The organism is bacterium (assembly GCA_026708055.1).
Lineage (GTDB): Bacteria > Actinomycetota > Acidimicrobiia > Acidimicrobiales > CATQHL01 > VXNF01.
Genome location: JAPOVS010000056.1, coordinates 56,811 through 99,334, shown reverse-complemented (window position 1 = coordinate 99,334; position 42,524 = coordinate 56,811). Strand labels below are relative to the sequence as shown.

The 42,524-nt window shown below is 71.9% G+C and carries 33 protein-coding genes, 1 tRNA gene and 1 pseudogene (1 of these 35 only partly in view); 21 read left to right on the top strand and 14 right to left on the bottom strand.

Features of this window, described 5'->3' with window-relative positions:
* The first annotated feature begins 429 nt into the window (after nucleotides 1-429).
* A complete protein-coding gene (locus tag OXG55_12850; protein MCY4104125.1) occupies nucleotides 430-1,605 on the top strand; it encodes a zinc-binding dehydrogenase in 1,176 nt (391 codons plus the stop codon).
* 85 nt (nucleotides 1,606-1,690) lie between these two features.
* Here the strand turns inward: OXG55_12850 and rpmG are convergent, their stop codons facing one another.
* Both rpmG and rpmB read right to left on the bottom strand, forming a co-directional pair.
* Nucleotides 1,691-1,858, bottom strand: coding sequence for a 50S ribosomal protein L33 (rpmG, locus tag OXG55_12845; GenBank protein MCY4104124.1), 168 nt, complete (start codon nucleotides 1,856-1,858; stop codon nucleotides 1,691-1,693).
* Nucleotides 1,858-2,094 (bottom strand): 50S ribosomal protein L28, encoded by a 237-nt coding sequence (gene rpmB, locus OXG55_12840; protein MCY4104123.1) that lies wholly within the window; start codon nucleotides 2,092-2,094, stop codon nucleotides 1,858-1,860. The genes rpmG and rpmB overlap by 1 nt, the downstream gene beginning before the upstream one ends.
* A 288-nt stretch (nucleotides 2,095-2,382) precedes the next feature.
* On the opposite strand from rpmB, the pseudogene OXG55_12835 reads away from it, so the two are divergent.
* A pseudogene (locus OXG55_12835) lies at nucleotides 2,383-2,961 on the top strand (DsbA family protein).
* Between the two features lie 71 nt (nucleotides 2,962-3,032).
* Here OXG55_12835 and OXG55_12830 read toward each other — a convergent pair.
* Complete coding sequence (locus tag OXG55_12830; GenBank protein ID MCY4104122.1) at nucleotides 3,033-3,941, bottom strand: DUF1295 domain-containing protein; 909 nt, start codon at nucleotides 3,939-3,941, stop codon at nucleotides 3,033-3,035.
* A gap of 143 nt (nucleotides 3,942-4,084) precedes the next feature.
* Here OXG55_12830 and OXG55_12825 point away from each other — a divergent pair, with 143 nt between their 5' ends.
* Nucleotides 4,085-4,462, top strand: a complete 378-nt coding sequence (locus tag OXG55_12825; GenBank protein MCY4104121.1) for a hypothetical protein — start codon at nucleotides 4,085-4,087, stop codon at nucleotides 4,460-4,462.
* Between the two features lie 4 nt (nucleotides 4,463-4,466).
* Nucleotides 4,467-5,048 (top strand): AAA family ATPase, encoded by a 582-nt coding sequence (locus OXG55_12820; GenBank protein ID MCY4104120.1) that lies wholly within the window; start codon nucleotides 4,467-4,469, stop codon nucleotides 5,046-5,048.
* A 36-nt stretch (nucleotides 5,049-5,084) separates the two neighbouring features.
* Here the strand turns inward: OXG55_12820 and OXG55_12815 are convergent.
* A tRNA-Arg gene (locus OXG55_12815) sits at nucleotides 5,085-5,158 on the bottom strand.
* 252 nt (nucleotides 5,159-5,410) lie between these two features.
* Between OXG55_12815 and OXG55_12810 the strand changes: the two genes are divergently transcribed.
* The 3 genes from OXG55_12810 to OXG55_12800 all read left to right on the top strand — a co-directional run bounded on the left by OXG55_12810 (nucleotide 5,411) and on the right by OXG55_12800 (nucleotide 7,613).
* The gene (locus tag OXG55_12810; protein MCY4104119.1) at nucleotides 5,411-6,127 is read left to right on the top strand and encodes a 4'-phosphopantetheinyl transferase superfamily protein; all 717 of its coding nucleotides are present in this window, start codon (nucleotides 5,411-5,413) and stop codon (nucleotides 6,125-6,127) included.
* Nucleotides 6,128-6,302: 175 nt separating this feature from the next.
* Nucleotides 6,303-6,548, top strand: a complete 246-nt coding sequence (locus OXG55_12805; GenBank protein ID MCY4104118.1) for an acyl carrier protein — start codon at nucleotides 6,303-6,305, stop codon at nucleotides 6,546-6,548.
* 138 nt (nucleotides 6,549-6,686) lie between these two features.
* Complete coding sequence (locus OXG55_12800; protein ID MCY4104117.1) at nucleotides 6,687-7,613, top strand: phytanoyl-CoA dioxygenase family protein; 927 nt, start codon at nucleotides 6,687-6,689, stop codon at nucleotides 7,611-7,613.
* Nucleotides 7,614-7,626: 13 nt separating this feature from the next.
* On the opposite strand, the gene OXG55_12795 is transcribed toward OXG55_12800, so the two are convergent.
* Nucleotides 7,627-17,103 carry an SDR family NAD(P)-dependent oxidoreductase gene (locus tag OXG55_12795; protein MCY4104116.1) on the bottom strand — a complete coding sequence of 3,159 codons (9,477 nt, stop codon included), beginning with the start codon at nucleotides 17,101-17,103 and terminating at the stop codon, nucleotides 7,627-7,629.
* A 307-nt stretch (nucleotides 17,104-17,410) separates the two neighbouring features.
* On the opposite strand from OXG55_12795, the gene OXG55_12790 reads away from it, so the two are divergent.
* The gene (locus tag OXG55_12790) at nucleotides 17,411-18,328 is read left to right on the top strand and encodes an alpha/beta hydrolase (GenBank protein ID MCY4104115.1); all 918 of its coding nucleotides are present in this window, start codon (nucleotides 17,411-17,413) and stop codon (nucleotides 18,326-18,328) included.
* A gap of 18 nt (nucleotides 18,329-18,346) precedes the next feature.
* On the opposite strand, the gene OXG55_12785 is transcribed toward OXG55_12790, so the two are convergent.
* Nucleotides 18,347-18,619 (bottom strand): hypothetical protein, encoded by a 273-nt coding sequence (locus OXG55_12785; GenBank protein MCY4104114.1) that lies wholly within the window; start codon nucleotides 18,617-18,619, stop codon nucleotides 18,347-18,349.
* Nucleotides 18,620-18,624: 5 nt separating this feature from the next.
* Nucleotides 18,625-18,849, bottom strand: a complete 225-nt coding sequence (locus OXG55_12780; GenBank protein MCY4104113.1) for a hypothetical protein — start codon at nucleotides 18,847-18,849, stop codon at nucleotides 18,625-18,627.
* Between the two features lie 140 nt (nucleotides 18,850-18,989).
* Between OXG55_12780 and OXG55_12775 the strand changes: the two genes are divergently transcribed.
* On the top strand, nucleotides 18,990-19,730 hold the full coding sequence (locus OXG55_12775; protein ID MCY4104112.1) for an MBL fold metallo-hydrolase: 741 nt from the start codon (nucleotides 18,990-18,992) through the stop codon (nucleotides 19,728-19,730).
* 61 nt (nucleotides 19,731-19,791) lie between these two features.
* Here the strand turns inward: OXG55_12775 and betA are convergent, their stop codons facing one another.
* Nucleotides 19,792-21,474, bottom strand: a complete 1,683-nt coding sequence (gene betA / locus OXG55_12770) for a choline dehydrogenase (GenBank protein MCY4104111.1) — start codon at nucleotides 21,472-21,474, stop codon at nucleotides 19,792-19,794.
* A 272-nt stretch (nucleotides 21,475-21,746) separates the two neighbouring features.
* Between betA and cysS the strand changes: the two genes are divergently transcribed.
* Nucleotides 21,747-23,225: a cysteine--tRNA ligase gene (cysS, locus tag OXG55_12765; protein ID MCY4104110.1), complete on the top strand. Its 1,479-nt coding sequence runs from the start codon at nucleotides 21,747-21,749 to the stop codon at nucleotides 23,223-23,225.
* 18 nt (nucleotides 23,226-23,243) lie between these two features.
* On the opposite strand, the gene OXG55_12760 is transcribed toward cysS, so the two are convergent.
* Nucleotides 23,244-25,187, bottom strand: coding sequence for a hypothetical protein (locus OXG55_12760; protein MCY4104109.1), 1,944 nt, complete (start codon nucleotides 25,185-25,187; stop codon nucleotides 23,244-23,246).
* Nucleotides 25,188-26,126: 939 nt separating this feature from the next.
* On the opposite strand from OXG55_12760, the gene OXG55_12755 reads away from it, so the two are divergent.
* The 4 genes from OXG55_12755 to OXG55_12740 all read left to right on the top strand — a co-directional run bounded on the left by OXG55_12755 (nucleotide 26,127) and on the right by OXG55_12740 (nucleotide 30,185).
* Entirely contained in the window at nucleotides 26,127-26,813 is a 687-nt protein-coding gene (locus OXG55_12755) for a Uma2 family endonuclease (protein ID MCY4104108.1), read from the top strand.
* Nucleotides 26,814-26,906: 93 nt separating this feature from the next.
* Nucleotides 26,907-27,104 carry a hypothetical protein gene (locus OXG55_12750; GenBank protein MCY4104107.1) on the top strand — a complete coding sequence of 66 codons (198 nt, stop codon included), beginning with the start codon at nucleotides 26,907-26,909 and terminating at the stop codon, nucleotides 27,102-27,104.
* Nucleotides 27,105-27,124: 20 nt separating this feature from the next.
* Nucleotides 27,125-28,210 (top strand): nucleotidyltransferase domain-containing protein, encoded by a 1,086-nt coding sequence (locus OXG55_12745; protein ID MCY4104106.1) that lies wholly within the window; start codon nucleotides 27,125-27,127, stop codon nucleotides 28,208-28,210.
* Nucleotides 28,211-28,226: 16 nt separating this feature from the next.
* Nucleotides 28,227-30,185: a hypothetical protein gene (locus OXG55_12740; GenBank protein ID MCY4104105.1), complete on the top strand. Its 1,959-nt coding sequence runs from the start codon at nucleotides 28,227-28,229 to the stop codon at nucleotides 30,183-30,185.
* A gap of 119 nt (nucleotides 30,186-30,304) precedes the next feature.
* Here the strand turns inward: OXG55_12740 and OXG55_12735 are convergent, their stop codons facing one another.
* Both OXG55_12735 and OXG55_12730 read right to left on the bottom strand, forming a co-directional pair.
* A complete protein-coding gene (locus tag OXG55_12735; GenBank protein ID MCY4104104.1) occupies nucleotides 30,305-31,087 on the bottom strand; it encodes a nucleotidyl transferase AbiEii/AbiGii toxin family protein in 783 nt (260 codons plus the stop codon).
* On the bottom strand, nucleotides 31,084-31,962 hold the full coding sequence (locus OXG55_12730) for a hypothetical protein (GenBank protein MCY4104103.1): 879 nt from the start codon (nucleotides 31,960-31,962) through the stop codon (nucleotides 31,084-31,086). The genes OXG55_12735 and OXG55_12730 overlap by 4 nt, the downstream gene beginning before the upstream one ends.
* Between OXG55_12730 and OXG55_12725 the strand changes: the two genes are divergently transcribed.
* From OXG55_12725 to OXG55_12710, 4 genes are all read left to right on the top strand, one after another.
* A complete protein-coding gene (locus OXG55_12725; GenBank protein ID MCY4104102.1) occupies nucleotides 31,931-32,083 on the top strand; it encodes a hypothetical protein in 153 nt (50 codons plus the stop codon). The genes OXG55_12730 and OXG55_12725 overlap by 32 nt on opposite strands.
* A gap of 243 nt (nucleotides 32,084-32,326) precedes the next feature.
* Nucleotides 32,327-33,409, top strand: coding sequence for an aminoglycoside phosphotransferase family protein (locus OXG55_12720; GenBank protein ID MCY4104101.1), 1,083 nt, complete (start codon nucleotides 32,327-32,329; stop codon nucleotides 33,407-33,409).
* Between the two features lie 236 nt (nucleotides 33,410-33,645).
* Complete coding sequence (locus tag OXG55_12715) at nucleotides 33,646-34,914, top strand: CoA transferase (protein MCY4104100.1); 1,269 nt, start codon at nucleotides 33,646-33,648, stop codon at nucleotides 34,912-34,914.
* 44 nt (nucleotides 34,915-34,958) lie between these two features.
* Entirely contained in the window at nucleotides 34,959-36,059 is a 1,101-nt protein-coding gene (locus OXG55_12710) for a Gfo/Idh/MocA family oxidoreductase (GenBank protein ID MCY4104099.1), read from the top strand.
* 234 nt (nucleotides 36,060-36,293) lie between these two features.
* On the opposite strand, the gene OXG55_12705 is transcribed toward OXG55_12710, so the two are convergent.
* The 3 genes from OXG55_12705 to OXG55_12695 form a co-directional block, all read right to left on the bottom strand.
* Nucleotides 36,294-37,289, bottom strand: coding sequence for a nucleotidyltransferase domain-containing protein (locus OXG55_12705; GenBank protein ID MCY4104098.1), 996 nt, complete (start codon nucleotides 37,287-37,289; stop codon nucleotides 36,294-36,296).
* A gap of 115 nt (nucleotides 37,290-37,404) precedes the next feature.
* Nucleotides 37,405-37,656, bottom strand: coding sequence for a hypothetical protein (locus OXG55_12700; GenBank protein MCY4104097.1), 252 nt, complete (start codon nucleotides 37,654-37,656; stop codon nucleotides 37,405-37,407).
* Between the two features lie 43 nt (nucleotides 37,657-37,699).
* The gene (locus OXG55_12695; GenBank protein ID MCY4104096.1) at nucleotides 37,700-38,824 is read right to left on the bottom strand and encodes a mandelate racemase/muconate lactonizing enzyme family protein; all 1,125 of its coding nucleotides are present in this window, start codon (nucleotides 38,822-38,824) and stop codon (nucleotides 37,700-37,702) included.
* 262 nt (nucleotides 38,825-39,086) lie between these two features.
* Between OXG55_12695 and OXG55_12690 the strand changes: the two genes are divergently transcribed.
* The 3 genes from OXG55_12690 to OXG55_12680 all read left to right on the top strand — a co-directional run.
* Nucleotides 39,087-41,486 (top strand): sugar ABC transporter substrate-binding protein, encoded by a 2,400-nt coding sequence (locus OXG55_12690; GenBank protein ID MCY4104095.1) that lies wholly within the window; start codon nucleotides 39,087-39,089, stop codon nucleotides 41,484-41,486.
* Nucleotides 41,487-41,570: 84 nt separating this feature from the next.
* Entirely contained in the window at nucleotides 41,571-42,338 is a 768-nt protein-coding gene (locus tag OXG55_12685) for an ATP-binding cassette domain-containing protein (GenBank protein ID MCY4104094.1), read from the top strand.
* Nucleotides 42,335-42,524, top strand: the start of a protein-coding gene (locus tag OXG55_12680) for an ABC transporter permease (GenBank protein ID MCY4104093.1). Its footprint extends 854 nt past the window's final position; only the first 190 of its 1,044 coding nucleotides appear in the window; the start codon lies at nucleotides 42,335-42,337; its stop codon lies off the right edge, out of view. The genes OXG55_12685 and OXG55_12680 overlap by 4 nt, the downstream gene beginning before the upstream one ends.

Here is a 42,524-nt window from a genome sequence, read left to right as displayed (position 1 = left end):
TGCTCGAGGCGCAGGGCCGGCAACTCCGGGACGATCCGCTCCGCCGACCCGTCGACCAGCATCTGCACCAACGGCCCCACCGGATCGTCGGTCATGAGCGCCGCCGTCAGCCGTTCGCGCATCGCCGTCACGCCGGCATCGGCGGCTAGGCCCGGGGTCGCCATGCCCTCAGTCTGCCGTCCGGCGGCGCCCGCGACGCCTGCCGGCGGTCGGAACCGCTGCGCCCATTGGGAACCGCTGCGCCCATTGGGAGCGGCATCGGCCGGAGCGGCGCGTCGGGGCGCGCCGGCGATCAGCGCCAGGTGGTGGCTCTCCCATTCGGCGCGGCATCGGCCGGAGCAGCGCGTCGGGGCACGCCGGCCGCCCTGTGGCCCTGATCGAGGGAGCTTCGGGGCAGCGCGTCAGGGCGCCCCGCTACCCTTGGCGGCGGTGAAGGCGGTCGTGTTCGAACGCAAGGAGGCCCGCTACGCGGCGACCGTGCTGGCGACGCGCCTCACCGAGACGGCCGCGCCCCGGCTCGCCCCGCTGCGCCTCGCCGACATCGATCCGCCGGCGGTGCCCGGCGCCGGCTGGCACACCGTCCGGCCCCGCCTGTCGGGAATCTGCGGCAGCGACCTGGCCCTGTTGAAAGGTCGCACCTCCCGCTACTTCGAGGCTCTGGCGTCGATGCCGTTCGTGCTGGGCCACGAGGTGGTGGGCGACCTCGACGACGGGCGCCGCGTGGTGCTCGACGCCGTGCTGGGCCACGCGGCACGGGGCGAGCCGCCGCCGCACGCCGGCGCCGCCCCCGCCGACGGCAACGATTACGGCCACCTCGTCTCCGGCCCCCTCGGTGCGGGGCTGCAGACCGGGTCGTGCAAGCGGACCGGGGGCGGGTGGTCGACGGCACTCGTGGCGCACGACAGCCAACTGCACGAGGTGCCCGAGGACCTCGGCGACGAGGCCGCGGTCATGGTGGAGCCCGCCGCCAGCGCCATCCACGCGGCACTGCGCGCCGAGGTGGCCGCCGGCGACACCGTCGCGGTGATCGGCGGCGGGCCTATCGGCCTCTGCGTGATCGCCGCGCTGCGGGCCGGCTCGGCCGCCGAGCGCATCATCGCCGCGGTCAAGTACGACGAGCAGCAGTGCCTCGCCACCCGCCTGGGCGCCGACCTGGTGGTGAAGCCCGGCGAGATCCGCCGTGCCGTGCGGCGAGTGGTGGGCTGCGGCATGACCGGCGACGTGCTGAGCGGCGGCGCCGATGTGACCATCGACGCCGTCGGCAGCCCCGGCTCGCTGGCCGACGCCGTGGCGGTCACCCGGCCGCGCGGGTCGGTCGTGCTGTGCGGCATGCCCGGACCGGGACGCATCGACCTGGCCCCGGTCTGGCACCGCGAGACAACGCTGCTGGGGGCCTACACCTACGGCACCGAGCAGCTCGCCGACGGCACTTCGGCGCACACCTTCGACATGGCGTTCGAACTGGTGCGCTCAGAGCAGTTGGAGGAGTTGGTCTCGGCCACCTACCGCCTGGAGGACTACGCGGCGGCGCTGCGCCACGCCGACCAGGCCGGGCGGCGCGGCGCCATCAAGATCGCCTTCGACCTGCGCCACGAGCGCCGCTGAGCGCCCGCCGGCTGGATTCCGGCTGCCGCCGCCGGAACGACATTCGAAGAAGCGGCCGCGGTGATCCTCGGCGGTCGCCGGCCGGCTACTTCTGTTCCTTGAACTCCACGTGGCGGCGCACGACGGGGTCGTACTTCTTCAGCGTGATGCGGTCGCGCTGGTTGATCCGGTTCTTGGTGGTCACGTAGGTGTAGCCGGTGCCCGCGGTGGACACCAGCTTGATGATGGGCCGCTTGTCGCTTCCCGCAGGCATCAGATCTTCACCCCCCGGCGTCGCATGTCGGCCAGCACCTTCTCGATGCCGTGGCGGTTGATGGTCTTCATGCCCTTGGCGCTGACCCGCAGGGTGACCCACCGCTTCTCGCTGGGGACCCAGTAGCGGTGGCGCTGCACGTTGACGTTCCAGCGCCGGCGGGTCTTGCGGTGCGAGTGCGACACGTTGTTGCCGAACGACGGCTTGCGCCCGGTGACCTGGCAGACACGAGACATAGACCGCGAAGTCTACCGACCCGCTTCTGGCGCCACACCGCGACAACCGGGCGCGACAGCCGCTGCGGCGGGCCGCGAGGCCCGGCGAGGGCGGCGCAGAGTCGATATCAGGCGGCTGCGCGGACGGACGTGGAACAGCAACGGGCGCGAGGCGGCACCGGAGCGGCAGTAACGTTGCCGGTGCCATCGCCGGCCGCAGCGGCCGGGAGGCGACTCCAGGAGGAAACCGTGGCCGAGCCCGAGCACATCCGCTTCTACTTCGATCCCGTTTGACCGTGGTGCTACCAGACCTTCCGCTGGGTCCGGCGGCTCATCGAGCTGGACACCGTGGAGGTCGAGTGGGGCGTGTTCTCACTTGCGATCATCAACTTCGAGGGGCCCATCGAGGAGTTCGACCACGACAGGGGCCGCGGCGTCAGGGCGCTGCGCACCGCCATCGCCGTGCGCGACCGCTTCGGCAACGAGGCCATGGCCGACTATTACGGCGCCATCGGCAACCGCATCTTCGACGGCCTGCAGGACCACGGCGACGACGCCACCATCACCGGCGCCCTGCGTGACGCCGGCCTCGACGAGGGCGTGCTGGCGGACGCCACCGCCGACCCGGAGACCTGGGAGAAGCTGCTCGCCGAGCACACCCGGCTGACCAGCAGCACCCGCAGCTTCGGCGTGCCGACCATCCAGGTCGACGGCCCCGACGGTCCGGCCACTTTCGGGCCGGTCATCTCCAACCCGCCCGACAACGACACCGACGCCGTGGCCCTCTGGCACCACGCCGCCTGGCTCACCCGCTACGAGAACTTCAGCGAACTCAAGCGCGACCGCACCGTCGACCCCGACCTGGAGATGTGGCGCGCCCGGGAGTAACGCGCCGCAAGCCAAGTCCCGCCGGAGGCTTCTGCGCGGGCCGGCCCTCTGTCACCTGAGGCCGGAGCCCTCTACCTCCCCACCAACTTCCGCAGCGGAATCGGCACCACTCTGGGGACGGCGGCCCGGTAGTCGCTGTAGCCGGGATACTTCCCGCTCGATATCTCCTCCGTGAGCCGTATGGACCCCTGGAAGAGCGCGATCAGCAGCAGGCAGCCGAGGCCCGTCCAGTGCGCCAGCCGGCCCGACGCGGAGACGGCGAAGAGGTAGAAGACCAGCCACATCCCCATCTCGCAGAAGTAGTTCGGATGGCGGCTGAACCGAAACAGACCGCTGTCCATGAACGGCTTCTCCACCTCGAGTCCGCCATCCCGCAGCCGCTGCTTGTTCCTCTGGAAGCGCCACATCTGGGCGTCGGCGACGCTCTCACCGGCGAGCAGCACGAGGAACGCCACGATCGCCAGGTAATCGAGCCATCCCAGCGCCTGGTCGGAATGGACCCACGCCTGGTGGATCGGGGCGGTGAACAGCAGGATGATGGCCATCTGGCCGGGGCAGATGAACGTGACGTTCAGCAACTGGAACTGGAACTTGCTGAGCTTGCCCCGCATGTAGGCCCACCGGTAGTCCTCGCCGCCGGGCCGGTACCCGCCCTTCACGGCGAAGTTGGCCGTCAACCGCACCGACCACATCAGGACCAGCACCGTCATGACGGTGACCCGGGCGGACCGGAAACCCGAGTCGACGGCCACGATCAGGCAGTAAGCCGACGGAGCCAGCGACCACACCCGGTCCACCCAGGAGAACTCCCCCGTCAGCAGTGAGAGCACCCAGCAGGCCACAGCGATGGCGACGCACACGATCAGGGCGGTCCCGAACGGCGTATCCATGAGGGGATAATCTTCCCGACCCAACGGCACCGTGTTCGCCAGAATCAGTACGGTCCCGTACGGGGTGCCCACCAGAGCCTCAGGGACCACTCGGCGTTCTCCTCGATCTCACGCAGGCGACGTTAGTGCGACCACGAGTCGGGCAGCGGCGCCCACGGCAGGATTCGAACCTGCGAAACACCTCGGTGCGTTTGCTGTAGCAATCTGCTACGGTAGCGAGTCGGAGGTTGGGAATGGCAGCGAGCATCCCCGTCCGCATCGACAACGACATCTACGCCTCGGCCAAGGCGGCTGCCCCATCCATGGACCGCAGCGCCGCCCAGCAGGTATCGCACTGGGCTCGAATCGGGCGCGAGTTGGAGAAGTCACGGAGCATCACCCACAACGAGATTGCGGCGGTCCTGGGCGGCGACTCCCATTACGACGACCTCGACGCCCGCTCTCAAGCGGTCGTGCGAGCCGCGTGGGCCGACCAGATGCAGCAACGGCGCGAGGCGCTGAACATCGAAGCAGAGTTCGTCGCCGAGGGGCGCCCCTATGCCGAGTTGGACGAAAGCGAGCAGATCGTCGTACGCGCGCCCAACGAGACGACGGCGGAGTCCACAGGCTGACCGGGTGCCCGGCCAGCCTGTCCTGATCGTGGTGGCCGGCCCGAACGGCGCCGGCAAGACCACCTTCGCAGAGCGCGTCGCTTCCGAGACCGGACTCGAGTTCGTGAACGCCGACGTGATCGCCGCCGAGCGTTGGCCCGGCGACGAGGCGGACCGCGCCTACGAAGCCGCCGCGGTCGCCGCAGCGCGGCGTGCCGAGTTGATCGCCACTTCTCGATCGTTCGCGACAGAGACGGTGTTCTCTCATCGGTCGAAGGTGGACTTGGTCCGAGCCGCCGTGTCAGGTGGCTATCTGGTTCACCTGCACGCCGTCATGGTCCCCGAGGACCTAGCCGTCGCCCGGGTCGGCATCCGTGCCCGGCTCGGTGGACACGACGTCCCGGCAGAGAGGATTCGAGCCAGATACCGGCGCCTGTGGGCGCTCGTGGCCGAGGCGGCGGGCCTATGCGCGGAGGCTCGCTTCTACGACAACTCGTCGGCCCGCCACCCGTTCCGACCGGTGGCCGAGTTCGACTCGGGGATGCCGGTACGACACCCCGACTGGCCCGACTGGGCACCGCCCGAACTTCTTGCCCTCACGCGCTGAGGCAGGCCCACGAGATCGGCCATACGCCAGCCCGGGCGCCCACGGCAGGATTCGAACCTGCGACCTTGGACTTAGGAGGTCCCTGCTCTGTCCGACTGAGCTACGTGGGCAGGCCGGCGGCGCGCCGGGGGACCCGAACGCCGGTCCGGTGCGCCCCGATGGTAGCCAGGGCGGACCGGACCCGGCGGACCGCCCTCCAGGAGTGTGCTGTGTAATCCACGGGCAACGCCGGTCGGGTGGCGGTGGATTACTCAGCAGGCCAATAGGGGTACCTGCATTTGCGGCCAACATCCGATGGCGCGGCGGCTTCGTCCCCCGAGACCCCCCCTCGTCGCCGACGAGGCACTTGTAGTCTGCCGGCGGTGGATCCGTCAGTTCCCGACTGCTGGTGGGAGCCGTTCAGGCAGATCGGCGGGGCACGCATCACTTATGTCGACCTCGCGCCTCACGAGGCTCGCGAGGCGGCGGCGTCCGCACGGCTGGACGAGGCCGAGCGGTCTCGCCGGGACAGGTTCCAGCACACGCAGGCGCGTCGCCGCTTCGTGCTGTGCCGTGCTGCGCTCCGATCGCTGTTGTGCGCACAACTGGGCTGCCCCAACGACAGTCTCTCGTTCGGCATCGCCGAGGGCGGCAAGCCGTTCGCAATCGTCGACGGCCGGCCGGTTCCCGTCGGCTTCAACGTCAGCCACAGCGGGCGGCACGGATTGATCGCGCTGGCGGCCGCCGGGCGAGTCGGCGTGGACGTGGAGGAGTACGCCCCCCGCCGTGACCTGGGTCGACTGATCGCTGCCGTGTTCGGCCCGGACGAGCAGGCCGACCTGGCCGCGGTCTCCGGCGGCGACAGGGTGCGCCTGTTCTTCCGCCTCTGGACTCTCAAGGAAGCCGCGGCCAAGGCACTCGGCACGGGACTGTCCTTCGACGTGTCGCGCTTCGAGATCCCCGCGGCGATCCGCTCGGGAGCCCACAACAGCCTAGTCCGGATCCCCCAGGTTCCCGATCCGGAGTGGCGGCTCACCGACATCGGCGGGGAGCGATTCGCGGCAGCAGTCGCACAGGAGTCCGACGAGACGAGCGCCTGACGACCGAGTCGTCGCGTGCCGCCTCGTCCGGCACGCATCGGCGCGGCCGAGGGCCGGTGTCAGGCCCCGAGACAGCCGGCGTCCAGAAATGTCCGGGCAACCGCCAAACACCCGAACCTCGGACGATTAGACTCCACGAGGTTCTTGCCAGCAACTCCAGCAAAGGGGATCAGCCATGTCATCCACCGAGGAACGGATCCGCGCCCTTGTCGACGCCAACCTGGACATTGAGGGCCGAACGGCAGGCCAACCGTTGACGATGGACCTCAGCATCGTCGACGCCGGCGTCAGCTCCACCGACGTGGTGGCTTTCTGGAAGGTCGTGTGCGAGGAGTTCGGCGTCGACATCTCCGCCGAGGAGTTCGCCGAACTGCTCACGCCGGGCGACCTGATCGCCCACCTCGACGCTCGCGCCGGCTGAGCCGCCGGGAGCGGTGCTCCCTACAACCTGAGTCGCGGCACACAGCCGCCGGCCCAGGGCGATCTTGGGCACGACTCCCCCGGCACGGGGTTCGACTCCCCCGGAACGGGGTTCGACTCCCCCGGAACGGGGCGGGCGGTGACAGCCGGCCCTGCCGCGCGCCCGGTCACCGCCGCGGAGATCGCGGCCTTCCACCGCGACGGCGCGGTGCTGCTGCGGGGTGTGCTCCCCCAGGAGTGGCTGGACCTGGTCGCCGACGGCCTCGAGGAGTGCTTCGCCGAGCGCGACCACCACTCCAGCGAGGTGGTGGCACGAGGTGCGACCGTGCGGGCCGACCAACTGCTGGCGGCGCGATCCGCCGGCCTTCGCCGGTTCGCCGACGAGTCGCCCGTCGGCGGCTTGATCGGCTCGGTGCTGGCCGCCCCGGTGCGCTTCTACATGGACCAGATGTTCTTCCGGCGTGCCGGCCCCATGGCGGCGACCCCGTGGCACCAGGACATCAGCTACCACAACGTGGAGGGGGAGGATCTGGTGCGCGCCTGGGTGTCACCCGACCCCGTGCCGCGCAGCGCCAGCCTGGAGGTGGTCCGCGGATCGCACCGCTGGGGTGTCACGTTCCGCCCGATGGTGGGCCGAGACCCCGACATGTCCGAGGAGGAGAACGCGCTGCGGATGGCCATCGCCCGCAAGCGCGGCGTCTACGAGAAGGGCGGCGAGGGCTTCGCCTACCGCCGGACCGTGATGGACAAGTCGCTGCCGCCGGTGCCCGACGTGCCCCGCCACCGCGACTCCTTCGACATCATGGGATGGGACTACGAGCCGGGCGACGTCATCCTGTTCTGCGGGAACCTGCTCCACGGCGCACCGGAGGGCGTGACCCTCGAGCGCGACCGGCGGGCCTACGCCGCTCTGTTCGCCGGCCCGCGGACGCGCTACGTCCAGCGCCTCGGGCAGTCGGTCCCCGATCCGCCCGGTCTGGCGGCGTACGAACCCCGGACGGGCCAGAGGCTCGAGTCGTTCGGCGACATGTTCCCGCTGGTGTGGTCTCCGGGAGACTGGGACTGACGCGACGAGCGGGCTACCCGGCGTCGGTGGCCCGTTGCTTGGGCGGTTCGACCCAATAGCGGCGGCGCTGGAAGGGGTAGCCCGCCGGCGACGCGCCGACGGGAGTGCGCATCGGGCGACCCTCGACGACGGCGTGCGCGTTGGCGCCGGAGATGCCGAAGACGTTGATCGCGGCCATCGCCGGGCGGTCGGGCCGCAGCGGCCAAGGCACCGACTCCGCCGCGATCCGCAGCGGCAGCCGCGGCCAGTCGATCTCCGGACTCGGGTGACGGAAATGGAGATGCCGCGGGATCACGCCCCCGTTCATGGACAGCACGACCTTGATCAGGCCCGCAATCCCCGCCGCGGACTCCAAGTGGCCGATGTTCGTCTTCACAGACCCGACCAGCAGGGGCCGGGTGGGATCACGCTGGGGACCGTAGACGTTCGCCACCGCCTGCAGCTCGATCTCGTCGGCCATCGGCGTCGCCGCCCCGTGCGCCTCCAGGTAGTCCACGTCCCCGGCCGCCACGCCGGCCTGCGCCAGCGCCTCACGCATGACCCGCTCCTGGGCGCGCCCGCTCGGGACGGTGAGCCCCAATCCCGCCCCGCTCTGGCTCACCGCGGTGCCGCGGATCACCGCCCAGATCCGGTCGCCCGCAGCCTCGGCCTCCTCGAGGCGCTTGAGCACGATCACGCCGCAACCCTCGCCCCGCACGTAACCGTCGGCCGAGGCGTCGAACGCCGCGCACCGTCCGCTGCGCGCCAGCATCCCCAGCTCGTCCAAATAGCGAGCCACCGCGGGGTTCAGCACGACGTTCACCCCGCCGACCAGGGCGAGGTCCACCTCGTTGCGCTGCAGCGCGATCACGGCCTGGTGCACGACGACGAGCGACGAGGCGCAGGCCAGATCGATCGGCACGGCCGGTCCCTCGAGGCCGAGCGCGAAGGCGACCCGCCCGACCGCCACGCTTCCGGCGGTGGCCAGGAAGTTGTCGTCCCGGCCGGCGACGGCGACCACGTGACGGTACTCGCTGCCGCCGATGCCGGCGTACACGCCGGTGCGGCTGCCCTTCAGCGAGCCCGGATCGACGCCCGCATCCTGAACGGCGTGCCAACTCGTCTCCAGCAGCAGCCGCTGCTGGGGATCCATCGCCTTGGCCTCGATGGGCGCGATCCGGAAGAACTTGGCGTCGAACCGGTCGATTCCCTCCACGAAGGCGCCGACCCGCTCGATGGCGCTCTCGTTGGCCGGGTCCCCGGCGACGCCGGTCCACGGGCCCGCATCCCGGCGACCGTCGGTCACGGCGTCCTCGCCCGCCTCCAGTCGGCGCCAGAAGTCCGCCAGGTCATCCGCCCCCGGGAATCTGCAGGCCATGCCGACGATGGCGATGGCGCCCTCGCCGGTCGGCGCCGGTGCTCGCGAGCGCGGCACGGCGACGAGCGACTCCTCCCCGGCGACTCCGGTCAGGCCGGTCGGCGCCGGCGCCCGCGGCGCCGCCGGGACCGGCGCCGGCTCGGATCCGCCGGCGCCGCCGAGTTCGGTCGCCAGATGGCCGGCGAGGCCCGCCACGCTGGGATAGTCGAACACGACGGTGTTGGGGGCGACGTACTTGCCGGCGAGCGCCCGGTTCACGCGGTTGCGCAGCTCCACCGCCATCAGCGAGTCCATCCCCAGATCGGAGAACTCCACGTTGGGCGCCGGGGCGGTCGGCAGGCGCATGACCGCCTGGAGCTCGCGCTGCAGGAACGACACCAGCATCTGGGTGCGCTCGGCCGGAGCAGCGTCACCGATCCCGGCGAGAAGATCCGCCGGTGCCTGCTGCGCGGCATCCGCGCCGTCGCCGGGCGCCTCCAGCAGATCCTCCAGCAGCGGGGAGTGCTGCTCGTGGTTCTCCGAGAAGACCTGCCAGTCGACTGCCGCGACCACGCCGGCGGCGAGATCCTGGCGCATGAGGTCCTCGAGCGACCGGAGGCCCTGGGAAGGCGCGATCCAGCCGGTGCCCTGCGCCTCCAGCTGGCGCGCGATCCGCTCGCGCTGCTCCTCGGCCTCGCCGAGCCCCGACCAGGCTCCCCAGGCGATGCTCTGGCCGGGGAGCCCCAGGGCGCGCCGGTGGGCCGCCAGCTGGTCCAAGAAGGCGTTGGCCGCGGCGTGGTTCGCCTGGCCGGCGTTGCCGAGCACGCCCGCCACGCTGGAGAACAGCACGAACAGGTCGAGGTCGCGGTCGGCGGTGGCTCGGTGCAGGTGCCAGGCGCCGAGCATCTTGGGCCACAGCACGTCGGCGAACTTCTCCCAGGTCTGGTTGCCGAGCGCGCCGTCCGACAGCACGCCGACGCTACAGATGACGCCCCCGAGCGGCGGCAGCGTGGCCTCGATCCGCGCCAGCATGGCGTCCAGCGCCGCGGCGTCGGTCACGTCGGCCAGCTCCACGGCGACCGTGGCCCCCCGTTCCCGCAGCGCCTCGATCGCCTCGGCGGCCACCGGGTCGGGATCGCGGCGCCCGTTCAGCACGATCGCCCCGGCGCCGCGCTCGGCCAGCCAGGAGGCCAGCACGCAGCCGATGCCGCCGAGGCCTCCGGTGACCAGGTAGGTGCGGTCCCCGCGCAGGCGCCCCGTCTCGAGCGGCGATGCCGCCAGCACGATCTTGCCGATGTGCCGCGCCGCCCGCATGAACTTGATCGCCCCCTCGGCCTCGGCCGGCGACCACCTGGTGTGCCTAAGCGGCGTCACCTGCCCGGCGGCGAGCAGTTCCATCACGCGCCGCAGGGCGTCGCCCGCCACCTCGGGGTGCTGCTCCTTGAGGACGTCCAACTCGAGGATCGAGTAGGCCACGTCGGGCCGGGCCGCCGCCATCTCCTCGGGGGTCAGGATGCCGACCCGGGCCAGCTCCACGAAGCGACCGCCGTGCGCCAGGCAAGCCAGGCCGGCGTCGATGAACCCCTCGCCGGTGAGGCTGTTCAGCACCACGTCGACGCCCTCGCCGCCGGTGGCTTCGAGGATCTGCTCGCCGAAGGCGGTGCTGCGGCTATCGAAGACGTGCTCGACGCCGAGAGAGCGCAGGTACCCCTGCTTCGGAGCGCTGGCCGTGGCGAAGACCTCCGCGCCGGCCGCCTGCGCCAGCTGCACGGCCGCCAGCCCGACGCCGCCCGCGCCGGCGTGGATCAGCACGCGCTCGCCGACTCGCAGGCGCGACAGGTCGTAGGACAGCTGGGCCGACGTGAAGGCCGTCGGGATCGTGGCCAGAGCGGCCACCGGTACGCCCTCCGGCACCCGGGCGACCATATCGACGTGCGTGATCACCTCGGAGGCGAAGGTGCCGAAGGCCAGACCCACGACCAGGTCGCCGACCGAGACCACCGACACCTCCGAGCCGACCTCGAGCACCCGCCCGCAGAACTCGCCGCCCAGCAGCCCCTCGTCGATCACGGCGAGGGCGCGGAACATGTCCCAGAAGTTCAGCCCGGTGGCCTCGATCGCCGCCCGCACCTCGTTCGCCTCCAGCGACCGCTCCGGCAGGCGCACGACGTGCAGGTTCTCGAGCGCGCCGCCCTCGTCGGGCTCCAGCAGCCAGCCCGACTCCTCGGGAAGGCTCAGCCGGCCAGGCTCCGTGCCCGCCCGCACCAGCCGGGCCGCCCGGCGGCGCCCCAGCCGGTAGGCGACGTGCGTCTCGGCGTCGGGATGCAGCAGCTCGTCGGCCAGTTCACCGGCGGGCACCCCCGCGGCAGGGTCGAGGTCGATCATCCTGGGCTGCAGGTGCGCCGCCTCCTGCGCCACCACCTTGCCGAGGCCCCACAGGGTGGCACCGGTGAGCTGACCCGTCGGCTCCTTCTCCAGCACCTGGGCGCCCCGGGTCACGAACCACACACCGTTGCCGGGTGTGGCGTCGACATCGGCGAGGCCCTGCAGCAGCGCCAGCGCGCTCGCGGCGGCGTGCCGGGTGTCATCGGCCAGTTCGTCGGTGGTGGCGCCGGGGCCGTGGCCGTCGGTCCCCATCAGGTGTACGACGCCGCAGAGCGGGACATCGCCGGGAAGCGCCTCCAGCAGCGCCCGCCACGAGTCACGCTTCTCTGGCTCCACCTCCTGCCGACTGAGAGCAGCGGATAGGCTCTGACCAGGTGCTTTGCAGTCGACTACAGCAGCGCGAATCGTGTCGCCGGAGCCTAGATTCCGGCCTTCGCCGGAATGACGGGAGAATTCCTCAGTCGGCGGTGGCCGCCTGTCCGCACCTGGGACGGCACCGGCGAGATCACCGCCACCCTCGGAGAATTCCTCAGTCGGCGGTGGCCGCCTGTCCGCAAGTGCTCTGACACCGGATTTGCCCGGCGCGGCACTGCCCGCCGAACCCGCACGGGCCAGCACGACGGTCTGGTTGCGGGCTGACAGCTCCGCCGCCAGGCCGTCCGCCACGCCGCTGCGGTCCGCCGCCAGCACCCAGAGCCCCGCCGGCTCGGTCACCTCGGCCGGCCCGGCGGCGATGATGACGCCGCGGTCGGGTGTCGCCGTCGCATCGGAGGTCTCCAGACCCAGGACCTCGGCCCCCTCGAAGCCGGCGTCGGCGAGCGCCCGGCGCCACACCGCCGGGCCGGCCAGGGCGTGATGCGGGCGGTAGTCGTCGGCGAACCGCCACCAGCCGTCGAGCTGGCCGAACGTGAGGTCCAGCCAGCCCTGCCCGCGCAGGTTCTCCAGCGCCACCAACCGGCCCGACGGCGCCAGCACCGCCCGGCAGTGCGCCAGGGTCTCGGGCAATAGGCGCGTGGCGTGCAGCACGTTGGAGGCGATCACCAAGTCGTAGCCGTGGGGGTCGAAACCCTGTTCGACCGGGTCGACCTCAATGTCCAGCACCCGGTAGTCGATCCCCGCCTCGGCGCCGCCGAACTGTGCCTCGGCCTCGGCGAAGAAGCCCGCCGAGATGTCGGTGTAGACGTAGTCGAACCGGCCCTCGGGCAACTCCGGCAGGACGGCGGCGGTCGCCGATCCCGTGCCGGCCCCGACCTCCAGCACGCGCAGCCGCCGCCCGTCGGGCAGGGCGCTGAGGAGTCTCGCCACGGCGTCGCGGAGCATCCGGTTGGCGGCGCGGGCCACCGGCGCCTTGCGGTACAGGTCGGCCGCGGTAGGCTCCCCGCTGCTGAACAGCAGGGTCAGCGGGTCGGCGCGCCCCGCCAGCACGTCGGCCAGCGCGCCCGCCGAGCGCCGGAACAACCCCACCTCGTTCGAGCCGTGCGGGTACTGGGCGGCCATCCGGTCCGCGAACTCCTCGGGGTCGGCCGGCAGCTCGGCGGGGAGCGGCTCATCCGCGCCGACCACTGCCCCGAAGCCGTCGCCCCGGGCCTCCAGCACCCCCGCGGCGGCCAGCAGCTCGAACATCCGCCTGAAGAGCTTGTGATGCTCGTCAGCAACGCCGAGCCGCTGTCGCAGCGGTTCGGGGTCCAGCGTTTCGCCCGCTCGCCGCTTCCAGCCCATCCCCTCGAGGGTCGTCAGCGCGTACGACCAGGCCAGCCGCTCCAGGTCGCCGAGCAGCGCGGCCCGCCCGGCGGCGTCGACACCCTCGGCCGCCAGGTAGGCCGAGAACGGATCCGAAGTGGCTGCCACGGCCGCAGTACTGGGCAGGAAGTCGGCGGGGAGCGTCGCCTCCGCCAGCGGGCGATCCCGCCAGACGACCTCGTACAGGAGGTCCTTGGTGCCCTCGGTCGCCGAGAGCAGCGCCGCCCGCGTCGCCCGCTTGACCGTGTAGCCGCTGAGACCGCCGATCTGGACGCCATCGGGAGTGAAGATCCGGAGGTCCCCGCTGATGACCTCCAGCGGCCCGTCGCCCGAGGTCGCCGCTCCGGAGGGCGGCCTGAGACGGGCGTGGCAGAACACCCGCTCCCCCAGCGCCTCGGCCAGCCAGAAGCGGTCGCAGCCGAACACCAGGTAGGCCCCGTCGTCCTCGAGGCCGGACCGCTTGCGCGCCGTGGCCACCACCTGGAGGCAGCCGTCGAGGAGAACCGGATGCACCGCCGCGGCACGACGGTCCACCGACTCCGGGAGCACGACCTCGCCGGCGGCCTCGCCGTCGCCGGACCACAACGCCCGCAAGGTGCGGAACCGCGGGCCCAGGCGGACGCCCTCGTCGGCCTTGGAGCGGTAGAAGGCGGAGACGTCCTCCGGGGTGAGACCGGCGATGAGGACCTCCGGGTCGATCCGGGCGCGCTCCGGCGGAGCCGCTTCGACGCCCACCCGGCCCTCGGCGTGGAGCGTCCAGGATTCCTCGCCCGCTCCCCGGCTGAAGACTTCGAAGTGGCTGCGCGGCGTGGCTCCGGCGTCCTCCAGGAGGAGCTGGAGGTCTCTGGCCGGCTGCGCCCGACCGTCCTCCCGGTCATCGTCGGGGAGGACCAGCGGGCTGCGCAGCTGCAGGTCCTCGACGACGATCGACCCGCCGCCTTCGGGCCAGACGGCCGAGGCCGCCATGGCGCCGAAGAGTGCGCCCGGCGCCAGCACGCGGCCGAACACCCGGTGGTCGTCCAGCCAGGGCGGATCCGAGGTAGCGATCTCGCCGACGAACAGCGTCTCGCCCCGCGGCGACTCGTGGCGGGCCCCCAGCAGCGGGTGGTCGCCGGCGGACCGGCGCCGGCGCGGGCCGGTCACCCAGTGGCGGCGGTGCTCGAAGGGGTAGCCGGGCAGGGCGATGCGGCGCCGGGACTCACCGGCGAACAGGCCTTCGAAGGCCACCGCCGCTCCGGCCTCGTAGAGGCGGGCGACCGCCTCGACGAAGCCGCTGCCCGTCGCCGGATCGACCGGCTTCCCGCCGGGCGGTCTCTGCAGGCTCGCCACCGAGAGCGGTTGGGTGGGCGCCCCGTCCGGCCAGCACATGAGGACCATCGGCCCCAAGACGGCGTGCGGGCCGATCTCCACCACGACCTCGGTGCCTTGATCGGCCAGGGTCTCGATCGAATCGCGGAACGCCACCGGCGCCCGTGCCTGCCTGCGCCAGTAGGAACCGTCGAGCGGCGCGTCGGGATCGGTCAGGCGGCCCGTCATACTGCTCACCAGCCCACACGACGGTGGCGCCGTGGCAAGGGTGGCTACGACCGCCTCCAGGTCGTCCAGCGCCGGCTCCACCAAGGCGCTGTGGTAGGCGGGGCACGGTGGCAGCACGGTGGCCCACAGCCCGTCGGACTCGAAGCGGTCCACGAGGGCACGGACCGACGTGGCGGGGCCGCTGATGACCTGCTGGGCGCCGTTGTCGGCGGCGACGCTGACGCCCGGTCCGCCGGCCGCCGCGTTCTGCTCCGCCACCGCGGCCGCGACGCGCTCGGCGGGCGCGTACACCGCGGCCATCGCCCCGCCGGAGCCCAGCGCACCCATGAGTTCACCGCGCGCCGCCGCGAACCCGAGCCCGTCGCTGAGCGTGAAGACGCCGGCGGCCTGTGCTGCGGCGATCTCGCCGAGGCTGTGCCCCAGGACCACATCGGGGCGGACCCCCAGGCTCGCCCACAGCGCCGTCAGCGCGCACTCCAGCGCGTAGATCGCCGGCTGCGTCCAGGCGGCATCGTCCAGGTCCCCCGCCGCCGAGCGCCCGAACATAACGTCGAGCAACGAGACGCCGCGCCGGTCGCGTATCTCCCGGTCGCAGCGGTCCAGGACCGCCCGCACGACGGGCTCGCAGCGGTACAGCGCCTCGCCCATGCCGACCCACTGGCTGGCCTGGCCGGTGTAGACGAACGCCAGCTTGCGCCCCGCCCGGGCCGTCCCTACCGCCACACCGTCGTCGATCTGCGACGCAGCCAGACTCTCGAGCGCTGAGCGCAGAGACGGCGCATCCGTGAACGTCACCCCGGCACGGTGGGGCAGATGACTGCGGCCAGCACCCGCCGTCCACGCCATGTCGGCCAGAGTCCCGCCGTCGACGGGACCGTCCGACCCCGACGCTGCGGCATGCTCGTCCAACCAGGCCACGTAGCGCCCCGCGAGGTCGCGGAGCGCCCCGGGGGTCCGACCCGAGAGGGGCAGCAGGCGCTCGGTCCGCGCCGCGCAGGTGGCGAAATCCGGGGCTCCGCCAGCCGGTGCCGGCCCGTCGCCGACGGCCTCGGGCACCTGCACGGCGACAGGGCGCGGCGGGCCGGCGGGCCAACCGGCACCGTTCGCGGCGGGCGCTCCACGGCCCTCGACCACGACGTGGGCGTTCGTGCCCGACCAACCGAACCCGCTGACACCCGCCAAGGGCGGTCGGTCACCGGCACGCGGCCACGCCGTCGCCTCCGACGTGACCCGCAGCGGCAACCTCTCCCAGTCGATCTCCGGGGAGGGCGTCTCGAAGTTGAGGTGCCGCGGGATCACTCCCCGGTGCATCGCCAGGGCGACCTTGATGAGGCCGGCGACCCCCGCAGCCGCCTCCAGATGACCCATGTTCGTCTTGACCGAGCCGATCAGCAGCGGCCGCTCGGGGGCACGACTCGGCCCGAAGACGTTCGCCACCGCCCGCAACTCGATGGGGTCGCCGACCGGCGTTCCCGTGCCGTGGGCCTCCAGGTAGTCGACCTGTGCCGCCGTGGCGGACGCCCGGCGCAGCGCCTCGGCGGTGACTTGCTCCTGCGCCGCCCCGTTCGGCACGGTGAGCCCGGCGCTGGCCCCGTCCTGGTTCAGCGCCGAACCCCGGATCACGCCCCAGATCCGGTCGCCGTCGGACTCGGCATCCTCCAGCCGCTTGAGGACCAGGATCCCGCAGCCCTCGCCCCGGACGTAGCCGTCGGCGGCCGCGTCGAACGTGGCACAGCGGCCGTTGGGCGACAGCATCCCGGCCACGGCGCGCATCTCGAAGAGGCGCCCCGAGAGGATGGCGTGCACCCCTCCGGCCAGCGCCAGGTCGGCCTCGCCCCCCCGCAGGCCCACCACCGCCTGGTGCACCGCCACGAGCGACGACGAGCAGGCCGTGTCCAGGGCGATCGCCGGTCCCTGCAGGCCGAGCGCGTAGGCGACCCGCCCGATGGCCGTGTTGAACGACGTGCCGGTCACCGAGTAGAGGCCGGCCGCCGGGTCGGAGACGTCGGCGGCCTCGGTGACGAGCCCCCGGTACTCGTTGTTGCTGATGCCGGCGTAGACGCCGGTGCGCGTGCCCGCCAGCCGGTCCGGATCGATCCCCGCGTCCTCCAGGGCGCGCCAGCTCGTCTCCAGCATCAGCCGCTGCTGCGGGTCCAGCAGGTCCGCCTCCACCGGCGAGATCCGGAAGAACGCTGCGTCGAATTGGTCGATGCCGTCGAGGAAGGCGCCGAACCGGCAGGCCGGGCTCTCGACGGCGTCGCCGAACAGCTCCCCCACGCGCCCCGCACCGGAACCCGGAACACCCTCGGTGACGGCGTTGCGCCCTTCCTCCAGCAAGCGCCAGAACGCCTCGAGGCCATCCGCGCCGGGGAACCTGCAGGCCATGCCGACGATCGCGACCGGCTGCTCGGAGGGGCGCCCCTGGCGGCTCCGGGCCGCGGGCTCGGCGGCCGGGGGCTTCTCACCCGCGCCGCAGCCGACCGGATCATTCATTTCGATGTCCCTGCAAGAGCCTCGGCGCGCAACACCTGCACACAGCCTAGGTGCTGAGCAATCCACTGGCAGCGCCGGTCGGGTGGCCGGGTCCTGGATTCCGGCCCCGGATCGAGTCCGGGGCAGGCTCTTCGCCGAAATGACGTCTCGGGGTGTCGGGAGCTTTGCCCAGCAGTCCCCTACGGGCAGGCCGCTCGCTCTCCAACCGCTCGCCGCCGGCACGGCACACGGTAACCTTCCGCTCCAGTCGCTCCCGGCGAGCGGACAGCTCCCGCCCGACGAAGAACCGCGCACAAGGACCCGACAGGTGACCGACGACTCCTCAAAGCCATGGGCCGTCCCCGAGCCGCTCGAGACCGTCGATGCCCGCATGGACGACGGCACGGTCATCACCGTCCGCCGCCACGGCAACCCCGACGGGCGGCGGCTCGTGCTGAGTCACGGCAACGGGCTCGCGATCGACCTCTACTACCCCTTCTGGTCGCTCCTCGCCGACGATTTCGACATCATCGTCCACGACCTTCGGAACCACGGCTGGAACAAGGTGGGCGATCTGCGGGATCACACGGTGCCAACGTTCGCGCGTGACCACGACAGCATCCTGGAGGCGATCGACGACCGCTTCGGGGAGAAGCCGAAGGCCGGTGTCCTCCATTCGGTCTCGGCTCTCGCAGCCCTGCTCTCTCCGACGAAAGGCAGCGGATACTCGGCGCTCGTGCTGTTCGACCCGCCCCTCTGCCAGCCGGGGAAGGGCCACTCCGAATTCGAAACGGCCGCCAAGCAGATCTCGGCGCTGACGCGGCGCCGCTCGCCGCGGTTCGCCACCAGCCAGGCCCTGATCGACCTCGTGCAGTTCATGCCGGCGTTCCGCGGCGCCGTGCCGGGGATAGCCGAACTGCTGGCCTCGACGACACTCCGTGAGGACTCCGAGGGGGACGGATTCGAGCTGCGTTGCCCGCGGGAGTACGAGGCGCAGATCGTCGACTACGCCAACGTCTACGCCGTGTCGGTGGACTTCACCGAGATCATGTGCCCCGTGAAGGTGATCGGCGCAGATCCGACTATCCCCTACTCGTACCTGCCCACCCTCGATCTCAGCGACATTCTGAGCGTCGACTACGACTTCCTGCCCGACGCGACCCACTTCCTGCAGCTGGAGAAACCCACCGAATGCGCCGCGATGCTGCGCGACTTTCTGGACCGGAGCCGCCGCTGTGCGGAGTGACCTGGCAGCGGGCGCCTCTCACACGGACTCCACCACCCGTCCATAGCGTTGGTGCGCAGCCTGAGGCGAAGTGCCCAGAATCTCGCCGATGCGCTGCCAGGTGACACCCTTGACGCGCGCCGCCCCGACCGCGTCGGCTACTTCTCTCTCGCCGCGGGCGCGCTCCAGAACCGCCTGCTCCAGCAGGAACTCCTCCACAGGCCGCTCGTCGGCGGCACAGGGCTCGTAGGCCTCCAACCGCGCCGCCACCTCATCGGCATGGTCGAGGATGTCTTGGATGGTTCGTGGCATTTTGTTCACTCCAGGTATCTGTTACGAGCTTGCATTGCATGCACGATGAAGTGGACGCCCTCACGCCGAGCGATCCCGACCTCAAGAAGCCGCGCTGCACGATCCGGGCCGATGACCATGACGACATCGTCCAGATCGAAGAGGCGAATCGGGTTGCGGTACGCATGCAGGATGTCCTCATCGGAGACGCCGTGCTTGCGGGCGCTCCCCAGAATCACCGGTTGCACCAGATCAGGTTACCTTGATGAAGGCGCGGGCGCCTGCGGGTGCCGCGCAGCCTACGTCGGGGACGCCCCTCGCCCCGATGCCGCTACCGTGGCTCACCTGTGAGTCTCGGATCGGCGGACCTGGCAGCGGGCGTGGCGGGTTCATGGGGCTGAGCGTCACGATTCTGGGCTGCTCGGGCTCCTACAGTGGCCCCGGCCTGGCCTGCACCGGCTACCTGGTGGAGTCCGACACCGCCCGGGTGTGGCTGGACGCCGGGCCCGGCACGCTGGCGAACCTCCAGCGCCACCGGTCGCTCACCGAGATCGACGCCATCGTCGTCACCCACGAGCACCCCGACCACTGGTTGGACCTGGCGATGGCCTTCATCGCCTGCCGCTACTTCCTGGACCGCGGGCCCATGCCCGTCTACGGGACCGCGGGCACGCACGCCCTGGCCATCGCCCTCGCCGGGGCGCACGATCTGTCGCCCACTCTGGACTGGCGCCTCATCAGCGACGGCGACAGGGTTGTCATCGGCGACCAGCGATGGCGGTTCTCCCGCACGGACCATCCTGTGGAGACCCTCGCCCCCCGGGTGGACAGCGGCGGGCGCTCCTTCGCCTTCTCCGCCGACACCGGCGAGGGCTGGTCGTTCGCCCGACTCGGCACCGGGATCGACCTGGGCCTGTGCGAGGCGACCTACCTGCACCGGGACCTCGTCCCGCCGTCGCCGCACCTGAGCGCCCGCCAAGCGGGGGCCATGGCGGCCGAGGCCGGCGTGAAACGGCTCCTGCTCACCCACCTGGCGCCCGGCTCCGACGCTCCGGCGTTCGGGCGGGAGGCCGCCGAGGCGTTCGGCGCCCCGGTGGAACTCGTCGACGTCGACCAGCGTTACGACGTCTGAGGGGAGCGACCGGGCACAGCCCCGCCGCGACCGTCGGGCTTCGACACCGACGGTGTGGGCGCTACAAGGTCTGAGCCCCGCGGCCAGGCGCGGCTCCTGCGGCTCGACCCTGTCGCGGCTCGCCGGCGTAGACCGGCACGTCGACGGGGGGCAGCGGCGTGTTGCCCAACAGCAGGTCGGCGGCCTTCTCGGCGATCATCATCACCGGGGCGTAGATGTTGCCGTTGGTGACCTTCGGCATGACCGAGGCGTCCACTGCGCTGAGAGCCTCGGTTCCCCACACGCCCATCGTCGCCGGATCCACCACCGCCATCTCGTCGCGGCCCAGGCGCGCCGTTCCCGAGGGGTGCAGCGCCGTCTCGGCGTCGCGGGCCACCCAGTCCAGGATGTCGGCGTCGCTCTGCACGTCGGGGCCGGGTGAGAGCTCGCCGGCGTTGTAGGGCGCGAAGGCCGGTCGGCTCATGATGGCGCGGGTGACGCGGACGGTCTCCAGCCACTCGCGGCGGTCCCGGGGCGTCGAGAGGTAGTTGAACAGGATCGCCGGGCGGGCCCGCGGGTCGGCCGAGCGGATCCGCACCCAGCCGCGCGAGTCGGAGTACATGGGGCCCACGTGCACCTGGTAGCCGTGGCCGCCGGTGGGCGAGGTGCCGTCGTAGCGGACCGCCAGCGGCAGGAAGTGGAACATAAGGTTGGGGTAGGACTCGTCGAGGTTGCTGCGCACGAACCCGCCGCCCTCGAAGTGGTTGGTGGCGCCCGGACCCCGGCGGAACAGCCACTGCAGGCCGATCCACGGGCGCCGCCGACGCCGCAGGTGCGGCTGCATCGACACCGGCAGCTTGGAGGCGTGCTGCACGTACACCTCGAGGTGGTCCTGCAGGTTCTCGCCGACGCCCGGCCGATCGGCAACGACCGGGATGCCCAGAGGCTCCAGGAGGCCGGCCGCACCGACGCCGGAGAGCTGCAGCAGCTGGACCGAACCGAACGCCCCGCCGCACAGGATCACCCGCCCGCCGCGCACGGTGCGCGTGCGGCCGCGCCGGCTGCACTCGACGCCGACGGCGCGGACGCCCTCGAAGACGACGCGGTTGATGTGCGTGCCGCACTCGACGGTGAGGTTCGGCCTCCCCAGCACGGGATGCAGGTAGGCCCGCGCCGCCGACAGCCGCCGCCCCCGGTGGATGTTGCGGTCGAAGGCGGCGAAGCCCTCCTGGCGGTAGCCGTTCAGGTCGGCGGTCAGTTCGTACCCGGCCTGCTGCACGGCCTCGAAGAAGGCTGCGAACAGCGGGCTCGCGGCGGGGCCCCGCTCCAGGACCAGCGGGCCGTCGCCGCCCCGGTAGTCGTCGGCGCCCGCCAGGCACGTCTCCATGCGCTTGAAGTACGGCAGGCAGTGGCGGTAGCTCCAGGACTCCATGCCGTCGGCGGCGGCCCAGCGGTCGTAGTCGGCCGGGTTGCCGCGCTGGAAGATCATCCCGTTGATGGAGCTCGAGCCGCCGAGGACCTTGCCCCGGGCGTGGTAGACGCGGCGGCCGCCCATGTGCGGCTCCGGCTCGGTCTCGAAGCGCCAGTCGTAGAAGCGGTTGCCGATGGGGAAGGACAGCGCCGCGGGCATGTGGATGAACACGTCCCAGCGCCAGTCGCGCCGCCCCGCCTCCAGGACGAGCACACGAGAACCGCGGTCGGCGCTCAAACGGTTGGCGAGTGCGCAGCCGGCCGAGCCGCCGCCCACGATGATGAAGTCGTACAACCAGTGCTCCCTGCCGAAGGGGCACGCCCGGCCCGGCGATCCCGTGCGGATCAGTCGGTGGCCACCGCCGACGGCGTGCCGTTCCCGCTGCGAGGGTACCGCGCCCCTCCCAGAGGGTCGGCGCGGGCGCCGGCGTCGCCGCGACCCTGGGCGCGAAGCGGGCGGCGGGCCGTCGCGGACTCCCGGCCGGAGCACCGGACGCGCTGCCCGGCGAAGAGCCGGCCGACCCTCACCGGCTGCGCGCCGCGGGTATGGCGGTACGTTGATCACCCGTGACGCGCCTGTACGACACGCTCCGCCGCGCCGTGGTCGAGTTGCGGCCCCGCACGCCGGGAGAGGTCTCGATCTACGTGTGCGGGCCGACGGTCTACGACGTGCCGCACCTGGGCCACGCCCGTACGGCGCTGACATACGACGTGTTGTGCCGCTACCTGCGCCGGCGGGGTCTCACCGTCCGGATGGTCAGCAACATCACCGACGTGGACGACAAGATCATCGCCCGGGCCGCCGAGGAGGGAAGCACCGAGGAACAGGTGGCGGCCCGCTTCACCGAGACCTACATCAGCGAGATGGGTGCCCTCGGCGTGGCGGAACCCGACGAGCGGCCCAGGGCGACCGGTCACATCACCGAGATGATCGAGTTCGTCGAGGAGTTGCTGCGCAAGGACGCGGCGTACGTCATCGACGGGGCCGGGGTGTACTTCGACGTCGACCGCTACCCCGACTACGGCCGGCTCCCCCATCGCCGAGTCGACGAACTCCGCGACAGCGCCGGCGCCAGGGTGGCGGTGGACGAGCGCAAGCGCGACCCGCTGGACTTCGCCCTCTGGAAGGCGGCCAAGCCCGGCGAACCCGCCTGGGAGGCGCCGTGGATGCGCGGCCGGCCCGGCTGGCACATCGAGTGCGTGGCCATGTCGCTGGGCATCCTCGGCGACGGCTTCGACATCCACGGGGGCGGGTCGGACCTGATCTTCCCGCACCACGAGAACGAGCGGGCCGAGGCGGAGGCCGCGGGTCACCGCTTCGCCGGGCTCTGGATGCACTCGGCGATGGTGAACGTCGCCGGCGAGAAGATGGCCAAGTCCGCCGGCAATTTCGCCACCCTGGCCGAGGTGCTGGCGACCCACGACCCGCGGGCACTGCGCCTGGCGATGCTGCAGGCCCACTACCGCTCGACGATGGAGATCGACGAGGCGGTGCTCGCCGGAGCGGCCGCCGGCATCGGCCGCCTCGACGCCTTCGCCCGGCGCGTCGGCGCGCTGGGCGACGTCGGCGGGACGGCGCCGACCGCTGCCGCCGAGGACGCCCGGAGCGCCTTCGTCGAGGCCATGGACAACGACATGGGCACTCCCGGCGCGGTGGCCGCGATCTTCGACCTGCTGCGCGCCGGCAACGTCTCCCTGGACGCCGGGAGGTCCACCGACGCGGCGGCCGCCCTGACGGCCGTGCGCGACCTCGCCGGCGCCCTCGGTCTCCATCCGGCGCCCCCGGAGGCCGCGGGCGCCCCCGGTGGGGACACGTCCGGCTCGACGGCGGGCGACGCGACGCCCGGCCGGCTGCCGCCCGGCCGCTCCGAGGACGGGGCGATACGGGAGGAGGCGGTGGAGGTGCAGCGGCGCGTCGCCGAGCGGCAGGCGGCGCGGGACGCGCGGGACTACGCCACCGCCGATCGGATCCGGCGCGAGCTGACCGAACTCGGCATCGAGCTCGAGGACACCCCGGACGGCACGGTCTGGCGCAGGGTCCGCTGAGCCGCGGGGCGCCGGGGCTCAGAGTTCGAGCGCGGCGGTGCAGTCGTCGCGGCGCAGCGGCGTTGTGAGGCTGTCGCAGAACTCCCGCCGCCCGGCGGCGTCGCCGAGGATGTGGGGGGCGTCGCGCAGCACCATCGCCCAGCAGCCCTCGGCCACTTCCGGGGGATGGTCGGCGTCGGCGATGGCGCACAGGTCGGCCGAGAACGCCGCGTTGGCGGCCTCGGTGAAGCGGCTCAGCGCCGCCCCCTGGAAGCAGTCGGTGAGGTGCTCGACGCTGTCGGCCAGTTCGCAGTGCGAGGCCGCGGTCACCGGGCTGTCGCGGTGCAGCGAACCGAGGTCGCGCCCCATGGACCACCAGCACGCCTCGTGGGCGTACGCGGGGGCCTCGAAGCAGAGATCAGCCACCTCGGGCGCCTCGTAGCCGAACCAGAACAGGTTGCTGGTCTGCCAGAAGTAGCAGCCCGGAACGTGGTGCTCGGGCAGGACGTCGCACGGGAAGTGCGGGCGGGCGCGGTCCAGGTACTCGGTGGTGTGGCCCATGCGCCCGCTCAGGCCGCCGACGCCGTTCTCCATGTGCGCGCCGCCATAGCAGGCGTCCCGGTCGGCGTAGGCGGGCATCAGGTCGCAGAGCTCCAGCGCCTCGGGCAGCTCGTAGCTGGTCCAGGCCAGCAGGCCGTGGCCCACGCCGTGGTAGCACTGGTGCACCTGGAAGGCGTTGCCGGCCGCCGAGCAGAGCACGGCCACGTCCTCGGCCAGGCGGGACGTGCCCCGCTCGGCGATGAGCGACTCGATGGTGCCGTGCAGCACCCCGGAGTGGCAGTCGTGGGCCCCGAGGCGGAACGCGGCGGCGCCGAAGTGCTCGTAGGCGACGTGGCCCACCTCGTGGGCGGCGGCGTGACAGTCCCGACCGGTGGCCAGCTCCACGGCCTTCAGCTCGGCCACCGCCGCCGCCGGCCCGTGCGCCAGCACGAACCGCTCCAGCGCCGCCGGGTCGTCCAGCAGCGCCTCGCCGCCGGCGCCCGGCGGCACCGGTTCGAAGCTCACCGCCGGCTCGGCCAGGTCCAGCGGGGCCAGCGCCTCGCTGGGGCCGCCGGCAGCCACGATGAGGCCGGTCTCGTCGGCCCGGATGTGGTTGTGGTAGCGCCAGTAGCCGTTGCGCCTGAAGGTGAACGCCCAGCTGCCGCCGGAGGGGATCGCCTCCCGGGGGTCGAACTCGGGGAGGATCTCGTGGCTGGGGTGGATGTTGGAGGCGGGCCAGGTGGGCGCGGCCGAGTCGTTCACGAACACCACCTCGTCGCCGGTGGCGATGTCGAGCCGCGCGGGCACGAAGGCGCCGTCGGCTGTGTAGCGCACCGTCCAGGTGGCCGGCGCGCCCGCCCCGTGCGTGTGGCTGAACCCGTCCGCGTGGGTGTGCGCCTCGCCGCTTCCGTCGGCGGGCCCCGGCGGCGGCGGGTCCCCGGCAGCGGCGGCCGGGCCGAGGCCGTCGCGGATCCGCTGCTGCGCGGCAGCCAGGGCGTCGCCGCCGGCTGCGGCGGCGCCTGCGGTCGCACCGTCCGCGGTCATCCCGGCGTCGAGCAGACCGCCGTGGGCGTGCACCGCACCGGCGTCGAGCCCGCCGGCATGCGCGTGGGCCGCCGCGGTGGCCGCTTCGTGGTCGTGGGCATGATCGGCATCGGCGGGGACCCGCCGGAGGTGGGCACCGTCGGCCTCGACGGCGCCGTCGTGGGCGTGCGGCGGGACGACGGGCGCGCCGGGCGCGCCGGCGGGCTCGGCTGGGGCCAGCATGAACGAGCCGTCCTCGCCGAGGGGGTCGGCCCCGGCCGCCGGGCCATCGGTCGCGCCGCAGGACACCGTCATGAACAGCGCCCCCAAGAGCAGCGCCGGCACCCGACGCTTCAACGCCCCCCGCTCGACCTCGCTCAGCACAACGGCCACCGCACGCCTGCCGCGCCGCTGGACCATGATCGCCTCCGATCACCGAACACCGCGACGAACACTACCCAAGCCCGCGACTCGCCGAACCGACCACTCGGGACGCTGGCAGCGAGAACGAGCGCCCCCATTCGATGCGCCGGCTAGCGGCCTCGAGTTCCTCCTCGGTGAACGGCCCGTGAATGGTCTCCGATTCGGCTACACTTGGAGAAGGCCCCTCGATGCGAGTCGATGGCGTGCGGCAATCCCGAGCCAGTCGGACAGATCTCGCCCGTCTTCCTCCGTTAGGGGGAGGGCGGGTTGCAGGGGAACTGGGCGAACCGTGTCCAAGTGTCAGAGGCGGTCAGTTGCAAGGGAACTGGGCGAACCGTGTCCAAGTGTTGGAGGCGGTCAGTTGATAGACCGTGCATGTGGTGTCGGACCCGCTCGTCGTCTGCTGGATGTACATGCCGCCGGTATAGGCAGCAGTCACACTGGAGGTGGCTGCGGTGTCCAGCCACACGTTCCGGTTGCCCCTGGTGCCAGGCGGGCCAGTGGGGCCCTGCGGGCCGGGCAGGCCGGCGGCACCCTGCGGGCCCGAATCGCTGGACCCCGGCGGGCCCATCAAACCTGCCTCGCCCGACGCCGCCGCCGGGGCGTCCGGCACCGCCGGGGCCTCGGCGTCCGTAAGCCCGCCAACCGCATCAACCACCACGGCCCGCCGCCGGGCGGTCCGGCACACCCTCGACTTCGCCGCCGAACCGCGCGCCGACGCGGCCCAATCTCCACGGCCCGCCGCCGGGGCGTCCGGCACCGCGGTCGACCTTCGAGGTCATTGACATATAGTCCTGACCATTGAAATATGAGAATAGAAGTTATCATACTATTTCATGATCAATGGCTCCGACAGTCGCGCCCCGGTTCGGCTAACCTTGGGCGCAGGGCCGGGGCGGCGACCGGGCCGCCGGCCCGGTGCGAGGGGAGGCGGACATGAGCCTGCTGGCCGAGATGGATCCCGATGTGGCGTACCCCGCCACCGCCAGCGTGCCTGACTCCGATCTGCACTCGCGGGTGCGGTTCTTGACCTACGGCGCCCTGCGCGAACACTACGCCGGCCGCGGCGACTGCTACGTGGGCCAGGACCTCAACATCTACTACCGGCGCGGCCACCCCCGCGCGGTGGCGGCCCCCGACGTGTTCGTCTGCTTCGGCGTGGACCCCGAATCGCTGCTGAACGTCGCCAGCTACCGGGTCTGGGAGGTGGGCGCGCCGCCGGCGTTCGTGCTGGAGATCGCCTCCAAGAAGACGTTCCCCGCCGACGTCGAAGTGAAGCCGCAGAAGTACCTGGACATGGGCGTGGAGGAGTACTGGCGCTTCGACCCCACCGGCGGCGAGTTCTTCTCCCCGATTCTGCAGGCCGAGCGCCGCGCCGACGACCGTTGGGCGCCCATTGCGGTGGATGTCGACGACGCTGGCCGCTTCATCGGCCACAGCCGCGCCCTCGGCCTGGACCTGCACGCCGAAACCCAACGCCTGCGCTTCCGCGACCCCACAACCGGCGACCCGCTCCTCGACCCCACCGAAATGCGCCAAGACCGCGACGCCGCCGTCGCCCGCGCCCAAGCCGCCGAGGCGGAACTGGCGGCGCTGCGGGCAGCGCTGAACAACCAGCCGTAAGAGGGCGTGCGGATAGGCTCTGAACAGGGGAGTTGCTGTCCTGGCACCGCGGTGCGAATCGCGCCGCCGGAGCCTGGATAGCGCCGCTTCCTCTTGGCCGACGGACGCCGGGCGGACATGGACTCCGGGCAGGTCTGGGCGGAGATCGACAGCGAGCGCGTTGTGACGGCCGTGGTCTTCGGCGACGACCATGCTCCCCCGCTCCTCGGCGCGTACACGCTGGAAGGCCTTGCGCTGGCGGTGGATCCGGTCGAACGGCGGCTGGTTCCCACCCACCTCATCATGTACTGAATCACGCGTAGGCTGGAGGTGTGCGTGTTGCAGCACCGCTCTCGGCGCCTTCGATGGCGGACGCGGCGCGCGCCGCGGCGGCGCTGGGCGTGGCGGGTGTGCCGGTCGTGTTGCTGTACGGGTCGGTGGCGCGTGGCACCCAGCGCGCCGACAGTGACATCGACCTGGTGGCGATGTTCGATGATCTGAATTATGCGGAGCGGTGGCGTCGCAAGGCGGAGTTGGGAGTGTTGGCGTCGCAGGCGGCGGGCCGGCCGGTGCAGGTGCGGGTCACCGACCGTCCTGAGTGGCAGCGTCGCAGCCGCGGGATGCGCACGTCCTTCGAGGCGGGCATCGTCGGCGACGTGGTCGTGTTGCGTGACCGACCGGCGACCGGTGTGAACTGGCACAAGGAGATCGGTATGCCCACCAGCGACTTCGGCGAAGCCGTCCGTTCTTTGGGCAACACGAACAAGGCCCTGCACGATGTGCGCGCCAAACTCGAACCCGACGTGAACGAGCGGGAGGCGCTCGCGGGGCGAGACGCTTTACACTACCTCGTTGCGGTTGCCGACCGTCTGCGAGGCGTCTGCGCCGACTCACATCTGGCGATGGAGAACGCGTTGAAGTCGCTGGTCCACGCGTACTGCGAGGAGCCGCCGGGGCGCACGCACCGCCTGGACGGGCTGGTGGCGAGGCTTCCGGAGTGGCTCGAACCGGCGGCGGTCGCCGCGCTGGGGGACCTGAATGCGCCCGCGGTTGTCGAGTGGCGCGAGCGGGGCGCCTATCCGGGGGATTTTCCTGACTTGACGTTGGATGAGTTGGCGCGCACAGCGCACGCCCTCGCCGCGGCGGCGTGCGCGTTGGGGAGGCTCGCGGCCGAACACGTCACCGCCGCCGGAGCGGCTGTCGTCTCCCCCGACCCGGGGACGCCGCGCCCCGCCGCCTGGGAGGCGAGTCGGGCGGCCCACCTGACAGCGGCCATCGAGCAGGCCATCGCCGGCTGGGATCTCGCACAGGAGACGCCGGCCGCGCAGATGGGAATACCCGCGCCGCCGGAGCCGTCGGAGTCGTTGCGGCCGGACGGGGGCGACGCCGCACCGGAGGGCGCGGGCCCGTCTGTGTGAATCAGGAGACCGACGAGTGTCAACGGAGCCGGAGTCCACGAGCCCGGAGTCGACCAACCCGGAGTCAACGGAGCCGGAGTCAACGAGGCCGGAGTCGACCAACCCGTCCCGGACCCGCTCCACGCTGATCGCGCTGGGGCTGGCCGGCCTGGCCGGTTGGGCGTTGGTGATGTTCCTGCTGCTGCGACCCGCCACCGACGCCGCCGCGGCCGGCGACCAACCGCATCCCGAGACGGCCGCCGAGGTTGCCGAACCGCTGGCGGCCACTGCCGACGCATCCCACAGCCACGACCACAGCACGGCACCCGCGGCGACAGCCGCGGCCATCGCTGCGCCCGCCATAGGCGAGACCCACACCCACCGACACAGCCACGAGCACACCCACGTGCAGACCGACGAGGCCGGCGGGACCGTCACCGTCATCCACACCCACAGCCACGAACACACCCACAGCCACCCCGGAGGCCACGACGGCGCCGAGGCGGCCGGCGCGCCGGACGTCGCGGGGACCGCCACCGCAGCGTCCGCGCCGGGCCCCGAGGGGCCCGCGGCGGCGACCGCACCCGACGTCGGCGAGCTCCACACCCACGACGACGGCACCGCCCACACCCACGGGGCCGGCGCGCCGAGCACCTGGACGGTCCGCTACACCCCCGACGGGGCCTTCGTGCCCGAGCGGCTCGACATCGCCACCGGCGACGAGGTGGTGTTCGTGAACGACTCGGCGGTGCCGACCTGGCCCGCCTCGAACATCCATCCCACCCACGAGATCCTGCCGGAGTTCGACCCCCTCGAGGCCATAGCGCCCGGGGGGAGCTGGGCGTTCACGTTCCGGCGCAACGGCTACTGGCGCTACCACAACCACATCGACGCGGCCGAGACCGGTCTGATCGTGGCCACCGGCGGCCCCACCGAGGCGCTCGAGCCGCTGCAGGCCTCGACCGGGGACATCCGGTTCCCGCCGGCGCCGCCGGGAGCGGGCGGCGAGGCGCTCTTCGACGACGCCGGCGCCCTGGAGGACTACGTGGCCGCCTACGGGCCGGCCGCGGCGGTGGCCGACCTGAAGGCCACCGAGATCGAGACCGGGCGCTACTGCCACGACGCCGCCCACGAGGCGGGGCGCATCGCCTACGAGCACTTCGGGGCGGCGGCCTTCGTCCTGTCGGGCCACGAATGCCAGGCGGGCGCCCTGCACGGCAGCACCGAGGCCCTCTTCGCCGATCGTGGCACCTCCCGGCTGGCCTCCGACGTGGCCGCGCTGTGCTCGATCACGAACCGGTTCGTGCGCCACCAGTGCCACCACGGCGTCGGCCACGGCCTCATGGCCTGGACCAGCTACGAGATCCACGAGGCGCTGGAGCTCTGCGACGTCCTCGAAGGCGCCGAGGTAGGCAGCGAGGACAGGTCGTCGTGCTATTCGGGCATCTTCATGGAGAACGTGGTGGGCGGGCTGTCGGGCGCCATGGGCCATATCACCGAGTACCTGCGCCCCGACGACCCGCACTACCCGTGCGACGTGGTGGCCGAGCGCTACCGGGCCGACTGCTACTACTACCAGACCTCGCACATGTGGCAGGTGTTCGGCGGCGACATGTCCAAGGTGGCCGCCGAGTGCGCCACCCTCAGCGACGAGGCCCGCCGGCTGTGCTTCTCCTCCTACGGCCGCGACGTGGGCAACCAGACCCGCGGCGACCCCGCCGGGGCGGTGGAACTCTGCGGCCACGCCCCCGCCGGCGCTGACCGCATCGAGTGCCTCACCGGCGCCGCCCAGGACCGCTTCTGGGAGACCACCGGCGCCGACGAGGCCATCACCATGTGCTCGCTGCTGCGCGACGGCGAGGAGGCCACCGCCTGCTGGTGGGAGATCATCTACCGGGCCGGCGACGTGTTCTCCGACGACGCCGGCCGCCGCGGCTTCTGCGCCCGCCTGCCCGAGGACTACCGGACCCTCTGCGGCGAAGCCATCCCCACCTGACCCGCACCCGAGCCCCGGCCACGCCGCCCCGACGCCCCGAGGTGGGGCAACCCACGCTGCCCCGCAACCACCCCGCCCACCGTCCGGGGCGTCGTGCCACACGATCTACAACTCGACACCTACTGCTTGCCGATCGAGCCCAGTACGGTGTAAGCGACATCGCCCGCTGCTTGCATTGAGAAGTCCGCGGGCCAATCAGCAACCAACTTCTCGATGTCGCTCCTGAAGTCCTGGTTCACCAGTTTCGCGTCGAGGTTTGCGGTCGCCCGGGCGACCGTCCAGCCGTCGGGGCGGTAGGAATCGAAGCATGCGGCTATGTCGGCCGGCCGTGCCCCCGCTCGTCTGACACCAAGCCATAGGTCGAAGAGGTCCCTTCCTTTCGCCCGTTGGAACAACGCTCTGACCTTGGTGGCGATCAGTTCTTCCAGTGCGAACGTCGGCACGTCCGCGGCGCCCGAGAACCAGGGGCTGTCGACGTTGAGTGTCCTCTGCACCGTCGGCCGTGCGGGCGAGCGCTCGAACGTGTTCAACTCGATCTTGATCCGCATCCGCCCTCCCCCCGCGAAGGTGGAGTCGAGTCGCATCCTCGGGTACCGGCGCACGTCAGTCCGCACGCGGTCGAATCCGACGGTTGCAGCCACCTCGCGCAGCGCGTCGAGGGTCTGCCCGACGCCGCCGGCGGTCCGTCGGACATAGCCGAGGTCCTCGCTGTAGCGCCATGGCCGGTCCAGCCACACCTTGTGGAGACAGGTGCCACCTCGAAAGACGAGTTCGTTGCGCAGCAAGGGATGGTTGGCGATCTCGATGATCAGCCGTGAGAGCACGAGATCCTGCTCGATCTGTTCGAGTGTCGGCCACGGCGCGTGTCGTTGCCAGTGCGCGATGTCGGCTTCGGTGATCACAGATCGTGCTCGATCCTCGTGTTCGCCACGACATGCCACCGCGGGTCGTGATGGCCGCCGCCGGCCGGCGAGAGCGGCCGATAGCGGCTGCGGGCGACGAGCGCTCGGAGAGGCGCAGTGTCGAGTTCAGCACCGACCTCGGTGGCCATCGAGTCGACAATGTATCCGGCCCGTTGTGTGACCGCGGCCGGATAGGCGGCGCCGACCGATGCCAGCTTGTGCGGGTCGAGGATGCCGTCGATGAGGAAGTCGCCGATGACGGTCGCGACGTTGGACAGACCTGCACCGTCGTTCGGTGACTCCACAAGGTCGAAGACGGTCACTTCCGGCGTTGACACCCAGATCCGGCCCGTCGGGACGTTGTGCTGCAAGCGTGGACGCTGCCCGGCTGCCGCACGCTGGATGAACTGGAACCGACCGCGCCCGATCCGCCGTTCCCGCAGTCGGGCCGGCGTCACCACCTGAAACACCATCGGCGCCTGGTGGGACGCCCCGTGGACGGCTGCCGCGGAAAGGAAGCCGACATAGTACGGATGGCCGAGGTGCTCCATCAGCTGATGGACGAAGTGGCTGGGTGGCGGGGCGGCGGCGGCGCGATATTCGGCGGGCACGGGCACCCAGCCTCCTTTGGTGACCGAGATCACCTTGCCCGCCTCGCGGGCGCGCTCGAGACTCGCCGGGACCGACGTTGCATCGACTCCGAGGATCTCGGCCACCTCCGTCGTCGTCACGAAGTGCCGCCCGCGGCTGATCAGCCAATCGGCAAGCTCCCTCGGGGGGACTTTCTCTCGGATCATGCCGTCTATCGTATCACACCTCGGCATAATGCCGTTGTTTGATGCGTTGGACGACAGTCTGCCCGCCGACAAAGCCATCTGGTGGGAGATCATCTACCGGGCCGGCGACGTGTTCTCCGACGACGCCGGCCGCCGCGGCTTCTGCGCCCGCCTGCCCGAGGGCTACCGGACCCTCTGCAGCGAAGCCATCCCCACCTGACCCCCACCCGAGCCGACGGCCACGCCTACCAACGAGCCGACGGCGCGTGCGTGGTGCCGATCTCGACCCTCGGCTCCTGAGCCCGGATCCGCCGCGAGCCCGGCGACGCCATCGCCGGGGGCGGCGGGGCGGTACCGTGAGGGCGGTGATTCGCCGGTACGACAGGCTCGGTGGCCCAGCGGTCGGACCGCGGCTCGGAACGCCGACGGGCACCGTCGGGCGCGGGGTCCGCTGAGGGCACCCGTGCGAGACCTGCTCGCCACCGTCGCCCGCGTCGGCGCCGACATCGCGGCCGGTTGCAGCGACCCCGTCGAGGCCCGGCTGCGGCGGGCGCTGCACGGCCCGCTGGGGGCGGTCCGACGGGTCGAGCGCCTCGAGGAGGGCTCGCACACCACGCGGCACCTCAGGGCCGACGTACACCTCGCCGACGGCCGGCGGCGCTCGGTGTTCGTGAAGACGCCCTCCACCAGCCCGCTGACGCGCCTGGTCACCGAGGCGGCCGGCCTCACCGCCGGCGAGGTGCGCTTCTACCGGACACTGGCGGCGACCGTGCCCGTGCGGGTGCCGGAATGCCTCCACGCCCGCCACGACGGCACCCGCTTCATGCTCGTGCTGGAGGACCTCACCGGCCGGGCGCGCCTGGCGGCATCGGGTGACGCCTGCACGGCGCGCCAGGCGCTGACGGTCGTCGACGCGCTCGCCGACCTGCACGCCTACGGCTGGGATCGCCCCCGGCGCGGCTCGGCCAGCGGCTGGCTGCCGGCGCAGGCCGACCGGGAGCGCTCCCTGGGGAGGTGGCTGCGGCTCCCGCTGGTGCGACGCGGGCTGGAGCTGGCGGGCGGGCAGGTCCCGGCGCCGGTGGCCGCCGCGGCGCTCCGGTGCGCCCGTCACTACAGGGCCGCCGACGAGAGCCTCACCGGTCCGCCGCACACGCTCATCCACAACGACTGCCACCTGGGGAACCTGGCGTTCGACGCCGAGGACCGCCCGGTCTTCCTGGACTGGCAGATGGTGCGAGCCGGGCAGTGGGCGCGCGACATGGCCTATTTCTGCGCGCTGGCGCTGGCGCCCGACGACCGCCGCTCGGCGGAGGATCTGCTGCTGGACCGTTACCGGCGCCGGCTGCGCGCCGCCGGGGGGCCCCGCCTGGACCTGGGCGAGGCCCGCGACGCCTACCGGCGCCACGCCGCCTACGCGCTCGAGGCGGTCGTCGTCACGCTGGCCCTCGGCGCCGCGCCCCGCACGGTCATCGACACCTGGCTGGGGAGGGCCGCGGCGGCCGTCGAGGATCTCGAATCGTTCGAGGCCCTGGGTCTCCCCGCCTGATCCGATCGGGGCCAGAGGGGGCACGGCCGGGACGCCGGGAGACGCGGGGCAACGCTTCCGAGCACCCGTTCCGGCGTCCCGGCTAAGGCCCGAACCCTGGTCAGCGGCTTCGCCGCTGCCGCGGGCGGATTGCTCGCCGGCCCGCAGGCGTCGACGGCGAACGATGTCGGGCGGCCGCAGCGTCGACCGGGTGGCACAATGCGGGCGGTCCGCGCCGCGCGGAGGGAGGTGCAGGGGTGCACAACGTTCTCGAGGGTCTCCGGGTGGTGGAGGGCGCCGCCTTCGTGGCCGCACCCTCGGCAGGGATGACACTCGCCCAACTGGGCGCCGACGTGATCCGCTTCGACCCCATCGGCGGCGGCATCGACCGCCGCCGCTGGCCGCTGTCCCCCGGCGGCGCCAGCCTCTACTGGGCCGGGCTCAACAAGGGCAAGCGGTCGCTGCAGGCAGACGTGCGCTCCGAGGCCGGCCGCGAGCTGCTGGGCGAGTTGATCTGCGCGCCCGGCGCCGGGGCGGGCATCTTCCTCACGAACTTCCCGGCGGCGGGCTGGATGGGCTACGAGGCGCTGCGGTCGCGCCGGGATGACCTCATCATGCTCGCAATCACCGGCAACCACGACGGCACCGGTGCGGTGGACTACACGGTGAACTGCGCCGTGGGCTACCCGATGGTCACGGGGCACGCCCCCAGCGGACCCGACGGCGAGGGGGCCGGCGAAGGAGTCGGCGCGGACGGGCACCGGCCGGTGAACCACGTCCTGCCGGCGTGGGACGTGATCTGCGGCCAGACCGCCGCGCTGGGCCTGCTGGCCGCCGAGCGCCACCGCGCCCGGACCGGCGAGGGCCAACTCGTCACGCTGGCGCTCTCCGACGTGGCGCTCGGGGCGGTGACGGCACTGGGCCACGTGGCCGAGGCGCAGATCCTGGGCAGCGAGCGCCCCCGTCTCGGCAACGACCTCTACGGCGCCCTGGGCCGGGACTTCCGCTGCGCCGACGGCCAGCGGGTGATCGCCGTGGCGATCAGCCCCAAGCAGTGGCAGGCGCTGTGCGCCGCATGCGAGATGGCCGACGCGATGGCTGACCTGGAGTCGGAGACCGGGCTCGACCTGGCGCGCTCGGAAGGTGACCGCTTCCTGGCACGCCGGGAGATATTCGACGTGATCGAGGACTGGTGCGCCCGGCTGACCTTCGCCGAGGTGGCCGAGGCCTTCGACCGCCACGGCGTGTGCTGGGGTCCCTACCAGACCTTCCGGCAGTTGGTGGCCGACGACGCCCGCTGCTCGGTCGCCAACCCGCTGTTCGCGCCCGTGACCCATCCCGGCATCGGCACCGTGCTGGAGGCCCGGTCGCCGCTGCGGTTCGGCGGGCCGGCACTCGACGACCCGGCGCCCGCGCCCCGTCTCGGTCAGCACACCGACGAGATCCTGGCCGAGTGCCTCGGGCTGTCGGGCGCCGAGATCGGCCGGCTGCACGACGCCGGAATCGTCGCCGGACCCGACGCATAGAGCGTCAACGGACCGGTGCCCGTCGATCGAAGAAGGGAGCGGCCATGACCGCACGCATCGGAGTCATCGGCACGGGCTGGTGGGCGACGCGGGCGCACCTCCCCGCCATCGCCGCGAACCCCGAGGCCGAACTGGTCGCCATCGCCGACCCCGACGAGGCGAACCGGAGCCGCGCCGCCGAGGTGTTCGGCCCGCCCGCCACGTACGGCGACCACCGGGACATGCTCCGGGCGGAGCGGCTCGACGGCGTGGTCGTGGCGGTGCCGCACACCCGGCACTTCGAGATCGCCCGCGACGCCCTGCAGGCAGGTCTGCACGTCCTGGTGGAGAAGCCGATGGTGCTGCGCAGCGACCACGCCCGCGAACTGCTCAGCACCGCCGCCGAGCGCGGCCGGGAGATCATCGTGGGCTATCCGTGGCACTACAACGAGCAGGCCGACCGGGCGCGCGACTGGATCGCCTCCGGCGCCATCGGGGACCTCCTCTATGTGCACTCGCTGTTCGCCTCCATCGTCTGGGAGCTGTACCGGGGCGACGTGGAGCTGGTCGCCGGCGAGATGGGCTACACGGTCAACCCCACCGGGCGGGACACGTACAGCGATCCGGCGCTGTCCGGCGGCGGGCAAGGGGTCACCCAGATCACCCACTCCGGCGCGCTGCTGCTGCACATGACCGGGCTCGAGCCCGCCGAGGTGTTCGCGCTGATGCACAACCACGACCTGCGGGTGGACCTCGTCTGCGCCCTCAGCGTGCGCTTCGAGGGGGGCTGCCTGGGCGCCGTCGGCTCCACCGGCTCGACGGTGCGCACCCAGGAGGAGGTGCTGGAGTACCGCCTCTACGGCACCGGCGGCCACATCCTCTTCGACGTGATGAACGAGCAACTCGTGATGTACCGGGCGGACGGCTCGATCACCGAGAGCCCCCCGTGCCCGCCCGCGCCCGCCGGCCGTGACTACTCCACGAGCTACCCCGAGGAGGGCCCGCTCGACAACCTGGTCGAGGTCATCGGCGGTGGCACCAACCGCTCCCCCGGCCGCCTCGGCGCCCGCGTCGTGGCCATGCTCGAAGCCGCCTACGCCTCAGCCGCCGAAGGCAGACCCCGACCGGTCGCACCCACCGACCCACCGCAGGCCGCGGACAGGTGACCGCCGCGAACCGACAGGTGCCGGTGCTGTCGCAGGTCCCCGCCCGATCACGCGGCACCCGCAGGTCAACCTCGTCGACTCCGGTCTTGACCCGCTCGGGCGCCGAACCGTTGCGCGAGTTCGGTGCCTCGCGGCCCTCCAGAACGTCACGCGTATGGCCGAGATGCTCGGCCGTCCTGACCTCCGCATCGTGCCCCGGGGCGCGGTGGCCCCTGCGGCCTCCACGACGGCCGGCTAGAGGTTGAGTCCGGTGTCCGCGGCGACGCCGAGGCGGACATCGCGGGCGGTGATCTCCTCGCCGAGCTCGCGGCAGCGGGCCACAGCGTCGTCAAGGACGGGGCCGGAGGGGAGTTCCTGTTGCAGGCGAGTGGCCAGAACTTCGGCAACTATGGGCGCCATGGCGGCGTAGGTCGGCGCGAGCCGGTCGGCGATCTCGCCTTCGACGGTGATGTCTGTGGGGTAGGTGCCCCGGGCCCGCCACTGCGACAGCGTCGTCAGGTCGACGCTCAGGCCGTCGAAGACGGCGCTCACCTCGGCGACGGCCGGGGCGGGGACGAGCTTGAGGCACTTCCTGATGTTGTGCCTGGCGTCGCGGAGTTCCTTCTCGGTCGGGGTGGGGGTCTTCAGGAGAACGGCCAGGGTCTTCAGGCTGGTCTCGACGGTGAGCGCGGCGTGTGTGCAGATCCGCACCATCCGCTCCAGGCGGTGGCGTTCGCGCGTTGCGACATCCCGGCGTGGATCCGCCTCTTTGGGCGCTCGGAGGGTCGACAGGGCGAGGTCCTCCAACCTCGGGAGGACCCAGTGGTCGAACTGGCGGAGGGCCTCTTGCGCGTCGCTCATGGGCAGCACCATCTCCTTGTCCCAGTCGACGAGGCCGCGTTCGCTTGCGGTGGCGATGACGACGGCGCCGCCGGCGACGCGGCTCTCGAACGACGCCGGTACCCGCTTGACGCGGGCGCGCCACTCGGGTCGGTCCGTGACGTGCACTTGCACCGACCAGGGCACGACCTCGCCGGCGGCGGCCTCCAACTCGAGCCGGCGAGCATGGCGCTGCGCGTAGTCCAGATCGGCGAAGATCGCCACCAGGTCGATGTCGCTGTAGGGGCGGGCCTCGTCGCGGGCCACCGACCCGACCAGCAGCACCTCCTCGGCGCCGGCGGCGATCAACGCGGCGCCCGCGACGACAGCGTCATCCCGTGTCGGCGTTCCCGTCGGCGCCACCACCGTCATGACCGGAGCCTAGGTGATCGGCCGGCTCGACGAGGGGGCCTCTGACGGGCCCTGGCCCCAAAGACCCTGTCGCAGGACCGGCCGTTACTAGCATCCGCATCGTGGACTTGGACGCTCAAGGCCCGACATCGGCCGGGAGCGGCCCGAAGTCCGCCGACCGCCGGGGCGCCGACGGGCCGCGCTTGGTGGTGCAGATCGCTGCGAGCGACCTCAGCGACGTGCTGACCGATCGGGGCAGGGTCCTGAAGCAGCGGATGGCGCTGCCGGTGCTAATCGCCGCGCTGGGGGTGATTCCGCTGCTGATCCTCGAGGAGTGGATTCTCCCCGACAGTGATTCGTCCTGGCCGGCGGCCGCCAACTGGGCCATCTGGGCCGCCTTCACCGTCGAGACTGAGCGACGCCCTCAAGGGCTAACGCATGAGGTAGCGGTCGATCACCTCTTGGTTGACGGTGAGACCCCACCCCGGCCCGGTGGGGACGGGAACCCAGCCGCCCTCCTGCTCGATGGGCTCGGCCACCAGCTCGTACTGCATGGGTGACGGGTTGGGCTTGAGCTCGAAGACCACACCGTTGTCGAAACTGGCGTAGAGGTTCGCCGCCGCGGCGGTGTTGATGGCGCTCGACCAGGAGTGCGGCGTGAAGCGCACGCTGTGGGCGTCGGCGAACTCGACGATCTTGCGGAACCCGGTGACGCCCTCGGCCTTGCCGGGATCGGGCATGACGATGTCGGCCGCGCCCAGTTCGATGAGCTCCTTGAAAGCCCGCAGCGTCCATTCCTTCTCCCCGGTGGCGACCGGCGTGCGGATGGCCTGCCGGAGGCGGACGTAGCCCTGTATGTCGTCCTGCGGCAGCGGCTCCTCGATCCAGTAGAGGTTGTACGGCTCGAAGGCCCGCGCCATGGCGATGGCGTGCGACGGCGTCCAGCGCACATGCGTGCCCACGTCCACGATCACGTCGATGTCGGGGCCGACGGCCTCGCGGATGGTCGACACGACTGCCAGATCCCGCTTCGGGTCGCGCCCGAAGCACGTCTCGGGACTCTTGCCCCAGCCTCCCTTGACGGCGGTGTAGCCGCGGGAGGCGTAGTCGGCGAACTCCTGAGCCGTGGCGTCGAGGTCCTCGGTGTCGAAGATGACGCTGGCGCAGGCCCGCATCCGGTCCATGCGCTTGCCGCCGAGCAGCTCATACACCGGCACGTCCAGGAGCCGCCCCTTCAGGTCCCAGAGGGCCATGTCCACGGCGCTGATGGCGAAGCTGGCGATGCCGCCGTTGCCGTACCACCAGCTGCGGTCCCGCATGGCCTGCCAGAGGCGCTCGACGTCACGGGCGTCCTCGCCGATCAGCAGCGGGGCGAAACCCTCCTCGACGACGACCCTCGTGGCCAGGGCGGCCTCGGGGAACTGGGCGATGCACTCCCCCCAACCCACCGCACCGTCGGCGCTCGTGACCCTGGCGATGGTGACGTAGCGGCTCTTGTCGCTGTCGTGGGGCTCGGGATAGTGCAGCGGGAATGCCTCGACGGCCTTGATGCGCATGGGCGAACCCTACGCGCGCCGCGCCCCGTGCCCCCAATCGAACCGCTCCGACGGCGAAGGCGGCGAGCAGTCCGAGGGCGACGGGCGTCCGAAGCAGTAGACCGGCGAGCGATGAGCGCACTACAGTGCTCCGGCGGAACGGTGCCGGTCTCACCGCGGCCGTTCCGTCAGAGGGGAGGTTCGGGTCCACACCGAGCGGTGCCGCGACCTATGCGGCATGTCGCCGCCTCCCCGACCGCACCGAGGACATAGGAGAGAACCCATGACGCTCCGCAAGCTCTTACGACCTTTGGCCATTGCCCTGGCAGTGGCGCTCATCGCCGCCGCGTGCGGTGATGACGAGGAGGCGGCACCCATTCCGACGCCGCCGCCGCCGGCCGAGGAGCCGGCCGCCCCGCCCGAGGCGCCCCCGCCTGCGCCGCCGGCTGAGGCGGGTGGTCCGTCGGATGCGCCGGGTGGTCCGTTCACCCTGAACGTGGGCGGCACGGGTTATGCGATGCCGGGTCCCGCGGGGGGGATCCTGGGCGCGTTGCCGCCTGATGAGGTGTTCCCGTGGACCTACAACTTCGACACGGCTGCCTTCGAGGCCGGCGGTTCACCGGCGGCGCCGTTCGACCCGTCGATCCGCTCGGCGAGCCAGGACTATGAGATCGCCTGGGTGTCGGGCTGGGCGGCGTTGGAGTTCTCCCAGTACATCGAGGACTCCATCCGCAGCACCGCCGCGGCCTCGGGCGTGCACGTGGGCGCCATCTGCGACAGCGAGTTCGACCCCGAGAAGGCGCTGGCGTGCGCGGAGACGGTCGCCGAGACCGACCCGGACGCGGTCGTGTTCGGGAACTGGCGCAGCGAGGCCGCCGACAGTTCGATGGCGGTCTTCGACGCCGCGGGCATCCCGGTGGTCACCATCGACGTGTGGCACCCGAACGCCATCTTCTTCGGCGCCAACAACTACGTGTCCGGCGCCCTGGCGGGCATCAACACGGGCCTGTACGCGTTGGAAACGTGGAACTGCGATGGCGTGCACGTGCTGTTGGCGCAGAACCTGACCGCCGGTGAGGCGCCGGATCTGCGCACCAGCGGCTTCGCCGACGGCGTGCAGGCCGTCTGCGGCGGCGACGTGCCCGTCAGCCGCATCGACGTGGACGGCAGCCCCGAGAACGGCTTGCAGTCCACCACCGACTGGCTGACCGGCAACCCCGGCGCCGAGCACGTCCTGGCGACCAGCCTCGACGATGTTGTGGCGGTGCCCATGTCAAGGGCGATGGAGCAGGCCGGGCGCAGCGGCGTGGCCGCCGGCCACGGCGCCGAGCCCAACGGCATCGAACGCCTCCACGAGGGTCCCGCCTCGGAGACCCGCTACCTCGGCTCGGTGGCGTACTTCCCCGAGCTCTACGGCGTCTACGCCGTGGCCGCGCTCATCGACATCCTCGACGGGCGCGCCGTGCCACAGGAGATCCACATCGACCACGTCTGGGTCAACCGCGACAACGTCGACCAGTACTACGACAACACCGGCTTCCCCATCCACGCCCTCGGCCCCAGCGCGCCGGCGGGTGGTCCGTCGGATGCGCCGGGTGGTCCGTTCACCCTGAACGTGGGCGGCACGGGTTATGCGATGCCGGGTCCCGCGGGGGGGATCCTGGGCGCGTTGCCGCCTGATGAGGTGTTCCCGTGGACCTACAACTTCGACACGGCTGCCTTCGAGGCCGGCGGTTCACCGGCGGCGCCGTTCGACCCGTCGATCCGCTCGGCGAGCCAGGACTATGAGATCGCCTGGGTGTCGGGCTGGGCGGCGTTGGAGTTCTCCCAGTACATCGAGGACTCCATCCGCAGCACCGCCGCGGCCTCGGGCGTGCACGTGGGCGCCATCTGCGACAGCGAGTTCGACCCCGAGAAGGCGCTGGCGTGCGCGGAGACGGTCGCCGAGACCGACCCGGACGCGGTCGTGTTCGGGAACTGGCGCAGCGAGGCCGCCGACAGTTCGATGGCGGTCTTCGACGCCGCGGGCATCCCGGTGGTCACCATCGACGTGTGGCACCCGAACGCCATCTTCTTCGGCGCCAACAACTACGTGTCCGGCGCCCTGGCGGGCATCAACACGGGCCTGTACGCGTTGGAAACGTGGAACTGCGATGGCGTGCACGTGCTGTTGGCGCAGAACCTGACCGCCGGTGAGGCGCCGGATCTGCGCACCAGCGGCTTCGCCGACGGCGTGCAGGCCGTCTGCGGCGGCGACGTGCCCGTCAGCCGCATCGACGTGGACGGCAGCCCCGAGAACGGCTTGCAGTCCACCACCGACTGGCTGACCGGCAACCCCGGCGCCGAGCACGTCCTGGCGACCAGCCTCGACGATGTTGTGGCGGTGCCCATGTCAAGGGCGATGGAGCAGGCCGGGCGCAGCGGCGTGGCCGCCGGCCACGGCGCCGAGCCCAACGGCATCGAACGCCTCCACGAGGGTCCCGCCTCGGAGACCCGCTACCTCGGCTCGGTGGCGTACTTCCCCGAGCTCTACGGCGTCTACGCCGTGGCCGCGCTCATCGACATCCTCGACGGGCGCGCCGTGCCACAGGAGATCCACATCGACCACGTCTGGGTCAACCGCGACAACGTCGACCAGTACTACGACAACACCGGCTTCCCCATCCACGACCTGGGGCCGTAACCTCCGGCGGGTAGCGGTGACGAATCAACTGCGCCGCGGGAGCGATCCCGCGGCGCAGCCCCGGTTGCCATCAGGGGAGCCCCCATGACGACGAACGCCATCGAACTGAACGGCATCGAGAAGTCCTTCGGTCCCGTCGAGGTGCTCAAGGGCGTGTCACTGTCGGTCCCCACCTCCCGCTGCTACGGGCTGGTGGGCGACAACGGCGCCGGCAAGTCCACGCTGCTGAAGATCCTCAGCGGCGTGCATCCCCGTGACGCCGGCCAGATCCTCCTCGAGGGCGAGCCGGCGGACTTCCACACGGCCCTCGACGCCCGTCTCGCCGGCATCGAGATGATCTACCAGGACTTGGCCCTGGCGGAGGACCTCGACGCCGCCTCCAACATCTTCCTGGGGCGAGAGCGCCACAAGGGCCGCGGCCCCGGACTGAGACGCCTCGACCACAAGCGCATGCACGCCGAGGCGGCCGCGGTCTTGGAGTCGGTGGGCAGCCCCATGCCCACGAACCGCAAGGTGAAGTCGCTGTCCGGCGGTGAGCGCCAACTCGTGGCCGTGGCGCGGGCGCTGGAGTTCAGCCCCCGGATCCTGCTGATGGACGAGCCGACGGCGGCGCTGTCGGTGGAGAAGGTGAACGTGGTCAACCGGCTCATCGCTGCCCTCAAGGACCGCGGCGTGTCGATGATTCTCGTGAGCCACCGTTTCACCGACCTCATCCAGGTGGCCGACACCATCGGGGTGCTGGTCCACGGCAGGATCGTGGACGAGTTCGACGCTGCCAGCCACTCCATGGACGACATGACCACCCGCATCGTGCGCCTCATGAGCGAGGCGGCCGTGGGGGTGACTCAGTGACCGATCGGGCCGGCGGCCGGCACAGCCCCGACGGCGGACCGTCGCCGGCGGCGGCCCGCGGGACCCGCGGGATCGCAACCAGGGGAGTCGCCTGGGTCCGCGACACCGTCAGCGACGTCGGCCCCGGGCTCTTCATGATCCTCAGCGTCGAGATTCTGGTCTTCTGGCGGACGGCGCACCCACACT

Coding starts and splice junctions, on each gene's coding strand:
- rpmG (MCY4104124.1), bottom strand. CDS start 1,858: ATGCCTGCGGGAAGCGACAAGCGGCCCATCATCAAGCTGGTGTCCACC.
- rpmB (MCY4104123.1), bottom strand. CDS start 2,094: ATGTCTCGTGTCTGCCAGGTCACCGGGCGCAAGCCGTCGTTCGGCAAC.
- OXG55_12825 (MCY4104121.1), top strand. CDS start 4,085: ATGGCAGCGAGCATCCCCGTCCGCATCGACAACGACATCTACGCCTCG.
- OXG55_12805 (MCY4104118.1), top strand. CDS start 6,303: ATGTCATCCACCGAGGAACGGATCCGCGCCCTTGTCGACGCCAACCTG.
- OXG55_12795 (MCY4104116.1), bottom strand. CDS start 17,103: ATGAATGATCCGGTCGGCTGCGGCGCGGGTGAGAAGCCCCCGGCCGCC.
- OXG55_12785 (MCY4104114.1), bottom strand. CDS start 18,619: ATGCCACGAACCATCCAAGACATCCTCGACCATGCCGATGAGGTGGCG.
- OXG55_12775 (MCY4104112.1), top strand. CDS start 18,990: ATGGGGCTGAGCGTCACGATTCTGGGCTGCTCGGGCTCCTACAGTGGC.
- OXG55_12760 (MCY4104109.1), bottom strand. CDS start 25,187: ATGGTCCAGCGGCGCGGCAGGCGTGCGGTGGCCGTTGTGCTGAGCGAG.
- OXG55_12755 (MCY4104108.1), top strand. CDS start 26,127: ATGAGCCTGCTGGCCGAGATGGATCCCGATGTGGCGTACCCCGCCACC.
- OXG55_12730 (MCY4104103.1), bottom strand. CDS start 31,962: ATGGCTTTGTCGGCGGGCAGACTGTCGTCCAACGCATCAAACAACGGC.
- OXG55_12710 (MCY4104099.1), top strand. CDS start 34,959: ATGACCGCACGCATCGGAGTCATCGGCACGGGCTGGTGGGCGACGCGG.
- OXG55_12705 (MCY4104098.1), bottom strand. CDS start 37,289: ATGACGGTGGTGGCGCCGACGGGAACGCCGACACGGGATGACGCTGTC.
- OXG55_12700 (MCY4104097.1), bottom strand. CDS start 37,656: ATGGCCCAGTTGGCGGCCGCCGGCCAGGACGAATCACTGTCGGGGAGA.
- OXG55_12695 (MCY4104096.1), bottom strand. CDS start 38,824: ATGCGCATCAAGGCCGTCGAGGCATTCCCGCTGCACTATCCCGAGCCC.
- OXG55_12690 (MCY4104095.1), top strand. CDS start 39,087: ATGACGCTCCGCAAGCTCTTACGACCTTTGGCCATTGCCCTGGCAGTG.
- OXG55_12685 (MCY4104094.1), top strand. CDS start 41,571: ATGACGACGAACGCCATCGAACTGAACGGCATCGAGAAGTCCTTCGGT.